The organism is Reyranella humidisoli (assembly GCF_019039055.1).
Taxonomy (GTDB): domain Bacteria; phylum Pseudomonadota; class Alphaproteobacteria; order Reyranellales; family Reyranellaceae; genus Reyranella; species Reyranella humidisoli.
In genome coordinates, this window is record NZ_JAHOPB010000003.1 from 54302 (window position 1) to 108998 (window position 54697).

The 54697-nt window shown below is 66.3% G+C and carries 60 protein-coding genes (2 of these 60 cut by a window edge); 45 read left to right on the forward strand and 15 right to left on the reverse strand.

The features are described 5' to 3' along the window. The 3 genes in view from KQ910_RS23690 to KQ910_RS23700 are tightly spaced (at most 11 nt apart) and all read left to right on the forward strand, a layout consistent with a single transcriptional unit that may run on beyond the window. On the forward strand, positions 1 to 303 hold the final stretch of the coding sequence (locus tag KQ910_RS23690; protein ID WP_216965973.1) for an enoyl-CoA hydratase/isomerase family protein. Its footprint begins 498 nt before the window's first position; 303 of the gene's 801 nt are visible here — the last part of the coding sequence; its start codon lies beyond the left edge, outside the window; its stop codon occupies positions 301 to 303. A gap of 2 nt (positions 304 to 305) precedes the next feature. Continuing rightward, positions 306 to 1142: a TauD/TfdA dioxygenase family protein gene (locus KQ910_RS23695; RefSeq protein WP_216965974.1), complete on the forward strand. Its 837-nt coding sequence runs from the start codon at positions 306 to 308 to the stop codon at positions 1140 to 1142. Positions 1143 to 1153: 11 nt separating this feature from the next. Continuing rightward, a complete protein-coding gene (locus KQ910_RS23700; protein ID WP_216965975.1) occupies positions 1154 to 2467 on the forward strand; it encodes a hemolysin family protein in 1314 nt (437 codons plus the stop codon). Between the two features lie 8 nt (positions 2468 to 2475). Here KQ910_RS23700 and KQ910_RS23705 read toward each other — a convergent pair whose 3' ends face one another. From KQ910_RS23705 to KQ910_RS23715, 3 genes are read right to left on the reverse strand one after another with little or no spacing between them, the layout of a single operon-like run. Then, the gene (locus tag KQ910_RS23705) at positions 2476 to 4905 is read right to left on the reverse strand and encodes a penicillin acylase family protein (RefSeq protein WP_216965977.1); all 2430 of its coding nucleotides are present in this window, start codon (positions 4903 to 4905) and stop codon (positions 2476 to 2478) included. 13 nt (positions 4906 to 4918) lie between these two features. After that, entirely contained in the window at positions 4919 to 6076 is a 1158-nt protein-coding gene (locus KQ910_RS23710) for a CaiB/BaiF CoA transferase family protein (RefSeq protein WP_216965978.1), read from the reverse strand. 9 nt (positions 6077 to 6085) lie between these two features. After that, positions 6086 to 6961: a DMT family transporter gene (locus KQ910_RS23715; protein ID WP_216965980.1), complete on the reverse strand. Its 876-nt coding sequence runs from the start codon at positions 6959 to 6961 to the stop codon at positions 6086 to 6088. A gap of 179 nt (positions 6962 to 7140) precedes the next feature. Here KQ910_RS23715 and KQ910_RS23720 point away from each other — a divergent pair, with 179 nt between their 5' ends. From KQ910_RS23720 to KQ910_RS27040, 3 genes are read left to right on the forward strand one after another with little or no spacing between them, the layout of a single operon-like run. Beyond that, positions 7141 to 8001, forward strand: coding sequence for a YheT family hydrolase (locus KQ910_RS23720; RefSeq protein WP_216965983.1), 861 nt, complete (start codon positions 7141 to 7143; stop codon positions 7999 to 8001). Continuing rightward, positions 7998 to 8975, forward strand: coding sequence for a YheT family hydrolase (locus KQ910_RS23725; protein ID WP_216965985.1), 978 nt, complete (start codon positions 7998 to 8000; stop codon positions 8973 to 8975). Before KQ910_RS23720 ends, KQ910_RS23725 begins: the two co-directional genes overlap by 4 nt. Before the next feature lie 10 nt (positions 8976 to 8985). Continuing rightward, positions 8986 to 9120, forward strand: a complete 135-nt coding sequence (locus KQ910_RS27040; RefSeq protein ID WP_255560328.1) for a hypothetical protein — start codon at positions 8986 to 8988, stop codon at positions 9118 to 9120. Positions 9121 to 9267: 147 nt separating this feature from the next. Here the strand turns inward: KQ910_RS27040 and KQ910_RS23730 are convergent, their stop codons facing one another. Beyond that, positions 9268 to 9756, reverse strand: a complete 489-nt coding sequence (locus KQ910_RS23730; protein WP_216965987.1) for an NUDIX hydrolase — start codon at positions 9754 to 9756, stop codon at positions 9268 to 9270. A gap of 10 nt (positions 9757 to 9766) precedes the next feature. Then, positions 9767 to 10777, reverse strand: a complete 1011-nt coding sequence (gene hemB / locus KQ910_RS23735) for a porphobilinogen synthase (RefSeq protein ID WP_216965989.1) — start codon at positions 10775 to 10777, stop codon at positions 9767 to 9769. Between the two features lie 89 nt (positions 10778 to 10866). On the opposite strand from hemB, the gene KQ910_RS23740 reads away from it, so the two are divergent. The 8 genes from KQ910_RS23740 (at position 10867) to KQ910_RS23775 (ending at position 17662) form a co-directional block, all read left to right on the forward strand. Then, positions 10867 to 12006 (forward strand): isobutyryl-CoA dehydrogenase, encoded by a 1140-nt coding sequence (locus tag KQ910_RS23740; RefSeq protein ID WP_216966730.1) that lies wholly within the window; start codon positions 10867 to 10869, stop codon positions 12004 to 12006. A gap of 96 nt (positions 12007 to 12102) precedes the next feature. Next, complete coding sequence (locus KQ910_RS23745; protein ID WP_216965991.1) at positions 12103 to 13170, forward strand: enoyl-CoA hydratase/isomerase family protein; 1068 nt, start codon at positions 12103 to 12105, stop codon at positions 13168 to 13170. Positions 13171 to 13198: 28 nt separating this feature from the next. Beyond that, entirely contained in the window at positions 13199 to 14080 is an 882-nt protein-coding gene (gene mmsB, locus KQ910_RS23750) for a 3-hydroxyisobutyrate dehydrogenase (RefSeq protein ID WP_216965993.1), read from the forward strand. Between the two features lie 7 nt (positions 14081 to 14087). After that, positions 14088 to 14774, forward strand: a complete 687-nt coding sequence (locus KQ910_RS23755; protein ID WP_216965995.1) for a glutathione S-transferase N-terminal domain-containing protein — start codon at positions 14088 to 14090, stop codon at positions 14772 to 14774. Further along, a complete protein-coding gene (locus tag KQ910_RS23760; protein ID WP_216965997.1) occupies positions 14774 to 15265 on the forward strand; it encodes a MaoC family dehydratase in 492 nt (163 codons plus the stop codon). Before KQ910_RS23755 ends, KQ910_RS23760 begins: the two co-directional genes overlap by 1 nt. A gap of 19 nt (positions 15266 to 15284) precedes the next feature. Continuing rightward, a complete protein-coding gene (locus KQ910_RS23765; protein ID WP_068190006.1) occupies positions 15285 to 15569 on the forward strand; it encodes a putative quinol monooxygenase in 285 nt (94 codons plus the stop codon). Between the two features lie 25 nt (positions 15570 to 15594). After that, complete coding sequence (gene corA / locus KQ910_RS23770) at positions 15595 to 16662, forward strand: magnesium/cobalt transporter CorA (protein WP_216965999.1); 1068 nt, start codon at positions 15595 to 15597, stop codon at positions 16660 to 16662. A gap of 7 nt (positions 16663 to 16669) precedes the next feature. After that, complete coding sequence (locus KQ910_RS23775) at positions 16670 to 17662, forward strand: glutathione S-transferase family protein (RefSeq protein WP_216966002.1); 993 nt, start codon at positions 16670 to 16672, stop codon at positions 17660 to 17662. Here the strand turns inward: KQ910_RS23775 and KQ910_RS23780 are convergent. Genes KQ910_RS23780 through KQ910_RS23800 form a run of 5 tightly spaced genes read right to left on the reverse strand, consistent with a single transcriptional unit; the run spans position 17659 to position 22306 of the window. Continuing rightward, positions 17659 to 18405, reverse strand: a complete 747-nt coding sequence (locus tag KQ910_RS23780) for a sulfite exporter TauE/SafE family protein (protein WP_216966004.1) — start codon at positions 18403 to 18405, stop codon at positions 17659 to 17661. The two genes, KQ910_RS23775 and KQ910_RS23780, sit on opposite strands and share 4 nt — an antisense overlap. A 5-nt stretch (positions 18406 to 18410) precedes the next feature. Next, on the reverse strand, positions 18411 to 19646 hold the full coding sequence (locus tag KQ910_RS23785) for an acyl-CoA dehydrogenase (protein WP_216966006.1): 1236 nt from the start codon (positions 19644 to 19646) through the stop codon (positions 18411 to 18413). Positions 19647 to 19704: 58 nt separating this feature from the next. Beyond that, on the reverse strand, positions 19705 to 20505 hold the full coding sequence (locus KQ910_RS23790) for an ABC transporter ATP-binding protein (protein WP_369408437.1): 801 nt from the start codon (positions 20503 to 20505) through the stop codon (positions 19705 to 19707). Between the two features lie 18 nt (positions 20506 to 20523). Further along, entirely contained in the window at positions 20524 to 21510 is a 987-nt protein-coding gene (locus KQ910_RS23795; protein ID WP_216966008.1) for an ABC transporter substrate-binding protein, read from the reverse strand. A 28-nt stretch (positions 21511 to 21538) separates the two neighbouring features. After that, positions 21539 to 22306 carry an ABC transporter permease gene (locus KQ910_RS23800; RefSeq protein WP_216966011.1) on the reverse strand — a complete coding sequence of 256 codons (768 nt, stop codon included), beginning with the start codon at positions 22304 to 22306 and terminating at the stop codon, positions 21539 to 21541. Between the two features lie 108 nt (positions 22307 to 22414). On the opposite strand from KQ910_RS23800, the gene KQ910_RS23805 reads away from it, so the two are divergent. The 8 genes from KQ910_RS23805 to KQ910_RS23840 are packed head-to-tail and all read left to right on the forward strand — an operon-like array spanning position 22415 to position 30356. Next, positions 22415 to 23233, forward strand: coding sequence for a sugar phosphate isomerase/epimerase family protein (locus KQ910_RS23805; RefSeq protein WP_216966013.1), 819 nt, complete (start codon positions 22415 to 22417; stop codon positions 23231 to 23233). Further along, positions 23230 to 24675 (forward strand): enolase-like domain-containing protein, encoded by a 1446-nt coding sequence (locus KQ910_RS23810; RefSeq protein ID WP_229600954.1) that lies wholly within the window; start codon positions 23230 to 23232, stop codon positions 24673 to 24675. The genes KQ910_RS23805 and KQ910_RS23810 overlap by 4 nt, the downstream gene beginning before the upstream one ends. Continuing rightward, positions 24672 to 25703 (forward strand): NAD-dependent epimerase/dehydratase family protein, encoded by a 1032-nt coding sequence (locus tag KQ910_RS23815; RefSeq protein WP_216966015.1) that lies wholly within the window; start codon positions 24672 to 24674, stop codon positions 25701 to 25703. The genes KQ910_RS23810 and KQ910_RS23815 overlap by 4 nt, the downstream gene beginning before the upstream one ends. Next, entirely contained in the window at positions 25690 to 26559 is an 870-nt protein-coding gene (locus KQ910_RS23820) for a GNAT family N-acetyltransferase (RefSeq protein ID WP_216966017.1), read from the forward strand. The genes KQ910_RS23815 and KQ910_RS23820 overlap by 14 nt, the downstream gene beginning before the upstream one ends. A gap of 9 nt (positions 26560 to 26568) precedes the next feature. Beyond that, positions 26569 to 27642: a dihydrodipicolinate synthase family protein gene (locus KQ910_RS23825; protein WP_216966019.1), complete on the forward strand. Its 1074-nt coding sequence runs from the start codon at positions 26569 to 26571 to the stop codon at positions 27640 to 27642. 4 nt (positions 27643 to 27646) lie between these two features. Further along, positions 27647 to 29065 carry an amidase gene (locus tag KQ910_RS23830; protein WP_216966021.1) on the forward strand — a complete coding sequence of 473 codons (1419 nt, stop codon included), beginning with the start codon at positions 27647 to 27649 and terminating at the stop codon, positions 29063 to 29065. Between the two features lies 1 nt (position 29066). Then, the gene (locus KQ910_RS23835) at positions 29067 to 29504 is read left to right on the forward strand and encodes a hypothetical protein (RefSeq protein WP_216966023.1); all 438 of its coding nucleotides are present in this window, start codon (positions 29067 to 29069) and stop codon (positions 29502 to 29504) included. 15 nt (positions 29505 to 29519) lie between these two features. Then, positions 29520 to 30356 (forward strand): amidohydrolase family protein, encoded by an 837-nt coding sequence (locus KQ910_RS23840; RefSeq protein ID WP_216966025.1) that lies wholly within the window; start codon positions 29520 to 29522, stop codon positions 30354 to 30356. A 7-nt stretch (positions 30357 to 30363) separates the two neighbouring features. Here the strand turns inward: KQ910_RS23840 and KQ910_RS23845 are convergent, their stop codons facing one another. The 4 genes from KQ910_RS23845 to KQ910_RS23865 are packed head-to-tail and all read right to left on the reverse strand — an operon-like array spanning position 30364 to position 33771. Beyond that, on the reverse strand, positions 30364 to 31335 hold the full coding sequence (locus tag KQ910_RS23845; RefSeq protein ID WP_216966027.1) for a hypothetical protein: 972 nt from the start codon (positions 31333 to 31335) through the stop codon (positions 30364 to 30366). Next, on the reverse strand, positions 31335 to 32369 hold the full coding sequence (locus KQ910_RS23850; protein ID WP_216966029.1) for a hypothetical protein: 1035 nt from the start codon (positions 32367 to 32369) through the stop codon (positions 31335 to 31337). Before KQ910_RS23850 ends, KQ910_RS23845 begins: the two co-directional genes overlap by 1 nt. Beyond that, the gene (locus KQ910_RS27365) at positions 32366 to 32884 is read right to left on the reverse strand and encodes a UGSC family (seleno)protein (protein ID WP_439653337.1); all 519 of its coding nucleotides are present in this window, start codon (positions 32882 to 32884) and stop codon (positions 32366 to 32368) included. The genes KQ910_RS23850 and KQ910_RS27365 overlap by 4 nt, the downstream gene beginning before the upstream one ends. A gap of 17 nt (positions 32885 to 32901) precedes the next feature. Further along, positions 32902 to 33771 (reverse strand): NAD(P)/FAD-dependent oxidoreductase, encoded by an 870-nt coding sequence (locus KQ910_RS23865; RefSeq protein ID WP_216966035.1) that lies wholly within the window; start codon positions 33769 to 33771, stop codon positions 32902 to 32904. A 185-nt stretch (positions 33772 to 33956) separates the two neighbouring features. On the opposite strand from KQ910_RS23865, the gene KQ910_RS23870 reads away from it, so the two are divergent. The 17 genes from KQ910_RS23870 (at position 33957) to KQ910_RS23950 (ending at position 50135) form a co-directional block, all read left to right on the forward strand. Then, entirely contained in the window at positions 33957 to 34871 is a 915-nt protein-coding gene (locus KQ910_RS23870) for an ABC transporter permease subunit (protein ID WP_216966037.1), read from the forward strand. A gap of 4 nt (positions 34872 to 34875) precedes the next feature. Further along, on the forward strand, positions 34876 to 36288 hold the full coding sequence (gene livM / locus KQ910_RS23875) for a high-affinity branched-chain amino acid ABC transporter permease LivM (RefSeq protein ID WP_229600955.1): 1413 nt from the start codon (positions 34876 to 34878) through the stop codon (positions 36286 to 36288). Beyond that, positions 36285 to 37094: an ABC transporter ATP-binding protein gene (locus tag KQ910_RS23880; RefSeq protein WP_216966039.1), complete on the forward strand. Its 810-nt coding sequence runs from the start codon at positions 36285 to 36287 to the stop codon at positions 37092 to 37094. Before livM ends, KQ910_RS23880 begins: the two co-directional genes overlap by 4 nt. Beyond that, positions 37087 to 37815, forward strand: coding sequence for an ABC transporter ATP-binding protein (locus KQ910_RS23885; RefSeq protein WP_216966041.1), 729 nt, complete (start codon positions 37087 to 37089; stop codon positions 37813 to 37815). The genes KQ910_RS23880 and KQ910_RS23885 overlap by 8 nt, the downstream gene beginning before the upstream one ends. Next, positions 37812 to 38174, forward strand: a complete 363-nt coding sequence (locus KQ910_RS23890) for a DUF6867 family protein (RefSeq protein WP_216966043.1) — start codon at positions 37812 to 37814, stop codon at positions 38172 to 38174. Before KQ910_RS23885 ends, KQ910_RS23890 begins: the two co-directional genes overlap by 4 nt. 55 nt (positions 38175 to 38229) lie before the next feature. Further along, positions 38230 to 39342, forward strand: a complete 1113-nt coding sequence (locus KQ910_RS23895) for a branched-chain amino acid ABC transporter substrate-binding protein (RefSeq protein WP_216966045.1) — start codon at positions 38230 to 38232, stop codon at positions 39340 to 39342. Positions 39343 to 39504: 162 nt separating this feature from the next. Further along, positions 39505 to 39945: a ribose 5-phosphate isomerase B gene (gene rpiB / locus KQ910_RS23900; protein WP_216966047.1), complete on the forward strand. Its 441-nt coding sequence runs from the start codon at positions 39505 to 39507 to the stop codon at positions 39943 to 39945. A 5-nt stretch (positions 39946 to 39950) separates the two neighbouring features. Then, a complete protein-coding gene (gene glyA / locus KQ910_RS23905; protein ID WP_216966049.1) occupies positions 39951 to 41258 on the forward strand; it encodes a serine hydroxymethyltransferase in 1308 nt (435 codons plus the stop codon). A 35-nt stretch (positions 41259 to 41293) separates the two neighbouring features. Beyond that, entirely contained in the window at positions 41294 to 41761 is a 468-nt protein-coding gene (gene nrdR, locus KQ910_RS23910; protein WP_216966051.1) for a transcriptional regulator NrdR, read from the forward strand. A 3-nt stretch (positions 41762 to 41764) separates the two neighbouring features. Beyond that, the gene (gene ribD / locus KQ910_RS23915; RefSeq protein WP_216966053.1) at positions 41765 to 42856 is read left to right on the forward strand and encodes a bifunctional diaminohydroxyphosphoribosylaminopyrimidine deaminase/5-amino-6-(5-phosphoribosylamino)uracil reductase RibD; all 1092 of its coding nucleotides are present in this window, start codon (positions 41765 to 41767) and stop codon (positions 42854 to 42856) included. A gap of 9 nt (positions 42857 to 42865) precedes the next feature. Then, positions 42866 to 43468, forward strand: a complete 603-nt coding sequence (locus KQ910_RS23920) for a riboflavin synthase (protein WP_216966056.1) — start codon at positions 42866 to 42868, stop codon at positions 43466 to 43468. Beyond that, positions 43465 to 44616 carry a 3,4-dihydroxy-2-butanone-4-phosphate synthase gene (gene ribB / locus KQ910_RS23925; RefSeq protein WP_216966058.1) on the forward strand — a complete coding sequence of 384 codons (1152 nt, stop codon included), beginning with the start codon at positions 43465 to 43467 and terminating at the stop codon, positions 44614 to 44616. The genes KQ910_RS23920 and ribB overlap by 4 nt, the downstream gene beginning before the upstream one ends. A gap of 2 nt (positions 44617 to 44618) precedes the next feature. After that, a complete protein-coding gene (locus KQ910_RS23930) occupies positions 44619 to 45107 on the forward strand; it encodes a 6,7-dimethyl-8-ribityllumazine synthase (RefSeq protein ID WP_216966060.1) in 489 nt (162 codons plus the stop codon). After that, positions 45104 to 45574, forward strand: a complete 471-nt coding sequence (gene nusB / locus KQ910_RS23935; protein ID WP_216966062.1) for a transcription antitermination factor NusB — start codon at positions 45104 to 45106, stop codon at positions 45572 to 45574. The genes KQ910_RS23930 and nusB overlap by 4 nt, the downstream gene beginning before the upstream one ends. A gap of 6 nt (positions 45575 to 45580) precedes the next feature. Beyond that, the gene (gene thiL / locus KQ910_RS23940) at positions 45581 to 46567 is read left to right on the forward strand and encodes a thiamine-phosphate kinase (protein ID WP_216966064.1); all 987 of its coding nucleotides are present in this window, start codon (positions 45581 to 45583) and stop codon (positions 46565 to 46567) included. 77 nt (positions 46568 to 46644) lie between these two features. Further along, on the forward strand, positions 46645 to 47877 hold the full coding sequence (locus KQ910_RS23945) for an MFS transporter (protein WP_216966066.1): 1233 nt from the start codon (positions 46645 to 46647) through the stop codon (positions 47875 to 47877). Positions 47878 to 48029: 152 nt separating this feature from the next. After that, the gene (locus KQ910_RS23950) at positions 48030 to 50135 is read left to right on the forward strand and encodes a sodium-translocating pyrophosphatase (RefSeq protein WP_216966067.1); all 2106 of its coding nucleotides are present in this window, start codon (positions 48030 to 48032) and stop codon (positions 50133 to 50135) included. A 78-nt stretch (positions 50136 to 50213) separates the two neighbouring features. On the opposite strand, the gene KQ910_RS23955 is transcribed toward KQ910_RS23950, so the two are convergent. Then, complete coding sequence (locus tag KQ910_RS23955; RefSeq protein ID WP_216966069.1) at positions 50214 to 50702, reverse strand: outer membrane protein assembly factor BamE; 489 nt, start codon at positions 50700 to 50702, stop codon at positions 50214 to 50216. Between the two features lie 100 nt (positions 50703 to 50802). Between KQ910_RS23955 and KQ910_RS23960 the strand changes: the two genes are divergently transcribed. The 6 genes from KQ910_RS23960 to KQ910_RS23985 all read left to right on the forward strand — a co-directional run. Next, positions 50803 to 51297 carry a ubiquinol-cytochrome C chaperone family protein gene (locus tag KQ910_RS23960; RefSeq protein WP_216966071.1) on the forward strand — a complete coding sequence of 165 codons (495 nt, stop codon included), beginning with the start codon at positions 50803 to 50805 and terminating at the stop codon, positions 51295 to 51297. A gap of 9 nt (positions 51298 to 51306) precedes the next feature. Next, positions 51307 to 51891, forward strand: coding sequence for a YceD family protein (locus KQ910_RS23965; RefSeq protein WP_216966074.1), 585 nt, complete (start codon positions 51307 to 51309; stop codon positions 51889 to 51891). 128 nt (positions 51892 to 52019) lie between these two features. Then, the gene (rpmF, locus tag KQ910_RS23970) at positions 52020 to 52214 is read left to right on the forward strand and encodes a 50S ribosomal protein L32 (RefSeq protein WP_216966076.1); all 195 of its coding nucleotides are present in this window, start codon (positions 52020 to 52022) and stop codon (positions 52212 to 52214) included. Between the two features lie 52 nt (positions 52215 to 52266). Continuing rightward, positions 52267 to 53343: a phosphate acyltransferase PlsX gene (gene plsX, locus KQ910_RS23975; RefSeq protein WP_369408438.1), complete on the forward strand. Its 1077-nt coding sequence runs from the start codon at positions 52267 to 52269 to the stop codon at positions 53341 to 53343. Further along, positions 53340 to 54311, forward strand: coding sequence for a beta-ketoacyl-ACP synthase III (locus tag KQ910_RS23980; protein WP_216966078.1), 972 nt, complete (start codon positions 53340 to 53342; stop codon positions 54309 to 54311). Before plsX ends, KQ910_RS23980 begins: the two co-directional genes overlap by 4 nt. Positions 54312 to 54434: 123 nt before the next feature. Continuing rightward, a protein-coding gene (locus KQ910_RS23985) for an integration host factor subunit alpha (protein ID WP_068193962.1) crosses the window boundary here: on the forward strand, positions 54435 to 54697 show its 5' portion. Its footprint extends 49 nt past the window's final position; the window shows 263 of its 312 coding nt (coding positions 1-263); the start codon lies at positions 54435 to 54437; the stop codon falls past the right edge of the window.

The following is a 54697-nucleotide window of genomic DNA, read 5'->3' on the forward strand; positions in this document are numbered from 1 at the left end:
GCCGTTACGGGGTGCGTGATCGATGCCGTCGAGGCGCATCGGCTGGGAGTCGGGCGCTATCTCTGCGCCACCGGAGACGAGGTCGAGGCGACCCTGCGAGGCCTGCTCGACGACATTCTGAAGATGGAGCCCAAGGCGCTGGCGGTCGCCAAGCGGCTGGTGATGTCCTGCGCGACGAAGGAAGATCGCGTCGTGATGGACGAGGCGGCCGAAAGTCTGGTCGGCCTGCTGCGGCAGCCGGAAGCGGCCGAAGGGATCAGGCATTTCATGGCGAAGACCACGCCCTCATGGGCCAAGAGGTAGGCATGCGAAACTATCGCCACATCGAAGTCAGGCCGGTCGCCGGCGCCCTCGGCGCCGAGATCCATGGCGTGGACATGTCGCAGGATCTGGAAGCCGACGTCGTGGCCGAAATCCGACAGGCCTTTCTCGACCATCTCGTGATCTTCCTGCGCGGCCAGACCGTTACGCCGCCGCAGCAACTCGCCTTTGCCCGCAAGTTCGGCGATCCGGTCGAGTATCCGCAGCTCAAGGGGCTGCCCGAATCGCCGATGATCACGCCCGTCGTCAAGCTCGAGCACGAGCGCAACAATTTTGGCGGCATCTGGCATTCGGACACGACCTACCTGCAGGTGCCGCCGATGGGGAGCATGCTGCTCGCGCGCGAGGTTCCGCCGTTCGGTGGAGACACCCTGTTCGCCAACCAGTATCTCGCCTACGAGGCGCTGTCGGACGGGTTGAAGGCGACGCTCGACGGGCTGGTCGGCGTGAGTTCCTCGGCCAAGGCCGACGTGACCAAGACTCGCGAAGACCGCATGAAGGCCGCCGGTGCGGAGCTCAAGATGCTGACCGCCGAGCATCCGATCGTGCGCACCCATCCCGAGACCGGCCGCAAGGCGCTCTACACGTCCGACGCGCACACCGCACACATCAGGGGTTGGACCGAGAAGGAAAGCCTGCCGCTGCTGCGCTTTCTGTGGGAGCATCAGACGCGACCGGAGTTCACCTGCCGCTTCCGTTGGGAGGCTGGGTCGCTGGCCTTCTGGGATAATCGCTGCGCGATGCACAATCCCATCAACGATTATCACGGCTTCCGGCGCGTCATGCACCGCATCACCCTCGCCGGCGACAAGCCGCGGTAACGGAGAAGCACATGTCCGGATTGGGAGGTCTGCTGGCCGTCCTGCTGCTGGTCGCGGCCAACGGGTTCTTCGTCGCCGCCGAATTCTCCCTGGTCGCCGTCCGCCGCAGCCGCGTGATCGAGCTGGCTGCGTCGGGGCGGGGAAATGCCCAGGCGCTGGTGCGTGCCCTCGACCGTCTGGATTCGAATCTCGCGGCGACGCAGCTCGGTATCACCATCTCCTCCCTGGCCTTGGGCTGGATCGGGGAACCGGCCATCGCGCACCTGATCGAAAAGCCGCTCGCCGGGATCTGGGGCACGACGGCCGGAATCAGCGCCTATGCCATCGCCGTCGGCATCTCGTTCGTCATCATCACGGCCCTGCATATCGTGCTGGGCGAACTCGCGCCGAAGAGCCTCGCGCTTCAGCGCAGCGAGGGCACGGCCCTCTGGGTGGTCCGCCCGCTCGGCGTCTTCCTGTGGCTGCTGCGGCCGGCGATCTACGTGCTGAATGGCGCGGGCAATCTCGTTCTGAGGATGTGCGGCCTGCGGCCGGGGACGAGCGAGGAATCGCTGCACTCGCCGGGCGAGCTGAAATTGCTGGTCGCTGCGAGCCAGGATGCCGGGCTTCTTCAGGACGCGCAGGAAGAGATCGTCATGCGGGCGCTGGACATCGGCAACCGTCGGATCGGCGAGATCATGACACCGCGAACCGGCCTCGACTGGATCGACGTCAACGATTCACCCGAGGAGATCATGCGGACGGTTCGGGAGAGCCCCTACGAGCAGATGCTGGTCGGCCGCGGCAGCGTCGACGATCTGCTGGGAGCCGTCACCAAGACCGATCTGCTGAACCAGATCCTGCGCGGCGGCACGCTCGACCCCGCAGCGGCGGTCGGGGCGCCGCTGATGGTTCACGAAGCGATGCCCATTTTCAAGGTACTGGAGCAATTCAAGCAGGCCCCGGTGCGGCTCGCCGTGGTGGTCGACGAATATGGCGGTATCGAAGGCATCGTCACCCAGGCCGATCTGCTGGAGGCACTGGCGGGCGACATTCCGGAGATCCTGGGCGAGGGCCCCGACATCGTGGAACGAGAGGACGGTTCTCTGCTGATCGACGGCATGGCGCCGGTGCATTCGACACTCGACCGGCTGGGCCTTCGGGTGCCGCCGCAGGTCACCACCAAGTTCCACACAATCGCGGGATTCGCGCTGGCCCAGTTCGGTCACCTGCCGGTCGCGGGCGAGCGGTTCACCTATGAGGATTGGACCATCGAGGTCGTCGACATGGATGGAAGGCGCATCGACAAGCTGCTGGCGATGAGGGCGCCGCAACTCGAACTCTGATGAAGCTTTCAGCGTGACGAGGTGGGGGTCATGGTGATGGTGCCGACGGCAAAGCGCGCGGTCTCGCCACGGGTGCCGCCGATGTTGATGTAGGCGAGGTTTTGCCAAGGTTCGACGAAGTTGCGCGCCCAGGGCGACAGCATGTTGCCCGATTGGCCGAGCGGCGTGGCGAAGCGGCTGTTCTCGAGGTCGCTGAAATCGTAGATGCCGCGATAGCCGGCGCCGTGGACGGCGTCGAACGGCCGGTTGCCGCGGAACGAGGGGGAGGCGCGGTTCAGAGTCTGGTTGCCGCCATCGGCCGGGTAGCGCACGGAGGCGATGTTCCGCAGGAGCGGCACGCCGTCGAACAGCGGATGGCGATGCACGGCATGATGCTCGCGGCCCCACTGCCACTTGGTCATATCGGAGCCGTTGCGGCGGGAGATCCAGTCGAGTGCCCGCTCGAGCGCCAGCGCGATGGCGTCCTCGCAGGTTTCGGTCTGCTTGGTGCCGCCGTCGTCGCACCAGCCCGGCTTGTCGCGCAGGATCCGCACCATCAAGGGGACGTCCGGCACGGGAAGCGAATTGTAGAGATCCTCGCCCAGCTCGTCGGCAAGGAGCCCGCGCTGCAGTTCGGCGATCCATGCGTCGTAGATCAATGGCTCCGGCCGTCCTGCGAGCATGAACATGTTCCAGCGACCGAGCAGATCGCGGGCCTGGGCTGCCCGTGCGTTGCGTGGCGCGCCCTTCAGCAGCCAGGGCAGCATCTCGGCGGCATCGAGGGTCATGTTGTCGGCCTGCATCACGATCATGCCGTAGACAGGATGGCGCGGGACCTCGCCCAGGAGCTGAGCGGCCCGGCGCTGGCGGTAGGGCTCGGCCCAGTCCTTGCTGATGAAGTGGCGGTAGTCGTCCGGCACGAGGCGACCGTTGGCGTTGACGATCAGGCCGGCCGGCGGATTGTAGGTGCGCGGCAGCTCGTCGAACGGCACGAAGCCCGCCCAGTCGTATTCGGAGGTCCAGCCGGGCACTGGCATCGAACCGTCGCCCTTGCGCCGGATCGGCACGCGCGCCGGCGAGATCAGGCCGATGTTCCCGGAGGTGTCGGCATAGACCATGTTCTGCATCGGCGAGACGATGCGGCGCGTCGCGGCCAGGAACTCTTCCCAGTTTTGCGCCGAGCCCACACGGGCGAAACCTTCCGCCGACGTGTCGGCCCCGTCGAGCGCCGTGGCCTGCAGCGCGAGCACGTGTCCCTGCGGCGTCAGGCCTTCGCTGCGGCGGACGAAGTCGTCGATCACCGGACCATGCCGCGTCTCGCGCACGCGCATCGTGACGGGCTCGCCCCAGGCGACCTTGATCGTCTCCTCGCGCACCGCGAAGGGGCGGGCGCCGTCGGGCGTGATGTAGCGATTGGGATCGGTGGGATCGACGCGCTCGACGAAGATGTCCTGGCTGTCGAGGTTGGTTGTGGTGAAGCCCCAGCCGATCGTGCCGTTGTGACCGAGCACCACCGCCGGTGAACCGGGCGAGGTGGCGCCGCGAATGTCGAAGCCCGGGCCGACCAGCCGGGCGAGATACCAGACGCCGGGGAATGTGAAGCCGAGATGGGGATCGTTGGCGAGCAGCGGCCGTCCCGATACGGCGTGCGCCCCGGAGAGGACCCACTCGTTGGACGCCATGCGCTTGCGCGTGAATTCGTTGTCGGTCCCGCGGAAGATGCGATCGAGATCGATGTCCTTCACGGCCGACAGAACCATCGACAGGGTCGAGTCCTTGCTATCGCCGGCGGGTTCGATCAGGAACTTGACGCCGTCTTCGCCGATTTTCTGCGAGAGCCGGAGCCGCAGCAGTTCGGCCCGCCAGTTGCCGTCCAGGCCGAGCGCCATCAGCTTTGCCCAGACGAGCGAATCGGCCGGCCGCCAGGGCTCGGGGCGATAACGCCCGCCGGACAGCAGCTTTATCAGCGTGAGCTCCAGGCCGAACTGCTGGTCGTCGTCGGCCAGCCAGGCATTGACGCCGGCGGCATAGGAGTCGAGCCGCGTGCGCATGGCGGGCGAGAGGGCATTCACGCTCTCCGAGGCGCGGCGATAGACGCCGAGGCCGCGCATGGTGCGGTCGCTGTCGACGAGGCCGCTGCCCACCAGCGTGGGCGGCACGAGTTCCGCCAGCCGTCCCTGGCCGATACGGCGCATCAGCTCCATCTGCCAGAAGCGATCCTGCGCGTGGACGTAGCCCAGCGCGAATGAGGCGTCCTCGATCGAGCCCGCGGTGATGTGCGGCACGGCGTTTCGGTCGCGCATGATCTCGACCGGCGCTTTCAGACCGACCAGGTCGAGCTGGCCGCTGTAGCTCGGCAGGGCGCCGCGAACCTGGAAGTAGGTGCCGGCAAGGAAGATCGCGACCGCCAGCGCCGTGCCGACCAGGAACTTGCCCAGGAAGGCTGCGACGCGAACCAACAGCCTCACCGGCTCAACCGCCGAGGTAGGAGAGGATCGTGTCGCGGTCGCTGTCGAGGTCCGGCGCGGGCCGTCGCGTCGTCGGGTCTGGGAAGGCCGACATCTTGAGCGGGTTGCCCGCGAGCTTCAGCGTGCCGCCGCTGCCGTCCGGCACGTCGACCAGCATGTTGCGCGCCGCGACCTGCGGATGCTCGATGGCCTGCGCGATGTTGTTGATCGGGCCACAGGGCACGCCGCCCTTGGACACGACAGCGATCCAGTGATCGGTCGTGTTCGTCTTCAGGACGGACTCGATCTCGTCCTTCAGTTTCTTCTGGCTCTTCTGGCGCAGCGCGTTCGACTTGTAGGCGGGGTCGGTCGCCATGTCGGAGCGGCCGAGCGCCTCGCACATCTTGACGAACAGGCTGTCGTTGCCGGCGGCGATGATCATCGAGCCGTCGGACGTGGCGAAGGCCTCGAACGGCGTGATGGTTGGATGGCGTGCGCCGAGCGGGCCGGGGATTTCCTTCTCGACGGTGTAGCGCATGATCGCGTTCTCAAGCAGCGCGAGCTGGCAGTCGAACATTGCGATATCGACCTTGGTGGACTCGCCGGTCTTGAGCCGGTGCACGATCGCGGCGTTGACGGCGACGGCCGTGTAGAGACCTGCGCCGATGTCGCCGATCGACATGCCGACGCGGCTCGGCGGCTGGCCCTCGTTGCCGGTGATGCTCATGATGCCGCCCTGGCCCTGCATGACCATGTCGTAGGCGGGATCCTTGGAGTTCGGACCGGTATGGCCGAAGCCCGAGGCCGAGGCGTAGATGAGCTGCGGGTATTTGGCGTGCAGCGTCTCCCAGCCGTAACCCAGCTTCTCCATCGTGCCGGGGCGGAAATTCTCGACCACCACGTCGGCCTTCTCGAGCAGCTTCTCGAAGATCTTACGGTCGCCGTCGGCCTTGAGGTCGAGCGCGATGCTCTCCTTGCCGCGGTTGACCGACGCGAAGTAGGTCGACTTGCCGTTCACGAACGGTCCGTAGGCGCGGGCGTCGTCGCCGCCCTTGGGCGGTTCGACCTTGATCACCCTGGCGCCCATCTCGGCCATCAGGAGCGTGCAGTAGGGACCTGCCAGGATGCGGGACAGATCGATCACGAGAATGCCCGACAGGGGGCCCTTGGTATTCTGGGTCATGTCCGGTTCTTAGCCAGTGGATCGCCGCGAATCCAGCCACACATTGACCGCCGCCGCGGAGATGACGATCGCACCGCCAATCAAGGTGAGATCGTCCGGTTTTTCGCCATCGAACAGCCACACCCAGATCGGCCCGAGCACCAGTTCGAGCAGGCCGAGCAGCGAGGCCTGGGCCGCGGGAATCCGCTTCAGGCTCGCCATGTAAAGCAGCAGCCCGATCGCGAGCTGGCCGGGGCTCAGTGCAAAAAGCCAGGGAAGCTGTGCCCAGGTGACGTTTTCCGGATGGGCAAAAGGCAGCGCCACCAGACCCGAGATGAGACCGGCCAGCCAGATCGACGGCGTCATGCCGATGTCGCGGCGGTGCCGCACGACGACATAGTTGCCGCTCATGCACAGGACGACGATCAGCGCGACGGCCATGCCGGCCAGTGCGCCGGGCTGCAGGGAGCCCGCGACGCTGATCGCGAGGCCGACGACGGCCGCTGCCATGGCGACGATCGTGTGACCATGCAGTGGCTCGCCGAGGAAGATGCGGGCGGCGAGCGCGGTGATGAACGGCGTCGCGCCGAACATGATCAGCACGTTGGCGACCGGCGCAAGGCCGAGCGCCAGGATGAAGCTCACGAAACTTCCGGCCAGCAAAACAGCACTCAGCAGTAGCGCCGGCCCGCCGTTGCGCACGTCGATCATGACCTGGCGGCGCTGCCAGATCAGGAGCGGCAGCATGGTGATGACCAGCAGGGCGGAGCGCCAGAACGACACGTCCCATGCGGGAAGGTCGATCCGCCGCACGATGACGCCGGCCGTGCTGAAAACAGCCGCGGCGACGACGGCGAACAGCACACCGAGCAGGGGGGAACTTGGCGAGGCGGCGGACGTTTTCATCGAAACGAAAATGTGAATACGGACCCGCCGTGCCCCCGTCCATCGATTCCCTCGATCTGCCGCCGTTCAAGCCGCGCTTTCCGTGGTGGGGCCCGGACCTCCAGACCATCGCCATTCGGCTGACGTCTGCGCGCGTCTGCGATCTTGCACCTCATACGTGCGAGCGAATGGCCTTCCCGATGGCTGACCGGACCGGCGATATTCTGCTCGGCATGCTGGATCGCCCCGTGGAGCCAGTCGAAGGGCGCCCTCTCATCCTGTTGATCCACGGCCTGACGGGCAGCGAGAACAGTGCCTACATGCTGAACGCGGCGCGTCATCTGCTCGACAGCGGCTATCCGGTGTTGCGGCTCAACCTGCGTGGCTGCGGCCCGTCGCGCCCCTATTGCCGCGAGCATTATCATGTCGGTCGCACCGCCGATTTCAGGCGCATCCTGTCCCAGCTTCCCGAGGAACTCTCGGAAAACGGGGTCGTGGCGATCGGCTACTCGCTGGGCGGCGCCATGCTCCTGAAATATCTGGGTGAGGAGGGTTCGTTCTCGCCGCTGCTCGGCGCGGCCACCATCTGCGCGCCGATCGACCTCTCGCGCACCTGCAGGCACATGATGCGCGCGCGCAACTGGCTCTATCACACCTATCTTCTGAACGACATGAAGGCCGAGGCGCTGGCGACCGGCGCGCTGACGACGCCGGAAGAACGCGAGATCATCAAGTCCGCGCGCAGCGTCTGGGACTACGACGACCGGTTCATCTCGCCGCGCTACGGCTTCCGCGGCGCCGAGGACTATTACGAGCTGTGTTCGCCGCTCACCTTCATGCCCGAGATCCGCGTGCCGACCATGGTCATCGCCTCGTGCGACGATCCTTGGATCCCCGTCGAGTACTACCGGGAGTTCAACTGGTCCGACAATCCGTCGCTCGTGCCGCTGATGCCGCCGGCCGGTGGTCATATCGGCTTCCATGCTCATGATAGCGCCCGGCCCTGGTGCGATCTTGCGGTGCAGAAATTCATCGACCGGCTTGCTACCATCGAGGCGTGAGCCTCGACCTTCCGCCGTTCCGTCCGCGCTTCCCCTGGTGGGGCGCGGATCTCCAGACCCTCGCCAACTACCTGCGGCCGCCGCAGCGAGATCTCGCGCCGCACACGTCCGAGCGCCTGACGATAGACCTGCGTGACGGGACGGGTGACCGGCTGATCTGCACCCTCGACCGGCCGGCAGCGCCGAAACGGGATACGCCACTCACGATCCTGATCCACGGCCTGACCGGATCGCAGGAGAGTTTCTACATCTACAGCATGGCACGGCGGCTGCTCGATGGCGGGCAACGAGTCCTGCGAATCAACCTGCGCGGTGCCGGCCCGTCGCGCGCCACCTGTCGCGGCCAATACTATGCCGGTCGCAGCCGGGATTTCCGCGCGCTGCTGACGAACCTGCCGGCTGACCTGACCCATGCGGGCCTGAGGGCGGTCGGCTATTCGCTGGGCGGCGCAATGCTGCTCAAGTATCTCGGCGAGGAGGGTGAGGCCGCGTCGTTGCAGGCAGCCGCGACCGTCTGCGCGCCGATCGATCTGTCGGCGACCTGTCGCCGGATGCTGCAGGCCCGCAACGTCGTCTATCACCGTCACCTCCTTCGAATGATGAAGATCGAGGCAACGGCAGAGGGTGCGGCGATCTCCACGGCCGAGCGCGCGGCGATTCTGGGTTCCCGGTCCGTTTGGGATTACGACGAGGTCTTCATCGCCCCGCGCCATGGTTTTGCCGGAGCTGAAGATTATTATGAGCGCTGCAAGCCCGTCGCCTTCATGGGGGCGATCCGCGTGCCGACGTTGGTTCTGGCCGCCCTCGACGATCCCTGGATTCCCGGCGGGCTCTACAGCGGCTACGATTGGGCGGGAAATCAAGCGCTCGTGCCGGCATTGCCGGCGCACGGCGGCCATGTCGGCTTCCATGGCGCCGGCAGCCGGCATCCCTGGAGCGACCAGACCGTCATGAGGTTCTTCGAACGTGGGTGAGACCGAGCCAATGGCGATGATCGTAGGCGTGGCCTGTTCGGCGGTCGCGCTCGTGCTGGCGTGGCGGGCCTATCGTGGGGCTGCGGAAGAGCAGGAGCGCCGCAAGCGCGAGCGGGAGGAGCGGGAACGCTCCGGCCGTCTATAATTTTCCGACCATCCGGCGTCCTGAGCGGAGCGCTGAAGCGCGTAGTCGAAGGACCTCTTTTCGCTTTGACACACCGTGCGCCGGAAAAGAGGCCCTTCGACTGCGCCGCCCTTCGGGCGGCTTCGCTCAGGGCGACGAGGATTTGTTCTAGTTGAGTTGCAGCGGTTCGGCCGGCGGGCCGTCGCGCAGCAGGGCCGGCAGCAGTGTGCCCAGGTCGAGTGGTTCGAAGCGTTCCGAGGAGCTCGCGATCTCGTCGGCGGTCCACCACCGGTGGCCGCGCGTCCAGCTCCGCTCCTTCTCGTCGAGCCCCGACATGTCGACTTCAGTGCGGTCGGTGCGGGCCAGGAAGAAGCGTTCCTTGTGCAGAACGTCCTTGCCGCGCCAGCTCATGCGGCGCTCGCGCGACCACACCCAGCGCGGCGTGTCGATCACCGGCAATTTGGTCTCCTCGCCGGCCTCGCGCACGGCCGCCTCGGCATAATCCTCGCCCGGATCGACCATGCCGCCGATCATCACCCAGAACGGATCGAAGAACGGCTTGGCCGGATCGAATACCTTGGGATCGTGGACGTTGAACAGGAACAGCCGGTCCTCGGGATCGAGCAGGACGAGCCGGGCCGAGGGACGTTCGATCATGGGCGCTCGATCATCTGGACTTGAGCAGTCGCGCGGCGTCGATCGCGCCGTAGGTCAGGATGCCGTCGCAGCCCGCGCGCTTGAAGCCGGTCAGCGTCTCGATCAGCACTTTGTTCCAGTCGAGCCAGCCGCGATCGGCCGCGCCCTTCAGCATCGCGTACTCGCCGCTCACCTGGTAGGCGTAGGTCGGCACGCCGAACGTGTCCTTCACGCGACGCACGATGTCGAGATAGGGCAGGCCGGGCTTCACCATGACCATATCGGCGCCTTCCTCGATGTCGAAGCCCACTTCGCGTAGCGCCTCGTCGGAATTGGCGTAGTCCATCTGGTAGGTCTTCTTGTCGCCCTTCAGCGCGCCCGAGCTGCCGATGGCGTCGCGGAACGGGTTGTAGAAAGCCGAGGCGTACTTGGCGGCGTACGACATGATCTGCTCGTGCTGGAATCCCTTGGCGTCCAGCGCGGCGCGGATGGCGCCGATGCGGCCGTCCATCATGTCCGACGGCGCCTGGATGTCGGCCCCGGCCTCGGTCTGGACGATCGCCTGTTTGACCAGCGCCTCTACCGATTCGTCGTTCAGGATGCGGCCGTCGCGCACGATGCCATCGTGGCCGTCGCTGTTGAACGGGTCGAGCGCCACGTCGCAGACAATGCCGATGTCCGGGACGGCCTTCTTCGCGGCGGTGATGGCACGGCAGACGAGATTGCCCGGATTGTAGGCCTCGCGTGCGTCGGGCGTCTTGGCCTTGGGATCGGTCTCGGGGAAGATCGCGATGGCGGGAATGCCGAGATCGCGGGCCTCCTTCGCAGCCTCTGCAAAGAGGTCGATCGAGAGGCGGTCGACGCCCGGCATGGAGGCGACTGGGGTGCGGGCGTTGGTGCCTTCCTGGACGAAGACCGGCCAGATCAGGTCGTCGACGGAGAGCCTGTGCTCGGCGACGAGGCGGCGGGACCATTCCTCGCCGCGGTTGCGGCGCAGGCGGGTCGTGGGATAGCGGCCGAGGGTCGTGAAACGGGCGGACATGAACCGCCTTATGGCGCGAACCGTGGAGGGCCGCAATGCGGCTCCTTTTCCTGCGGAAAGCCGCCACCAGACTTGATACGGTCTGCCCGATGGATTTTACGCTTTCAGAGGACCAGCAGGCATTCCGGGACACGGCCCGGCAGTTCGCGACAGATCGCATGCTGCCGCAGGCCGCGCGCTGGGACGCCGAGAAAATCTTTCCGGAGGAGGTGCTGCGCGAAGCGGCGGCACTCGGCTTCGGCGGCATCTACGTGCGCGACGACGTCGGCGGCAGCGGCCTCAGCCGGTTCGATGCGGCTCTGATCATGGAAGAGCTGTCGGCGGCGTGTCCCAGCACGGCGGCCTACATCTCGATCCACAACATGGCCGCCTGGATGATCGACGCTTTCGGCGACGAGGATCAGCGCCGGCGGTTCCTGCCCAGGCTCTGCTCCATGGAGCATTTCGCGAGCTATTGCCTTACCGAGCCGGGCGCAGGCTCGGATGCGGCGGCGCTGTCGACGCGCGCCGAACTGCAGGGCGACCATTACGTGCTGAACGGCAGCAAGGCCTTCATCTCGGGCGGCGGCCGGAGCGACATCTATGTCGTGATGCTGCGCACCGGAGGAGCGGGAGCCAGCGGCGTCTCGACCCTGGTGGTCGAGGCGGGGACGCCCGGCCTGTCGTTCGGCAAGCAGGAGAACAAGCTCGGCTGGAACAGCCAGCCGACAGCCTCGGTGATCTTCGAGAACTGCAAGGTGCCGGTCGCCAACCGGCTCGGCCCCGAGGGGCACGGCTTCAAGATCGCGATGATGGGTCTCGACGGAGGGCGCATCAATATCGGCGCCTGCTCGCTGGGCGGCGCGCGTGCCTGCCTGGAGACGGCGTCGCGCTATGTCGTGGAGCGCAAGCAGTTCGGCAAGCCGCTGGCCGACTTCCAGGCGACTCAGTTCAAGCTCGCCGACATGGCGACCGAGCTCGATGCCGCGCGACTCCTGATCTGGCGTGCGGCGTCGTTGCTGGACGCCAAGTCGCCCGAGGCGACGCAGGCCGCCGCCATGGGCAAGCGCTTCGCGACCGACGCCGGCTTCCGGGTGGTCAACGAGGCGCTGCAATTGCATGGCGGATACGGCTACTTGAAGGATTTCCCGCTGGAGCGCTATCTCCGCGACCTGCGCGTGCACCAGATCCTCGAAGGCACCAACGAGATCATGCGCGTGATCATTTCGCGAAGGCTCTTGATGAGCTGACGCAGCCCGTGTCATCCCGAGCGTAGCGAGGGATCCTTCGCGGCAGTTTAAGGATCCCTCACTACGCTCGGGATGGCACCGAATTTGGAGTTTGAATTGTCCGAAGCTGAAATTCTGTTCGATGTGAAGGATGGGCTGGGCGTCATGACGCTCAACCGGCCCAAGGTCCTCAATTCGCTGTCGCACGGCATCATCCTCGAGATGGAGCGCGTGATGCCTGAGTGGGAGAAGGATCCTTCCATCAAGGCGGTGGTGCTGCGCGGCGCGGGCGACCGGGCTTTCTCCGCTGGTGGTGACGTGGCGGGACTTTATCGCGAGATGCGCGACAATCCCGCGGGTACGCTGCGGCGCGATTTCTTCCGCGACGAGTACATCGTCAACCGCCGCATCTACCGCTACGCCAAGCCGTGGATCTCGCTGATCGACGGCATCAACATGGGCGGTGGCGTCGGCCTCTCGGCGCACGGCTCCCATTCGGTGGTGACCGAGAAATATCTCTTCGCCATGCCGGAAACGACCATCGGTCTCTTTCCCGATGTCGGCGGCGGCTACTTCCTGACGCGCCTTCCGGGTGCGCTCGGCACCTTCCTGGCGCTCACCAGCTATCGCCTCAAGGCGGCGGACGCGGTGTGGGCGGGTATCGCGAATGCCTTCGTGCCGAGCGCCAAGATCGACGAGCTGCAGGCGGCTCTCGGCGCGGCCGATCTCTCCGGCCCGCGCGCCAACGAGAAGGTCGATGCCGTGATCGCCAGGTTCCAGGCGGATGCCGGCGACCAGACGCTGCCGGCGCTGATGCCGGAGATCGATCGCTGCTTCTCGGCCGAGACGCTGCAGGAGATCGTGGCGGAGTTGAAGAATTCGAACAGCGAGTTCGCCCAGAAGCAGCTCGCCGCGCTCATGAAGCTCTCGCCGCTGTCGATGGCGATCACGCTGGCGCAGCTCAAGGCCTGCGCCAACAAGTCGTTCGAGGACACGATGACGATCGAGTACCGCATGTCGCAGCGCTGCATGCAGAAGGGCCACGATTTCTTCGAAGGCGTGCGCGCGCTGCTGATCGACAAGGACCAGAAGCCGCAATGGAACCCGCCGACGATCGACGGCGTGACCGCGGCGATGGTCGAGGAGCATTTCAGGCCTGTTGTGAACGATCTGTTCTTCGACTGAAGCGGCAGCAAACCAAACGGAGGAAACCATGGCGAAGATCGCCTTCATCGGTCTCGGCAATATGGGCGGCCCGATGGCCGCCAACCTGGCAAAGGCGCAGCATCACGTCGTGGCGTTCGACCTGTCGGACGCCGCGGTAAGCGCGGCTGTGGAGAAGGGGGCGCACAAGGCGTCCTCCGCGGCCGAGGCCGTGAAGGGCGCGGAGATCGTCGTCACCATGCTTCCGGCCGGCAAGCATGTCCGCGAGGTCTACGAGAAGGACGTGCTGCCGAACGTCGGAAAGGGCACGCTGCTGATCGACTGCTCGACCATCGACGTGGAAAGCGCGCGCCATGTGGCCGCGCTGGCCGAGAAGGCCGGCATGGACATGGTCGATGCGCCGGTCTCGGGCGGCGTCGGCGGCGCCACCGCGGGCACGCTCACCTTCATGGTGGGCGGCAGCGAGGCGTCGTTCGCCAAGGCCAGGCCCATCCTGGAAAAGATGGGCAAGAACATCGTTCTCGCCGGCACCAGCGGCGGCGGCCAGGCGGCCAAGATCTGCAACAACATGATCCTGGGCATCTCGATGATCGCCGTCAGCGAGGCCTTCATGCTGGCCAAGCGGCTCGGGCTGGACGCGCAGAAGCTGTTCGACGTGGCCTCGACCGCGTCGGGGCAGTGCTGGTCGCTCACCAACTACTGCCCGGTGCCGGGTCCCGTGCCGGCTTCGCCCGCCAACCGCGACTACCAGCCGGGCTTTACGGCGGCGATGATGCTGAAGGACCTGATGCTGGCGCAGCAGGCAGCCAATGCAGCCGGCGCCAGCACGCCGCTCGGCGCGGAAGCCGCGCAACTCTTCAGCCTGTTCGTCAACTCGGGCAACGGCGGCAAGGACTTCTCCGGCATCGTCAAGATGCTGGACGGCAAGTGAGGGGCGCATGATCACGCTCTACGATCTCGCCTTCGAGGAGGACCGCCGCCCCAGCCCGTTCTGCTGGCGCGCCAAGTTCTCTCTCGCCCACAAGGGCCTCGACTACACCGACGTGCCGATGGGATTCACGGAGAAGGAGAAGATCGCCTTCGCCGATTCCAGGACCGTGCCGGTGATCAAGGATGGCGAGAAGCCGGTCAAGGACAGCTGGGCCATCGCCGTCTACCTAGACGACATGTACCCGGAGAAGCTGCTGCTCAAGAGCGAGATGGGGCGATCCTACGCACGCTTCATCAACGGCTGGGCGGACACCGTCATCAATGCAGCGCTCTTCCCGCTGATCGTGGGCGATCTCTACGATCGGGTCAGGCCCGAGGACAAACCCTACTTCGCGGAGTCCCGGGGCGCGCGGCTGGGCACGAAGGACTTCACCGCTTTCCAGGAACGGGCCAGAGAGAAGGGGCTCGCGACGCTCCGCACAGCCCTCGAACCGGCGCGCCGGGCCTTGCGCGAGCAGAAGTTCCTGTCGGGCGCCGAAGCGGCCTATCCGGATTACATTCTCGCCGGCAGCTTCATGTGGCCACGCACGATCAGCCCGCTCGAGTTGCTTGATGCCGACGATCCGGTCCATGCTTGGCGCGAGCGCATGCTCGACCTGTTCGACGGCATGGCCCGCAAGGCGAAGACGGCGTGATGCCAGGCACGTTGGACACGCCGTTCGATCCGGCACAGCATCGCTTCGGGCCGGCGCACTGGTTCGAGGACCTTTCGGTCGGGCAGAAGTTCTACATCAACTCGCGGACGCAGACCGAGGCGCTGTTCTCGGCCTTCCAACTCGCGAGCGGCGACAACCATCCGATCCACTACGACCGGGAATACTGCAAGGCGCTGGGCCATCGGGACATGCTGGCCCACGGGCTGCAGGTCGCGATCCAGGGTGCGGCCGGTGGCGGCATCTTCCCGCATTTCGTGGGCGAATCGCTGGTCGGCTTCCTGGAGCAGTCCTCGCGATTCCTGAAGCCTGTCTATGTCGGCGACACGCTCTATCCGATGCTGGAAGTGACCGACCTCAAGCCGGGACGTACCACGGGCGTCGCCGTCCTGAAGCTCACCATTCACAACCAGAAGGGCGAACTGGTGTGCGATGGCGAGCACAAGTATCTTGTGAAGAAGCGGCCGCAATAGACGGCAGGAGGAGAGAGTTATGATCGGCGTTATCGCGAAACTCACCATCAAGCCCGGCACCAATGCCGACTTCGAGGCGACCATGAAGGCCCTTCAGGCCAAGGTCCATGCCGACGAGCCGGGTAACAAGCTCTACGCACTGCACAAGACGGGCGACGTTAACGTCTATGTCATGCTGGAGCGCTACCAGGACCAGGCGGCGCTCGAAGCCCACCGGGCCGCGCCGCACTTCAAGGAACTCGGCCGCAAGCTCGGCGACTATCTCGCCGGCCGCCCCGATGTCCAGGTGATGGAAGAAGTCTGAACGACGAGCGGGTCGAGGTCAGCGCATGGAGGGTTTTACCCGTCGCCACACAAAACCCGGCACCGCGCCTGGCACGCTGGCCGGGCGTGCACCGGTGCCCGATGAAGCGCTCGACTTCACCCTGGTCGAATATACGCCGGACGAGATCGAGATTCTGCACGGGGTGGAGGTGGACCAGTGCCGCTTCCACCTCGGCACACCCGGTCATACGTGGATCGACGTGGGTGGACGGCCGAGTTCGGAAATGCTGCGCAGCCTCGGCATGGCCTTCAACCTCCATCCGCTGGCGCTGGAGGACGTGTTCCACGCCAACCAGCGCAGCAAGCTCGACCTCTACGAGGGGCAGGGCTTCATCGTCCTCAACGACCCGGTCTATGAGGACTGCACGCTGAAGGGCCGGCAGGTCAGCATCTTCTTCGGCGACAACTACGTCATTTCCTTCCATGACCTGAAGGCCGACATCTTCAAGCCGGTGCGCGACCGCATCCAGACGGCGGGCTCCCGGTTGCGCACCTTCGGCATCGACTATCTGGTCTATGCGCTGATCGATCTCGTGGTCGACCGCAAGTTCCCGCTGATCGAGGCCGTGTCGACCCACCTCGAGGAGCTGGAGGAGGAGGCGCTCGGCCATCCGACGAAGGACACGCTGGCCCATATCCACCAGGCGCGGCGCGCGCTGGTGTCGTTTCATCGCATCCAGTGGGCCGAGCGCGAGACGGTTCTGGCGGTGATGCGGCCCGACGTTCCGTTCATCATGCCGGAAACGCGCACGTACCTGCGCGACTGCTTCGATCACGCCGTGGCGGTTCTCGAATTGGTCGAGAGCTACCGCGAAATGGCGAACGGCCTGATGGAAGTCTATCTCATGGACTCGTCGAACCGGATGTCCGAGGTGATGAAGACCATGGCGATCATCACCGTGTTCTTCATGCCGCTGGGCTTCCTCGCCGGCATCTACGGCATGAACTTCGACCGTGACACCGGCAACATGCCCGAGCTGGGATGGAAATACGGCTACACGTTCTTCTGGGTGGCGGTCGTCGTCATCGTCAGCTCGATCTTCCTGTGGCTGAAACGCAAGCGCTGGATCTGAGGGCGCCATGACCTGTCGAATATACGGCTCGGAACTGTCGCCCTACTCGGTGAAAGTCCGGTCCTTCTTCCGCTACAAGAACATCGACCACGACTGGATCCCGCGCTCGCCCGCGGTGCAGGCGGAGTTCCAGAAGTATGCCAAGCTGCCTCTCGTCCCGCTGGTCGTGACGCCGGAAGGCGAGGGCATCCAGGATTCCACGCCCATCCTCGAACGCTTCGAGGCCTCGCATCCCGAGCCGTCCGTAATCCCCGACGATCCGGCGCTCGCCTTCGTCTCGGCGCTCCTCGAAGAGTATGGCGACGAGTGGGGCAACAAGTGGATGTTCCACTATCGCTGGCGCTACCAGCCGGACGTCTGGTCGACGGCGGAACGGATCGCCCTGCAGATGATGGGCGCGCAGGGCACTCTTGCCGTGGCGCAGGCGCGTGCGGCCGTCGCCGATCGCATGACTGGCCGGCTGGGCTTCGTCGGATCGAACCAGCAGACGGAGCCGGTCATCGAGGCCTCCTTCGCGAAGGCGCTGGGTCTGATCGAGGCGCATCTGGCGTCGCGCCCTTATCTATTAGGCGGCCGGCCGGCGATGGCTGACTTTGGCCTGTGGGCGCAGCTCTATGAAGCGGCCACCGACCCGACGCCCGGGGCGATCATGCGTGCTTCCGCCCCCAACGTGATGGGCTGGATCCAGCGCATGGTCGCACCTCGGGCCGAAGGCGGGTTCGAGCCGCTGGCGGCGCTCGCGCCAACGCTGACGCCGCTTCTCGCTCAGGAAGTCGGGGCGCTTTTCCTGCCCTGGTCGGCAGCCAACGCGGCCGCCATCGGGCATGGCCACAAGAGCTTCACGATCAGTCTCGGCGGAGCGGAGTGGACGCAGGAGCCGCAGAAATACCATGCGCGTTCGCTGGCCGAGATTCGCCGCAAGTTTGCGGCCGCGAAGGCAGCAATGGGTCTTGAGCCGCTGCTGGCAGCGACGGGTTGCCTGGTGGGCCTCGCCGGCTAACGCAGAGACGTCAGGATCAGCGTCAGGCCGGACAGGCAGAGCAGGGCGAGCAGGATGCGGCGGAACTGCGCATCGTTGATGCGGCCGTAGAGCGCCAGGCCGATGCGCGCCCCGATCAGCGTCGTCGGCACGGTGATGGCGGCCCAGATAAGGAACGTCCGGTCGAGAAAGCCTGCGATCACGGCCGAGACGAGGGCCAGGAACAACACGCTCATGTTGAAGGGCTGGTTGACGCCGCGCTGCTCGTCCTTGCCGAAGCCGCGCAGCTGCGCCCAGATCGCGGGGGCCGGGCCGCTGAGGCTCGCCATGCCGCCCAGCACGCCGCCGACCAGGCCCACGGCCGCGTCGGCCGCTCGACCGCCGCCCGTGATGACGGGCGGGCGTCGCACGATGGCCATCCAGGCGCTGTAGACAATCAGGAGGATGCCGACGCCGACCTTGAGCGGCTCCGGCTTCAAATGATGGAGAAGGAGTGTACCCATCGGCACGCCGACGATTCCGGCCGCCAGCATTGGCCAGAGACGCGACCAGCGCACGCCGCTCCAGATGCGGGGCAAGGACTGGATGTGGCCGGCGACGCCGCAGAGGGCGGTGAGGGGGGCGGCCGTGATGGGCGACATGGCCTGCAGCCAGAAGCCCAGCGCCACCAGCGCGTAGCCGGTGCCGCTCAATCCGTTGACGAAGCCCGCGGCCAGCGCCCCGGCGACGACGATCGCGATGTCGCCGGGGGGAGGCAGGGGCACGCCGCTCAGGCTCCGGTGCTGAACGCCTGCATGCCGGTGATGGCGCGGCCGAGGATCAGCGCATGGACGTCATGCGTGCCCTCGTAGGTGTTCACCGCCTCGAGGTTCATGGCGTGACGGATCACGTGATACTCGTCCGAAACGCCGTTGCCGCCATGCATGTCGCGGGCAACGCGGGCGATGTCGAGCGCCTTGCCGCAATTGTTGCGCTTGATCAGCGAGATCATCTCCGGCTGGGCGTGGCCCTTGTCCTTCAGTCGGCCGACCCGCACGCAGGCCTGGAGGCCGAGCGCGATCTCCGTCTGCATGTCGGCGAGCTTCTTCTGGATGAGCTGCGTCGCGGCCAGCGGCCGGCCGAACTGCTTGCGCTCCATCGTGTAGTTGCGCGCCTGCTTCCAGCAGAATTCGGCGGCACCCATGGCGCCCCAGGCGATGCCGTAGCGGGCGTTGTTGAGGCAGCCGAACGGCCCGCCGAGACCGGCAACATTGGGCATCATATTCTCGACCGGCACGAAGACGTCTTCGAGCATGATGGCGCCGGTCACCGAGGCGCGCAGGCTGAACTTGCCCTCGATCTTCGGCGTCTCGATGCCCTTCCAGGCGCGTTCGAGGATGAAGCCACGGATCGCCCCGCCGTCGAGCTTGGCCCAGATGACCAGCACATCGGCGATCGGCGAGTTGGTGATCCACATCTTGGAGCCGGAGAGCTTGAAGCCGCCGGGCACCGTCACGGCGCGGGTCTTCATGCCGCCGGGATCGGAGCCGTGGTCGGGCTCGGTGAGGCCGAAGCAGCCGACCCATTCGCCGGTGGCGAGCTTGGGCAGGTACTTCATGCGCTGCTCTTCGCTGCCATAGGCATAGATCGGATGCATGACCAGCGAGGACTGCACGCTCATCGCCGAGCGGTAGCCCGAATCGACGCGCTCGACTTCGCGGGCGACCAGCCCGTAGGTCGTGTAGTTGGCGCCGGCGCAGCCGTACTTCTCCGGCAGGGTCGAGCCCAGCAGGCCGAGCGCGCCGAACTCATTCATGATCTCGCGATCGAACCTCTCGTTGCGGTTTGCCAGCAGGACGCGCGGCATCAGCTTGTCCTGGCAATAGTCGCGCGCCACGTCGCGGATCGCGATCTCATCCTCGGTGAGCTGGTCGTCGAGGAAGAACGGGTCCTCCCAGTCGAAGGGCTTGGCATCGGCGGTGATGCCCTTGGCGGCGCTCTTGATCGGGGTGGCGGCGTTGGCCATGTCTGCTCCTGGCTATTTCGCCCGCGTCTTATCAGGCAGGGCGTGCCGCGCCAACGGGCTAAAGAGTCGTACCGGCGCCGGTTTTGCCTGTCAGTGCCCGGAAAAGCTCGAGGTTGAGCTTGCCGAAGGCCTCGGTGGCCCGCAGTTCCACGGTGCGCGGGCGCGGCAGGTCGATGCGGAGGTCTGCCGCCATGCGGCCCGGACGGGCCGACATGACGATCACGCGATCGGACAGGAAGACCGCCTCTGGAATGGAATGGGTGACGAAGAGCACGGTCTTGCGGGCCTCCCGGGCGAGGTCCTTCTCGCCCCAGATGCGCAGCAGCTCCAGGGCCATGTCGTCCCGCGTCATGGCGTCCAGGGCGCCGAACGGCTCGTCCATCAGCAGGAGCGGCGGGTCGAGGAGCAGGGCGCGGCAAAGGGCGGCGCGTTGCTGCATGCCGCCCGACAGTTCGCGCGGCAACTTGGGTCCGAAGCCGGCGAGGCCGGCCATCTCCAGGAGTTGCTCGGCGCGGGAACGAAACTTCGCCGGATCCTTGCCGGCGAGTTCGGCCGGCAGCAGCACGTTCTCCAGGATGGAGCGCCATTTCAGCAGAATCGGGGCCTGGAAGACCATGCCGATATCGGGGATCGGCTGGGTCACCGTCCGGCCCGCCACCGTGATCGTGCCGCGCGTGGCCGGCCGCAGCCCGGCCACGATCCGCAGCAGGGTCGACTTTCCGCAGCCACTCGGGCCGACCAGCGAGACGAACTCGCCGGCGCCAATGGACGCGGAAATACCGGCGAGGGCCTCTACCGGGCCGCTCGCCGCCTGATACGTCATGCCGACCTCGTGGAGGTCGATCAGTCCCTTGTTCACGCGACGCGACTGGCTGGATCAGTTCGGCATCGCGACCTTGGTGAAGAACTCGGTCGAGTAGACGTCCTTGCACTCGACCTTCTTCGGCAGGCCCATGTAGGCGTTCACCAGGTCGACCGAGTCGCACATCTTCTTCTCGTCGATCCAGCCGATGCCGTTCTTGGCGTAGCGATCGGTCTTCATCAGGCCGAGGCCGATCAGCATGTTCGGCGTCATCACCTCGACGTCCACCTCGGGCACGCGCTTCTTCAGGATCTCCATCGCGGCCTTCGGGTCGGCCATGACGTCCCGCCAGCCCATGTAGGAGGCCTCGAGGAAGTCCTTCAGGGCCTTCGGCTTGTCCTTCATCGTCTTGGCGCTGGCGATGATCGACATGGAATACATGTCGAAGCCGAAATCCGCCCACGGCATCATCACCACGTTGCCCTTGCCGGCGGCCTTCTCGTAGAGCGGCAGGCCGGTGCTGTAGTCACCGACGCCGTCGACGCGCTTCTCGGCGACGGCGGCGATCTTGGCGGCGGGCTCGATGTTCACCCACGCGACCTTGGACGGATCGATGCCGTTCAACTTGGCGAAGGCCGGGAACATCTGGCGCTGCGAATCGCCCGGAGGCGCCGCGAGCGTCTTGCCTTCCAGGTCCTTGGGCTTGGAGAGGGGCTTCTCCTTCAGGCTGAAGATGTTGAGCGGTGTCTTGTCGAACACCATGCCGACCGTCTTCACGGTCGTGCCGCGGCCGACCGAGGCGATGACGACGGCGGCGTCGGCGAGGCCGGCATCGGCGCGGCCGGTGTCGACCTTGGCGATCGAATCGCCCGAGCCCTTGGAGTTCTCCAGCGTCACGTCGAGGCCCTTGGCCTTGTAGTAGCCCTTGTCGAGCGCGACCCAGTAGGCGGCATGATCGCCGACCGCGAACCAGTTGAGTGCGAAGGTGAACTTCTCCTGCGCCGAGGCGGCGCCGGAGGTGGCCAGAAGCGCGGCCAATGCGAGCGATAGTGTGCGAGTCATAACGGTCTCCCTTTTCCCATCCCCGAACTCAGTCGACGCCCTCGGCCCACGGGGCCCAGAGATGCGCCAGCAATACGACGGCGCCGTAGAGCACGAGGCCCACGACGGAAATCCAGACCAGGGCCGCGAACGCCACGGAGGTGTTCATGCTGCTCTGCGTGGTGACGATGACGTAGCCCAGGCCGCGCTGGGAGGCGACGAACTCGCCGACGATCGCGCCCACTACGGCGGCGGTCGCCGTGATCTTCAGCGCGCTCAGGATGTAGGGGAGCGCGTTCGGAATGCGGATCTTGACGAAGATCTTCCATTTCGGCGCGTTGAAGACGCGGCCGAGGTCGAGCATGTCGGGCTCGACCTGGGACAGGCCGACGGCGGTGTTGATGACCACCGGGAAGAAGCCGATGAGCGCCCCCATCAGCATGTTGGGGAAGATGCCGTAGCCCATCCAGATCAGGAACAGCGGCGCGATCGCCACTTTGGGCAGCGTGTTCACGAATACGAGGAACGGCACGAGGGCGTTGGCGAGGATGGGCGACCAGGCTATGGCGACACCCAGGGCGACGCCGACCACGGCGGCCATCAGGAAGGCGCCGATGATCTCGAATGTCGTGGTCCAGAGATGTGGCCACCAGGCGGTGTCGCCGTGCCAGAGTGCATTCCAGACCGAGAGCGGCGCGGGCAGGAGATACTCGCGGATGTTGCCGAAGGTGACGGCGGCCTGCCAACTCGCGAGCAGGAAAGCGAACAGAGCGAGGGTCGGCCAGTATTGCCGACTGAGCGCACCCAGTTTCGTCATGCGCACGATGCGATGAACCTGTTCACCGCTTTCGTCCCGCTGATATCATGCAGCCCCATGCGATGAGACTGGCGAACGCGCATTTGCCCGTCAAGGCGAGGTTCGTCCGTGAAGCTTTCCCTCTGCAATGAAGTCATCCGCGACCTTCCGTTCGAGCGCCAGTGCGCCCTGGCGGCGGCGCTCGGCTACAAGGGTCTCGAAGTCGCGCCCTTCACCCTGGACGACGATGCATGGCGCATGCCGGCGGCGCGGCGCGCCGAGATCCGGCGGGCCTGCAGCGATGCGGGCCTCGTGGTGAGCGGCCTGCACTGGCTGCTGGCGGCGCCCGCCGGGCTGTCGATCGCGAGCGCCGACAGGGCCGTCTGGCAACGCAGTCTCGACGTGATGCTGGCGTCGGTCGATCTCTGCGCCGAGCTGGGTGGTGCCTACCTCGTCCACGGTTCGCCGGCCCAGCGCCGTGTGGCCCTGCCCGATGATGCGAAGCGGGTTGAGGAAGCCTGGACCGCCGCCGCGGCTTCCTCGGAGAAGGCGGGCGTCGTCTATTGCCTGGAGCCGCTGGCCCGGCCGGAGTGCAACTTTGTGAACACCCTGGCGGAAGCTGAAGCCGTCGTCCGACGGATTGGAAGCCCGGCCTTCCGGTTGATGGTCGACACGCTGGCGTCGAGCCTGGAAGAGAAGGAGCCGGTCGCTGACGTCATCCGTCGCTGGATGCCGACCGGGCTGATGGCCCATGTCCAGTTCAACGACCGCAACAAGCGCGGGCCGGGCGAGGGCGCCGACAGGTTCGCGCCCGTCGTCCAGGCCTTGCGCGACACCGGCTATGAGGGCTGGGTCGCCATGGAGCCTTTCGTTTACGAGCCCGACGGCCCGACCTGCGCGGCGCGCATGATCGGCTACGTGCAGGGCCTGCTGGAGCAAAACCCATGAAAGTGAAGGTTGAGGCGGTCGACCGCTTCGAGCGAGACCACCGCCTGCGCCTGCCGTTCCGTTTCGGCGTCATCACGGTGACACAGGGCATCCAGGCGATCATTCGTGTGCAGATCGTGCTGGAGGACGGTCGCAAGAGCGAAGGCGTGGCCGCCGAGGCGCTGGGCGCCAAGTGGTTCGAGAAGAGTCCGGACTTCTCCGATGCGCAGAATCTCGACCAGCTCCGTCAGGCGCTGCAACTCGCCATCGACCACTACGTGGCGCGCGGCTTCGATACGCCGTTCGGCCTCTACGCCGGCAGCTATCGCCAGCAGATCGCGCGTGGTGCCGAGCTCGGCCTCAATCCATTGGTCGCTTCATACGGTCCGGCACTGCTCGACCGCGCGATCATCGATGCTGTAGGCAAAGCGACGGGGCAGTCCTTCGCGCAGATGATCGCGGCCAACGTGCCGGGGATCGCCGCGACGGACCTGACGCCGGACGTGGAGGCGGCGCATCTGGCGGGTTTCCTCGCGGGCTTGAAGCCGCGATCCTCGATCGATCTTCGCCATACGGTGGGCCTGGTCGATCCGCTGACGACGGCGGAGAGGCCGGCGTCGGAACGCGTGAACGACGGCTTGCCGGAGACGCTGGAGGAGGTCGTCTCCCATTATCGCGGGCGGTATTACAAGCTGAAGGTCGGCGGCGACATCAAGGCCGATCTCGACCGGCTGACACGCATCGCCTCGGTGCTGGATGCGGCAGCGGGCGACTACAAGGTCACGTTCGACGGCAACGAGCAGTACGATGATGTCGACGGCATCGTCGAACTGTGGCGCAAGGTCGAGGAGACACCGGCGCTGGCGAGGATGGTGAAGGCGACACTGTTCATCGAGCAGCCGATCAAGCGCCAGGCGGCGCTCAGCAGGCCGGTCACGGCACTGGCCAAGTATCGCCCGGTCATCATCGACGAGTCCGACGGCGAGTTGTCGACGTTCCCCGAAGCGCTCAAGCTCGGCTATGCCGGCGTTTCGAGCAAGAACTGCAAGGGGTTCTACAAGTCGATCCTGAACGCCGCGCGCGTCGCGAAGCTCGGTCCCGGTTACTTCATGTCGGCCGAGGACCTGACGACGCAGCCCGGCGTGAGTGTCCAGCAGGATCTCGCGCTGGTCTCGCTGCTGGGCCTCACCCATGTCGAGCGCAACGCCCATCATTTCATCGACGGCATGTCTTCGGCGTCCGATGCCGAGCAGAACGCCTTCGTGACTGCGCATCCCGATCTCTACGAGCGGCAACCGGGCAAGCCGGCGCGGCTCAAGGTCAACAACGGGGCCCTGGCGCTGGGTTCGCTGGGCTGCCCGGGCTTCGCCGTCGGCGTCGATCTCGACTTCGCAGCGCTTCGGTCGATGCCCGCCGCACCGCGCGAGCGGCTGACGCCGGCCCACCCTGGAGGCAAGAAATGAGCGCCAATCTTCCCGCGCGTTTCGAAAGCGTCGAGGCCGTCGAGAACTTCATGACTGCCCCGTCGGCCGAGCTGGTCGCCGACCTGGCCGCGACGCCGGGCGACATTCTCGTGCTGGGTGTCGGCGGCAAGATGGGACCGACCCTGGCGCGCATGGCCAAGCGCGCGGCACCAACCAAGCGCATCATGGGCGTGGCACGCTTCAGCGAGCCCGGCGTGAAGGAAGCGCTGGAGAAAGCCGGCGTCGAGCCGATCGCGGCCGACCTGCTGGACCGTGCGGCGCTGGAGAGCCTGCCAACGGCGGCCAGTGTCGTGTTCATGGCCGGGCGCAAGTTCGGCGCGACGGGCGACGTGCCGCTCACCTGGGCGATGAACGTGCAGGTCCCGGCGATGGTCGCCGAGATCTTCAAGGAATCGCGCATCGTCGCCTTCTCGACGGGCTGCGTTTACCCGTTCGTGCCGGTCGACAGCGGCGGCGCCACGGAAGAGGTGCCGCCAGTTCCGCCCTCAGGCGACTACGCCAACTCCTGCGTCGGGCGCGAGCGCATGTTCGAGTATTTCTCGGCACGCCACGGCACGCCGGGCCGGCTGTTCCGCCTGAACTATGCGATCGACATGCGCTACGGCGTCCTGCACGACGTCGGGCGCAAGGTGCGTGACGGCGAGCCGATCGACCTGTCGATGGGCCATGTGAACGTCATCTGGCAGGGCGATGCCAACTCCGTCGCGTTGCGCTGCCTCGCACGCGCCACGACACCCACCACGCCGATCAACGTCACGGGCCTGGAGACCATCGAGATCCGCCGGCTGGCGGCCGAATTCGGCAAGCTGCTGGGCAGGACGCCGACGCTCACCGGCAGGGAAGCGCCGACCGGCTGGCTGAACAACGCCAGGAAAATGGAGAAGGAGTTCGGGCCGCCGAGCGTGCCGCTCTCGAAGATGATCGAGTGGACGACCGACTGGCTGCAGCGCGACATGGCCACGCTGAACAAGCCCACGCACTACGAGGTGCGCGATGGCAAGTACTGAGCCGCTCGACGTCCGGCCGATCGACCCCGAGCAGGGCGACGCGGTGTGGCCTCTGTCGATCGAGGCGGGCTGGAACCAGAACGTCGCCGACTGGCGCTTCATGCTGGGGGCCGGCCGCGGCTTCGGCTGCACCGCGCCTGACGGGACGTGGCAGGCCAGCTCGCTGATCCTGCCGCTCGGCCAGAAGCTCGCCTGGATAAGCATGGTGCTGGTGACGAAGGACCGGCGCCGTGGTGGTGTTGGCACAGGCCTGCTGAAGCGCTGCATCGAGGAAGTGCGCGCGGCCGATGCCGTCGCGGGCCTCGATGCGACGGAGCAGGGACGACCGATCTATCTGCCGCTGGGATTTCGTGACCTCTACCCGATTGCCCGCTGGCATTTCGACGGGGCGAAAGGTGGCGCGGTTGCGCCGCCGGCCGGCGTCACGATCCGGCCGGTCACGCCGGCCGACCTGCCGCGGCTCGCCATCTACGACCGGCCGCTGACCGGCATGGAGCGGCCGTCGATCCTGATGCACCTTGCGCTGCGCCAGCCCGGCCGCGCCTGGCTGGCGGAAGATGTGGGCGGCAAGATCGTGGGCTTCGTGTTGGGCCGTGAAGGCCGGGTGGCAACATCGCTTGGGCCGGTGGTCGCCGATCGCGAGGCGATCGCGCTCGCGCTGATCTCGCAGGCGGCAGCCGCCGCGCCGGGTCCGTTCATCATCGATGTGCCGGAGGCGCACGAGGCGGTACGAGGCTGGCTTCTGGAGCAGGGGGCGACCTCGCCGCGGGGCTACATGCGCATGACCCTGGGGACGGCGAAGGGGCTGGACGATCCCTCGCATGTCTTTGCCCTCGCAGGCCCGGAACTGGGCTAGGATACCAGCATGAGCACCGACAAGGCCCTTCACTGGCGTGATCTTCCGGCGCCGGTCCTGTCCCTGCTGCGGCAGGGCACCGTCATCCCGGCGCATCCGCTTGCGCTCGATACCGAACGGAACTTCGACGAGCAGTCCCAGCGCGCGCTGAGCCGCTACTACCTCGATGCCGGCTCGGGCGGTCTCGCTGTCGGGGTCCACTCCACGCAGTTCGCCATCCGCGAGGTTGGGCTCTACCGCCCGGTTCTCGAACTCGCCATCGGAACGGCGCGCGACTGGACGGACCGGCCGCTGGTCATGATCGCGGGCGCGGTCGGCAAGACGGCTCAGGCCGTCGAGGAAGCGCGCACGGCGCGGTCGCTCGGCTATCATGCCGTGCTGCTGGCGCTGGCGGCGCTGAAGGGTGCCAGCGAGGACGAGCTGATCGAGCATTGCTCTACGGTCGCGAAGGAGATGCCGCTGATCGGTTTCTACCTGCAGACGGCGGTGGGCGGGATCAAGCTGTCGCGCGAATTCTGGACGCGCTTCGCTTCCATAGACAATGTCGTGGCGATCAAGGTGGCGCCGTTCAACCGCTATCGCACGCTCGATGTCTGCTTCGGCATCGCCGCCGCGCATGCCGAGGATCGCATCACTCTCTACACCGGTAACGACGATCACATCGTGGCCGATCTCGTGACGCCGATGGTGGTTCGCACCGGCAATCGCGAGGTGACCCTGCGGTTCCAGGGCGGACTGCTCGGCCACTGGAGCGTCTGGACGCGCGGCGCGGTGAACATGCTGGAACGGCTCAAGCTCTCGGTCTCGAACGGCGCAGTCCCGCCGGAAGTGTTGGCGCTGGATTCGTTCGTGACCGACTGCAATAGCGTAGTGTTCGACGTCGACCATGATTTCGCGGGCTGTATTCCGGGCTGTCACGAGATCCTGCGGCGACAGGGGCTGCTCAAATCGGTCGAGTGTCTCGATCCGCACGAGAAGCTGAGCCCCGGCCAGAGCGAGGGCATTGACCGGCTCTATGCGACCTATCCCGAACTGCACGACGACGCCTTCGTGGCGGCGAACCTAGAGCGCTGGCGGAACTGAACCATTGGAAGATCTGTTTGCGACGCACGATGCCCTTGCCGTCGCGGAACTCGTCCGCAGCCGGAAGATCGGGACGCGTGAAGTTCTCGATGCGAGCCTCGTGCGGCTGCGCCAGGTCAACGGGCAACTGAACGCGATCACCGACTTCTACGAGGGCGATCTGCTCGGGAAGTCGGTCGCGGCGGCGGGCGAGGGGCCGTTCCTCGGCATTCCCTTCGTGGTTAAGCAGCTCATGGCCGATTGCGCCGGCACGCCGACCACGGTCGGTTCGCGCTTCTTCGCCAAGGAGCCGGTCGCGGCAAACGACAGCGCTGCCGTCGCACGCATGCGCCGCGCCGGTCTGGTGATCGTGGGACGCAGCAACACCAGCGAGTTCGGGCTCGCGCCGACGACCGAGCCCGCGTTCGGCGGCGCGACGGTCAACCCATGGCGTGCCGACCTGTCGCCGGGCGGCTCTTCCGGCGGCTCGGCGGCCGTCGTGGCCGCGCGGGCACTGCCCTTGGCGCATGCGACCGACGGCGGCGGCTCGATCCGCATTCCGGCCTCCCTGTGCGGCCTGTTCGGCCTGAAGCCCTCACGCGGCCGCATCAGCCTGGCGCCGATCGGCGAGACGCTGGCCGGGGCGGGTGCGCAACTATGCGTATCGATCTCGGTCCGTGACAGTGCGGCGTTGCTCGACGCGCTGGCAGGCGGTGAGCCGGGCGATCCGTACCGCGCGCCAGAGACCGAAGGCACGTTCCTCGATGCGACCCGGCGGGCGCCGGCCAAGCTCCGCGTCGCCTTCCTGCGCAAGCCCGTGGGCTGGGAGTCGATGGACCCGGTGTTGATAGCCGCCGTCGAACGCACGGCGAAGCGGCTGGAAGCGCTCGGTCATCTCGTCGAGGAGGCCGCGCCGGACTACGACGCCGAAGCAACGGGCAAGGCCTTCGGCACGGTGATGTGCGCCAATACCTTCACCAACATCCAGGTCCGCGCCAACGGTCGCGTGCCGGGGCCGGACGATCTCGAGCCGGTGACGCGGCTCTACGCGGAGCAAGGCGCCAGGATCGGCGCGCACGATTACATCCGTGCCGTGCAGACCTTCCATCGCACGGGCCGACAGCTCGGCGCCTTCTTCGAGAGGTTCGACATCCTCCTGTCGCCGACCATCGCCCGCACGTCGCTGCCGCTCGGCACGGTGCGCATGGATGGCACACTGGAGAAGTACGAGCAGGGGCTGGCGCCGATGGTGGCGTTCACCGCCGTGTGCAACGCCACCGGAGTCCCAGCCATGTCGGTGCCGCTCGAATGGACCGAAGACGGTCTGCCCATCGGCATGCATTTCGTCGCTCGCTATGGTGCCGAAGCGACCCTGTTCTCACTGGCTGCCCAGCTCGAACGGGCGCATCCGTGGCGGGATCGGCGGCCTTCCGGAGGGAAGTGATATGACGGGCAATTTCTGGCGCATGGTGGTCGCGGGTTTCATCGCCGGCGCATTGAGCGTGCTGGTGTTCCATCAGCTCGGCTTCCACTTCGCCGCCGAGCTGGGTTACGGCCGCTCCAATCTCTACAGCATGCGGCCGGTGCCGCCGTGGGGCGTGCCGACCATCGTCTCACAAGTCTTCTGGGGCGGCCTGTGGGGTATCCTCGGCGCCTTCGTCGTCACGCGTCTGCCGGGCGTCCTGAACGGCGCGCTGGGCTGGATCCTGTTCGCGGCCGCGCTGGTGCTGGCGGTGAACTGGTTCGTCGTGCTGCCGCTCAAGGGCGCTCCCGTGGGCGGCGGCTGGCGCCTGCCGGGCGTCGTCGTGGTGCCGATCGTCTATGCGCTCTGGGGCTTCGGCATGTGGCTGTTCTATGTGCTCGCGCGAAAACTGATGAAGTAGGGTGGAGACGGGGCAATGAAGATCGTCGACGCGCAGGTCCATATCTGGGGGCCGAACACGCCGGAGCGGCCGTGGCCGGCCCGCGCCGAACCGCACCGGGAGCCGCTGGGCAAGGACGAGCTGCTGGCCGAGATGGACAAGGCCGGCGTCGACGGCGTGATCATCGTGCCGCCGTCGTGGGAAGGCGACCGCAACGACCTCGCCAACGAGGCGGCGAAGGCGCATCCGACCCGGTTCGCGACCATGGGACGGTTCGATCCGGAGGCACCGGGCGCGACCGGCCAGCTCGCCGACTGGAAGAAGCAACCAGGCATGCTGGGCGTGCGCTTCACCTTCCACACCGAGGTACTGCGCCAGCCGCTGCTCGACGGCCGATTCGACTGGGTGTGGGGCGAACTGGAGAAGCACGGCATCCCGGCGATGGTGCTGTTCCACCACGAATACATGCATCTCGCCGACAAGGTCGCGGAGCGCTATCCCGGCCTGCGACTCGTGCTCGACCATCTCGGGCTGAAGAGCGGCAAGGGCTTCACCGAGACCACTAACTTCGCGACGCTGGACAACGTGCTGGCGCTTGCCAGGCGGCCCAACGTGGCGGCCAAAGTCTCTGCCATGCCCTGCTACGCCGACGACAAGACCTATCCGTTCAAGTCGGTGCATCCGCAGATCCAGCGCGTGTTCGATGCCTTTGGCCCCAAGCGCACCTTCTGGGGAACGGACCTGTCGCGGCTGCCCGGCAGCTACCGCCAGGGCGTGACCATGTTCACGGAAGAGATGCCCTGGCTGAAGGGCGACGACCTGGAAGGCGTGATGGGCCGCGGCATCTGCGAATGGCTGGGCTGGAAGCTCTGACCGTCGGTCAGAGCTTGCGTAGCACCGTCTGCGAGCCGCCGCCCCAGATCGGGAGATAGGCCATCTTGTAGCCGGCGCCGCCGGTCACGATCGGATGGATCGCCTCGGGCGAGGCGGCGACGTCGCCACCCTTGTCGAACAGATAGTGCTGGATGCGCTTGAGGTCCCAGCCGTCGTGGCGGGCGATCTTCTCCGCGAGTTCCAGCGGCAGCAGGACGACCTGCTCGCCACGATCCTTCTTGCGGCTCTGGCCCGACATCACGATCTCGGCGCGCATGCCGGCGACGATCGGGTCGAGGATCGCTTGGGGCGTGGCGCCTTCGCCGTCGCCCGGCAGCACCTCGGCCGTGCCGGATATACCCATCACCGTGACTGCGCTGGCATCCCGGCCGAGTCCGTGGCGCTCGGTGAAGGACGGGAAGGGGCCTTCGTCGCGCTCGGCGAAGCACAGGGTAAACTTGGCCGGCTGGCCCATCGTCGCCATGTCGCCCGTGTCCGAGCGGGCGCCGCCGATGTTGCGCAAGGACAACTGCAGGGCGCGGCCGATGCAGGCATTGGCGCGTGTACCGGGGCCGATGGCGTTGGTCAGAGCGTTGACGCCGAGCGTGCGGGCGATCGGGCCGTGGACGCACAGCGCCACCGCCGCGCTGCCGGTGGTCGTGGCGATGCCGAGAAGGTTGAAGTCCGGTTCGAGGATCGCGGTCGCGGCCGCCAGCACGACCGGCAACTCGGCCGGAACGCAGCCCGCGATCACGCATTGATAGGCGACGCTGTCCGGCGTGATGTCGCCGAACATCGGCGGCATCATGCCCAGCGATTCCGAACGGCCGCCGACGCCGGCGACCATGGCCTCAAGACGCCGCCGGGTCGGCGGCACCAGGGGGAGGCCGTCGGAAAGTTCGGCCTCCGTCAGGATGCGTTGTGCATCTTCCCAGTTCGTCCCGTCGGAGACGATGGGCCAGCCGCACCACTCGTCCATCAGGCGATGCGCGTGCAGGCGACGGTGGTGCCGCCGAAAGACGGGATAAAGGCCGAGTGCTTGCCCGGGCCGCCCGCCACGGTGATGTGGATATCCTTCGGGTCGCGGCCGATCGTCAGCCAGTCGCCGTCCGGCTTGTGACCCGTGGTCTCGTAGGTCACGAGGTTTTCCTTCGAGACGCGCGAGAGATGGACGCGCGAACGCTTCCACAGCTCCTCGCGGATGCTGTCGATCGTGAAGCCGTCCCGCTTGAGCGTCGCGGCATGCTCGGGACCGATGATGACGAACATCGGGCCCTTGCCGTAGATCGTATTGGAGCCCGGGTTGGACATGCCGCCGGCGAACGTGGTCAGCAGGCCGTCGCCGGTGGTCGAGCCGTGATCGTTGAGGTTATGCGGGCCTTCGCCCGACATCACCGTCACGACCGAGTCCGTGGGCGCGAAGCCGCGCTGCACGTGATAGGGCGTCCAGGGATTCTCTTCCTCGTTCTCGCCGAAGCAGAAGGTGAACTTGGCGGGATTGCCCTGGGTCGAGCGGTCCATCTCGCCCGGCTTGGCGCCGGCGACGTTCAGCAGCATCAGGCCGAGCGCGCGGCCGATCGTGGCATTGGCCTGGCGGCCTTGTCCGAAGCAGTTGGTGCCGCAGTTGATGTTGAGCTCGTGCCGGATCGGGCCGCTCACCATGACCATCGGCGCGCAGGAGTGCGTCGTGGCCAGCGTACCGTGCAGATTGTATTCCGGGTCGAGCACGCCGCGCAGGGCGGCGGTCACGACCGGGAAGTATTCCGGCTTGCAGCCCGCCATCACGGCGTTGGCGGCGAGCGCCTGGACCGTCGGGACGATCTGGCGCGGCGGCACCGGCGCATAGGGCCGGTTGTCGCCGCGAACGGTCTCGACGAACTTCGCGACCTTGGCCTCGGTGGGGACGAAGAGCGGCATGCCGTCGCTCCAGCCCTGTTCCGTGGCATACTCGTTGAAGGCTTCGACATCCATCTCTCCGATGTCGATCACTTCCTGTTCGGCGATGTCCTTCATTTCGTCGTCGCCTCGGTCAGTCCCTTGGTCGCTGCTTCGATGCGCTCCCGCAACTCTTCGGCGTTCAGGCCGCCGACGGGATGCTTCACCACGATCAGTCGCGCTTCGACCTTGCGGGCTTTCGCCTGGGCAAGGACCAGCGGCTTGAAGGTCTCAGTGGCGATCACGAAAGAGGTGACGCCGAGCTTCTCGAGTTCGAGGCTGTCGTGGAAACTCCACGATGAACAGCTTCCTCAATCCCCTAAGGCTAGCAAGGCACCCTTGTAGTTCTTCGCGACCTTTTCGATCAGTTCCTTCGGCGCCGGCTGGCTGGCGCTGTTCTTGGCGTGGAAGTGGATGTTGTCCACCGAACGGTGCGCACCGAGCATGGCGCGGACGCCTTCCAGCAGCTCACGGGCATTCGGCTTCGAGTTGGAGATCAGCGCTATGGCGTCGGTCGCCCAGTTGATGGGCTGCAACGTCACCTTGGCGGGGCCGGCGGCGGCCATGCCGAAGCTCGGATTGAAGATGCGCATTCTAATTTTCCTCCACGCTACTTGTTCAGCGCCGCGACCGCCGATTGGGCGGCCCTTTGGCCGTCGGCGATGGCGTTGGCCAGATATTCCTTCGAGCCGGACCTGACGTCGCCGGCGGCAAACACCAGCGGCAGGCCGGTCCGGCCTTCTTCGTCGACAACGATATGCCCGGTGGCGTCGCGTGCAAGCGAATCCGGCAGGAATTCCGCAGCGGGAGACCGGCCGACGTAAACAAAAACGGCATTCGTCGGAATTCTGTTTCGCTGGCCGTCATTCTCGATCGTGACGGCCTCGAGGCCGTTGCTGCCTTCTACGGCGACGATCCGGCCCGGCTGGGAGGTCACGCCTTCGGGAACGTCGCCGTCGGGCACGCCGAGCATGGTGACTTCGCCGGCAATGCCGACGAGCGCCTTCGCCTCGTACGGGGCCCATCCGGTGGCGCCGGCAATGATGACCGGCTGTCCGGCGTAGAGGGGGCCGTCGCAGTTCGCGCAGTGGGAAAGGCCGCGACCTTCGTATTCTTCCTCGTTCGGCAACCCGAGCTTGCCCTTGTTCAGGCCCGTCGCGACGACCAGCGCGCGGGCGGTGTGGCGCTCGCCATCGGTCGTCTCGATCTCGAAGGGGCCCTGGCCGGCAATCGACGAGACTTCGCCGAAGCCGATCTCGACACCCGCGACCACCGCATCGTCGGTCAGGCGCGACGCCATCTGCGCGCCGTCGAAGATCTCGTCGAAATCCTGGAGTTCGCCGAGGTTCATGATCTCACCGCCCGGCGCGAGCTTGTCGAGGCAAAGTACCTTGAGGCCGGCACGGGCGATGTCGGTGGCGGCGGTCAGTCCGGCAGGACCGGCGCCGATGACGATGACGTCGTATGAGGGGGGTTCCATGTGACCTTTAATCGGCACTTGGGCCCCCGAGTTCAAGTGGCTTTTGGGCCGCCCCGAGGGTATCCGGCCGGGCGCAGCTCTTCCAGCCGTGCCTCTGGTCCGTGATTTGCAGGCTTCTCATCTTGAGCTTGCCAGTTCCCGAGAAAGCATCGTAGGTCGCAGGGGCAGGGAGACAGAAACAGGGCATGGCGTATTTCACGCAACAGCTGATCAACGCAATCACGCTGGGCGCCATCTACGGGCTCATCGCCATCGGCTACACGATGGTCTACGGCATCATCGGCATGATCAACTTCGCGCACGGCGAGGTCTTCATGATCGGTGCCTTCATCTCCCTGATCGGCTTCATCATCTGCGGCAGCCTGGGCATCAGCTCGGCGCCCATCGCCATCGTCCTGGTGCTGCTGTTGGCGATGTCTTTCTCGGCCGTTTACGGATGGGCGATAGAACGAACGGCCTACAGACCCTTGCGGGGCTCGTTCCGGCTGGCCCCGCTGATCTCCGCCATCGGCGTTTCGATTGCCCTCCAGAATTACGTCCAGCTTGCCCAGGGCGCGCGGCCGAAACCGGGCGGACAGATCGTCTCCGGCGGCTTCAACCTCTTCACAGTCGACGGCTTCGACGTCCGCGTGACGTGGCTACAGATCATCATCGTGCTGGTGACGGTCGTGCTGATGGCGGGCTTTACCTGGGTGATCGCCCGGACATCGCTCGGCCGCCAGCAACGGGCCTGCGAGCAGGACATGAAGATGGCTTCGCTGCTGGGCGTGAACGTCGATCGCACGATCTCGCTCACCTTCGTGCTGGGCGCGGCACTGGCCGCGGTCGCCGGCATGCTGTTCCTGATGTACTACGGCGTCGTCGATTTCTTCATCGGCTTCCTGGCGGGCATCAAGGCCTTCACGGCGGCGGTTCTGGGCGGCATCGGTTCGCTGCCGGGCGCGATGCTGGGCGGGTTGCTGATCGGCCTGATCGAGGTCTTCTGGGCCGGCTACTTCTCCAGCGAGTACAAGGACGTCGCGGCCTTCGCGATCCTCGTGCTGGTGCTGATCTTCCGGCCGAGCGGCCTGCTCGGCAAACCGGAGATCGAGAAGGTCTGAGCGCATGGCGCAGCGCCTCCCCCTCATGCTGAAGGATGCGGGCCTGACCGCCTTCGTCGCAGCCGCCCTCGGCATCTTCATCGTCGGCTTCCGCACCGTCGACATGGGCGGCGGAAAGGGGCTGGGCTTCGACTATCATCTCGTCGATCTCGCCGTGGCCGTGGCCGTCATCTTCATCGGCCGGCTCGGCCTGTCGATGGCCGCCAACGGCCTGCGCTGGCCCGCCATCGTGCTCGGCGTCGCGATGATCGTGGCCGGGGCCTCGCCGATGAAGCTTCCGTCTGGCTTCCTGCACTGGTTCGTGGCGCTGGGCGGTGTGCTGCTGGTGATCCGCGCGATCTGGCCGTGGGCCAACGACGCGATGGGCGCGGCGGCGCGGACGCCGTCGGGCGTGGCGCTGGGCAAGGCCGGCTCGAAATGGTTCGGCTGGCTGCTGCTGGCCGCCGCCGTCCTGATGCCGTTCACGCCCTTCGCCGACCAGAAGACGATGGACCTCGGCGTGCTGATCCTGACCTACGTGATGCTGGGCTGGGGGCTCAACATCGTGGTCGGACTCGCCGGCCTGCTCGACCTGGGCTACGTCGCCTTCTATGCGGTCGGGGCCTATGCCTATGCGCTGCTGAGCACACAGTACGGGCTGGGCTTCTGGACGGTCCTGCCGCTCGCGGGGATGATGGCGGCGCTGTTCGGCATCATGCTGGGTTTCCCGGTCCTGCGTCTGCGCGGCGACTATCTCGCCATCGTCACCCTGGGCTTCGGCGAGATCATCCGCTTGGTCCTGCTCAACTGGTTCGACCTCACCAACGGACCGGCCGGCATCGGCTCGATCCCGGGGCCGACCCTGTTCGGCGCGGTGTTCGCCGAAACGCCGCCGCCGGGCAAGCAGACTGTATCGGAGATGCTGGGCATCGCCTTCGACGGCAATCACCGGCTGATCTTCCTGTACTATATCATCCTCGGCCTGGCACTGATCACCAACCTCTTCACGCAGCGTATGCGCCGGCTGCCGGTCGGACGCGCATGGGAAGCGTTGCGCGAGGACGAGACGGCCTGCCAGGCGCTGGGCATCAATCCCACGAACACCAAGCTCACCGCCTTCGCGATCGGCGCCATGTTCGCGGGCTTCGCCGGTTCGTTCTTCGCCGCCAAACAGCGCTTCATCAGCCCCGAGAGCTTCGTCTTCATCGAATCGGCGATCATTTTGGCCATCGTCGTGCTGGGCGGGATGGGCAGCCAGATCGGCGTCGTGCTGGCGGCGGTGCTGCTGATCGGCCTGCCGGAATGGTTCCGAGATCTCGGCAGCTATCGCATGCTGGCCTTCGGCCTCGCCATGGTGCTGATCATGGTGTTCAAGCCGCGTGGCCTCATCTCCCATCGCGAGCCGTCGATACGATTGCATCCGGGGGGCGGCGGATGAGTGCACCGCTGATCGAGGTCGAGCACCTCACCATGCGCTTTGGCGGCCTGGTCGCAATTGACGACGTCTCCTTCGCCGCCCGTCCGAAATCCATCACCGCCATCATCGGACCGAACGGCGCAGGAAAGACCACGGTCTTCAACTGCATCACCGGCTTCTACAAGCCGACAGTCGGACGGCTGACCTTGCGTGGGGCCGGCGGCGAATTCCTGCTCGAACGCATGCGCGGGCACGAGATTGGCCAGAAGGCCAAGGTCGCGCGTACCTTCCAGAACATCCGGCTGTTCCCCGGCATGACCGTACTCGAGAACCTGATGGTGGCGCAGCACAACAAGCTGATGCGCGCCTCGGGCTGGAGTCTGCTGGGGCTGGTTGGGGCCGGGAGCTTCCAGCGGGCCGAGGCAGCCGCGGTCGAACTGGCGCGCCTTTGGCTGGAGCGCATCGGCCTGTTAGCTGACGCCGACCGGCCGGCCGGCGAACTGCCCTACGGCGCCCAGCGCCGGCTCGAGATCGCCCGCGCCATGTGCACCGAACCGGTGCTGCTCTGCCTCGACGAGCCGGCGGCCGGCCTCAATCCGCGCGAATCCGCGGAGCTCAACCATCTCCTGGTCTCGATTCGCGACCGCGACGGGATCGGCGTGCTGTTGATCGAGCACGACATGAGCGTCGTGATGAACATCTCGGACCATATCGTCGTGCTCGACTACGGACGCAAGATCGCCGAGGGCGATCCGCAGGCAGTGCGCAACGACCCGGCGGTGATCCGCGCCTATCTCGGCACCGACGAGGAGGCGCTCGATGGCTAAGCCCTCGATCCTCTCCGTGAAGGGCATCGAGACGTTCTATGGCGCGATCCAGGCCTTGCACGGCGTCGACCTCGACGTGGCGCGCGGCGAGATCGTGACCCTGATCGGCGCCAACGGTGCGGGCAAGTCGACCCTGCTGATGACGATCTGCGGCAATCCCCGGGCGCGCAGCGGCACCATCGTATTCGACGGCGAGGACATCACCGGCCTGCCGACCCATCAGATCGTGCGGCGCGGCGTGGCGCAGGTGCCGGAGGGACGGCGCATCTTCGCGCGCATGAGCGTCTACGAGAACCTGCAGATGGGCGCGATCCTCGCCGATCCGGCCAACTTCAAGAGCGATCTCGACCGCGTCTTTGCCATGTTCCCGCGGCTGGCGGAGCGGCGCGACCAGCGCGGCGGCACGCTGTCGGGTGGCGAGCAGCAGATGCTGGCCATTGGCCGCGCGCTGATGAGCCGGCCGCGGCTCCTCTTGCTAGACGAGCCGTCGCTTGGGCTCGCGCCGCTGATCGTGCGGCAGATCTTCGACTCGATCGGCCGCATCGCGCGGGAAGAGGGGGTCACCATCTTCCTGGTCGAACAGAACGCCTTCCATGCGCTGCGCCTGGCAGACCGGGGCTACGTGCTGGCCAACGGCCGGGTGCGCCTCAGTGGCAGCGGCAAGGAGCTGCTGGCCAACCAGGAAGTCCGCGCGGCCTATCTCGAAGGCGGCCACGGATGAGCCCGCTCGACACCTTCATGTTCGACTGGTTCGGCGACACGCTGTTCAACGTCGTGCTGTTCAACCTCGTCCTGATCGGGCCTGCATCCTTCGCGGCGGGGCACGCGGTGGCGCTCACGTGGCGGCCGTGGCCGCAGGTCGTCTTCTACACTGCATTGCTGTCTGCCACGCTGCGCTTCCTCGACTATGCGCTGGCCAATGGCGAACTTCTGTCGCTCGCCGGATTTGGGTTCGGCTGGGCGGTGCAACTGGCGATCGCGGCCTTTGCCTACCGGCTCACGCGGGCGCGCCAGATGGTGCGCCAGTATCCCTGGCTATACCGGCGCAAAGGCTTGCTGGGCTGGGACGAGCGGCACTAAGCTTGCGGCATGCTCCGCCTCGGCGGAGGAGGCTCGAACAATCAGGGAGACCCGGATGAAGAAGTTTTACGGCACGCTGGCGGTCGCAGCCGTTGCGCTCATGGCGACGCCCGCGTTCGCCCAGATCAAGATCGGCTCCGCCGGTCCGATGACCGGCGCGAACGCGGCCTTCGGCGAGCAGCTGAAGCGCGGCGCCGAAATGGCGGTTGCGGACATCAACGCCGCTGGTGGCGTGAACGGCCAGAAGCTGGAACTGGTGATCGGCGACGATGCCTGCGACCCCAAGCAGGCGACCGCGGTCGCCAACAAGATGGTGTCGGACAAGGTCGCGTTCGTGGCCGGGCATTTCTGCTCGGGCTCGTCGATCCCGGCGTCGGACATCTACAAGGAAGGCAAGATCCTGCAGATCACGCCGGCCTCGACCAACCCGAAGCTGACCGACGACGCGGCCGGCAAGGGCAACACCACGGTGTTCCGCACCTGCGGCCGTGACGACGTTCAGGGCACGACGGTCGGCAACTACATCCTGAAGAACAACAAGACCGCCAAGGTCGCGATCCTTCACGACAAGTCGCCCTACGGGAAGGGCGTGGCCGACGAGACCAAGAAGGCCCTGAACAAGGGCGGCCTCCGCGAGACGATGTACGAGGCCTACAACGACACCGACAAGGACTTCGCCGCGCTGATCAACAAGATGAAGCAGGCGAAGATCGATATCATCGTGCTGGGCGGCTACCACACCGCGGGCGCGCTGATCATCAAGCAGGCCCGCGAGCAGGGCCTCGCGGCGAACATGATGGGCTTCGACGCGCTCGAGACGGCCGAGTTCGCCCAGCTGGGCGGCGCGGCCACCAACGGCGTGATGATGTCGTTCCCGCCGAAGGCCGAGGACGACCCCAAGAATGCCGCCCTCGTGAAGAAGTTCCGCGACGCCAAGTACAATCCGGAAGGCTACACGCTGTTCAGCTACGCCGCCGTGAAGGCCTGGGCCGACGCCGCCAACAAGGCGAAGTCGACCGAGGCGGCCAAGGTTGCCGCAGCCTTGCGTTCGGGCAAGTACGACTCCGCCGTCGGCGTGCTCGAGTTCGATGCCAAGGGCGACATCAAGGACGCGGTCTACGACATTTACGTCTGGAAGGACGGCAAGTCCTCGCCGATCAAGAAGTAGGGCAGAACAGCCCTGCGACGGAGAGGCCCGGCATCCGCCGGGCCTTTTTCTTTCCGAATCAGTGTCTTGTGGGTCGCTTTCCACGATTTTGGGGGACCGTGACACCGCGGCCCCCGATATGGTATCGGGAGGCTCAATAGATAGAGGGGATCGATCGTCGATATGCCGGGGGGCGCCATCGCGGTCGCGTCGGATCATGCCGGCTTCGACCTTAAGGAAATCCTGAAGCGCGACCTACAGGAAGCGGGTCACGACGTGCTGGATCTCGGCACGAATTCGACCGATTCCGTCGACTATCCGGACTTTGGCCGGGCCATGGGCGAGGCCATCGCGTCGGGCAGGGCGGGACGCGGCGTGCTCGTGTGTGGCAGCGGCATCGGCATCTCGATCGCGGCCAACCGAAATCCCAAGGTTCGCGCAGTGCTCGCGCACGATGTGACTTCGGCGCGGCTGTCGCGCGAGCACAACGACGCGAACGTCATCGCCTTCGGGCAGCGCCTGATCGGCGTCGAAGTGGCGCGCGAGGCGCTCAAGGTCTTCCTCGATACCGAATGGGCTGGCGGTCGCCACGCCGGCCGCGTCGACAAGCTTTCAAAGGGTTGAGTGTCATGAGCCAAGCCGCCGTCAAGATGAGCGATTCTCCGCTGCCGATGTTCACCGTGGGTGTGGCCGAGTCCGATCCGGCGATCGACGCCGTCCTCAAGGGCGAACTGCATCGCCAGCAGGAGCAGATCGAACTGATCGCCTCGGAGAACATCGTCTCGCGTGCCGTGCTCGAGGCCGCGGGATCGGTGCTCACCAATAAGTATGCCGAAGGCTATCCGCGTCGCCGCTACTACGGCGGCTGCGAGGAGGTCGACAAGGCCGAGGACCTGGCGATCGAGCGCGCCAAGAAGCTCTTCAACTGCTCCTTCGCAAACGTGCAGCCGCACTCCGGCGCGCAGGCCAACCAGGCCGTCTTCATGGCGCTGCTGCAGCCCGGCGACACGTTCCTCGGGATGGCGCTCGACCAGGGCGGCCATCTCACGCACGGCTCGCCCGCCAACCAGTCGGGCAAGTGGTTCAAGGTCGTGTCTTACGGCCTCAAGCCCGACACGCATCTGATCGACTACGAGCAGATGGAGGAGGCGGCCCGCCGCGAGAAGCCGAAGCTGATCATCGCCGGCGCCTCGGCCTACTCGCGCCAAATCGACTGGGCGCGCTTCCGCAGGATCGCCGACGAGATCGGTGCCTATTTCATGGTCGACATGGCGCACTATGCCGGCCTGGTCGCGGCCGGCGTCTATCCGAGCCCGCTGCCACATGCCCATGTCGTGACGACGACGACGCACAAGACGCTGCGCGGCCCGCGCGGCGGCATGATCCTGTCGAACGATGCCGAGCTCGGGAAGAAGATCAACTCGGCGGTGTTCCCCGGCCTGCAGGGCGGCCCGCTGATGCACATCATCGCCGCCAAGGCGGTGGCGTTCGGCGAGGCGCTGAAGCCCGACTTCAAGGTCTATGCGCAGCAGGTGGTCGACAATGCGCGGGCGCTGGCGGCGACGCTGACCGAGCGCGGCCTGAAGATCGTCTCGGGCGGCACCGACAGTCACGTCATGCTGGTCGACCTGCGTCCGAAGAAGGCGACCGGCGTGTCGGCGGAGAAGGTGCTCGACCGCGCCGGCATCACGACCAACAAGAACAGCATTCCGGGCGATCCGGAGAAGTACACGATCACGTCGGGCGTGCGACTCGGCTCGCCGGCGGGCACGTCGCGCGGCTTCGGCGTCGCGGAGTTCCAGCAGATCGGCCATCTGATCGCCGACGTGCTCGACGGCATCGCCAAGAACGGCCCGGACGGCGACGCCCAGGTCGAGGCCCAGGTTCGAGCCAAGGTGCACGCGCTTTGCGCGCGCTTCCCGATCTACCGCGACTGACAAGGCGCAAAGCCAGAAGAAAACAGGGGAACTAGATGCGCTGTCCATTCTGCGGTCACGAGGACACTCAAGTTAAGGACTCGAGGCCGACCGACGACAATTCGGCGATCCGCCGGCGGCGCTATTGCCCGTCCTGCGGTTCGCGCTTCACGACCTTCGAGCGCGTCCAGCTGCGCGAACTGACGGTGGTGAAGAAGAACGGACAGCGCGTGCAGTTCGATCGTGACAAGCTGGCGCGTTCCATACAGGTCGCCTGCCGCAAGCGGCCGGTCGACCCGGATCGCACGGAGCGCGTCGTGAACGGCATCGTGCGCCGTCTCGAGAGCTCGGGCGAGAGCGAGATCCCCTCGACGCAGATCGGCGAGCTGGTGATGGACGCGCTGCGCGCCCTCGATCCGGTAGCCTATGTGCGGTTTGCCTCGGTCTATCGCAACTTCCGCGAGGCCCGGGACTTCGAGGAGTTCATCTCCGACCTGGCCGATACGGCTCACTTCAAGGACTGACCGATGATGCGCGCGGCGCTCGCGCTGGCGCGCCGTTCGCTCGGCCGCACCTGGCCCAATCCCGCCGTCGGCTGCGTCATCGAGCGCGACGGTCAGGTGATTGCGCGCGGCCGCACGCGCGACGGCGGCCGGCCGCATGCCGAAGCCGATGCGATCGCGGAAGCGGCAAAGGCCGGCGTGTCGCTGGAGGGCGCCACCGCCTACGTCACGCTGGAACCCTGCGCGCATCACGGTCGTACGCCGCCCTGCGCGGATGCGCTCGTGAGTGCCGGTGTCGCGCGTGTCGTGTCGGCGCTCGAGGACCCCGATCCGCGCGTGAAGGGGCAGGGGCATGCGCGGCTGAAGGCGGCCGGCATTGCCGTCGAAGTGGGTGAGGGCGCGGCCGACGCCGCCCAGATCAACGCGGGATTCCTGCGGCGCGTGCGTGAAGGCCGGCCTCTCTTCCATCTCAAGATGGCGGGCTCGCTCGACGGTCGCATTGCGACCGCATCCGGCGAGAGCAAATGGATCACCGGTCCGGCGGCGCGCCAGGACGGCCATCGGCTGCGCGCGATCCACGACGCCATCCTGGTCGGTGCGGCGACGGCTGCCGCCGACGATCCCGATCTGACCTGCCGGCTGCCGGGACTCAGGTCGTACTCGCCGGTCCGTATCGTCCTCGACTCGCAGGCGCGCCTGTCGCCAACCTCCAGACTCGCGACCTCGGCACGCGCCACGCCAGTGTGGCTCGTCTGCACCAAGGACGCTCCGGCGGATCGAAGAGACAGGCTTGCCGGCCTCGGTGTAGAGATCGTCGAGGTCGACGTCGGCACGGACGGGCGTATCGACGTTGCGGCGGCCGCACAGGCGTTGGGCACGCGGGGGCTGACCCGGGTCCTCGTCGAGGGCGGCGGCCACGTGGCCGCGTCCTTCCTGAAGGCTGGCCTCGTCGACGGCATTTCGAGCTACCGCGCCGGGTTGATCCTGGGCGGAGACGGCCGCTCTGCGGTCGGCGGACTGGAATTTGCACGGCTCGGTTCCGCGCCCCGGTTCCGGCTGGTTTCGGCGCGGCAACTGCAGGGCGACACGCTGGAAACCTGGCGGCGGGAGGATTAAGTAGCGGCCATGTTCACAGGTATCGTGTCCGACATCGGCGAGATCGTCTCGGTTGACCCCGGCGGCAAGGCGGGTGACCGTCGATTCGTCATCGCCACCCGGCACGACATGGCGCCGATCGCCATCGGGGCCTCGATCGCCTGCTCGGGCTGCTGCCTCACGGTGGTCGAGAAGGGCGCCGGCCGGTTCACGGTCGAGGTCTCGGCGGAGAGCCTCGACAAGACGCATCTCGGCGACTGGACGGTCGGCAGCCGCCTCAACCTCGAATTGTCGCTGAAGCTTGGCGACGAGCTGGGGGGCCATCTCGTGTACGGTCACGTGGATGGCGTCGGCCGGATCGTCTCCATGACACCGGAAGGCGGCAGCGTGCGCTTCGTGTTCGAGGCGCCGCCCGAACTGGCGCGCTTCGTCGCGGCCAAGGGGTCGGTGGCGATCGACGGCATTTCGCTAACGGTCAATGAAGTCGATGGAAACTGCTTCGGCGTGAATGTGATTTCACACACCCAGGCGGTTACCACTCTGGGACAGACCAGGGTCGGCCAGCGGGTCAACCTTGAGGTGGACATGCTCGCGCGTTACGTTGCGCGACTGTTGGAGCATCAGAAAAAATGAGTGCGCTCGAAAAGGACGCTTGGCGGGTCACCTTCAGCGAAGTGAAGGCCGCCGCCGAGGACATCATCGAGGAGGCCCGGAAGGGCCGGATGTTCATCCTTGTCGACGACGAGGATCGCGAGAACGAGGGCGACCTGGTGATCCCGGCTCAGTGGGCGACCCCGGAGGCCATCAACTTCATGGCCAGGCACGCGCGCGGCCTGATCTGCCTCGCTCTCACGCGCGAACGGGTCGAACAGCTCGGCCTGCCGCTGATGTCGCAGAACAACCGGACCCGCCACTCGACCGCGTTCACCGTCTCGATCGAGGCGCGCGAGGGCGTGACGACCGGCATCTCGGCCGCCGATCGCTCGCGCACCGTTTCTGTGGCGATCGATCCGTCATGCGGGCCGCAGGACATCGTGACGCCGGGCCATGTCTTCCCGCTGGTTGCCCGCGACGGCGGCACGCTGGAGCGTACCGGCCATACCGAGGCTGCGGTCGATATCGCGCGCCTGGCAGGCCTCAATCCGGCCGGCGTGATCTGCGAGATCATGAACGACGACGGCACGATGGCCCGTCGCAACGACCTCATCACCTTCGCGCAGCGCCACGGGCTCAAGATCGGCACCATTGCCGACCTGATCGCCTATCGCCGCCGCTACGACTCGATCGTGAAGCGCATCAGCGAGACCGCGCTCGACAGCACCTGGGGCGGCGACTTCCGTTGCGTCGTCTACGTGAACAAGGTGACGATGGCGCAGCATGTCGCGCTCGTGAAGGGCGATCCCGCCGCGGGCGGTCCGGTCATGGTGCGCATGCACGCCGTCAATCTCTTCACCGATACCCTGGGCCAGCGCAGCGGTGGCCGCGGCGGCGAGATCGAGGCCTCGATGCGCGAGATCGCCAAGGAAGGCCGCGGCGTCATCGTGTTGATCCGCGAGCCGCTCACCGTCGTCCTGGCCGAGCAGCGTCGCCGCGCCGGGGAGCCGATCGAACCGGCTGGGCAGGAGTTGCGCGACTACGGCGTCGGCGCCCAGATCCTGATCGATCTCGGCGTGAAGGAAATGGTGCTGCTCAGCAACTCCCAGAAGAGCGTCGTCGGTCTCGAGGGCTTCGGTCTTAAGATCGTCGCCCAGAAGCCGGTCCCCGGCCGCGCGAAGGTTTAAGCATGTCGACACGGACCGAAAACCCGACCGCCCGGCCGGCGGTCGCCGGCGTCAAGGGCGCGCGCATTCTCATCGTCGAGTCGCGCTACTACGCCGATATCGCCGACGCGCTGATCGATGGCGCCAAGCGGGAGATCGTGAAGAACGGCGCGAAGGTGGAAAGCATCGTCGTTCCGGGTGCCTTCGAGATCCCCGGTGCGATCGCCCTGGCGGCCGGCAAGAAGGGCAAGCGGTACGATGGCTACGTGGCCCTCGGCTGCGTCATTCGCGGCGAGACCACACATTACGACTATGTCTGCGGCGAGAGTGCCCGCGGACTGATGGATCTCGCGGTCCAGAAGAAGCTGGCGATCGGCTATGGCATCGTGACGGTCGAGAACATCGAACAGGCGCGGGCGCGTGCCTTTACGGATCGCGGCGACAAGGGCGGCGATGCGGCCCATGCCTGCCTTGCGATGGTGGCTCTGGCCCGTCGCTGGAATAAATCGTGAGCGACGCCAAGCCGGCCGTGCCCAGCCGCCGCCAGGCCGCCCGGTTGGCAGCGGTCCAGGCGCTTTATCAATGGCAGGAGGGGCAGGATGCCCCGGCCGAGATCATCGAGCAGTTCCTGAAGGTGCGTACCGGCGAAGCCGGCGAGGGCGGCATGCGCCGCGACGCCGACCGTCCGCTCTTCAAGGACGTGGTCGAAGGCACCACGACCAACCAGGTCGCGCTCGAGGCGATGGTGACGGCTTCGCTGGCGCAGGACTGGACCTGGGCACGCGTCGATCGTCTGGTGCGGGCCATCCTGCTCGCCGGCGCCTACGAACTCGCGCATCGGGGTGACGTGCCGTGGCGCGTCGTCATCAACGAATATGTCGAGATCGCCCACGCGTTCTATGACAAGGGCGAGCCGAGCTTCATCAACTCCGTTCTCGACCGCGTGGCGCGTCAGGCGCGGCCGGACGACCAGAAGTAGGCCGTCATGGCGCGGCCTGGGCGGATCGGTGAATTCGAGCTGATCGCCCGCTACTTCGCGCCACTCGCCCGCGGCTTCAGGGGCGCAGGCAACCTGCAGAGCGACAACGCCTTCCTCGCTGCCGACGCGCGGCGCGACCTCGTGGTCAAGACCGACACGATCGTGGCGGGCGTCCATTTCCTGGCCGACGACCTGCCGGCCCGGATCGCCGCCAAGGCCCTGCGCGTCTGCCTGTCCGATCTCGCGGCCGGCGGCTCGACGCCCTTCGTCTATCAACTGTCGCTCGCCTTGCCGTCGAACTGGACCGAGGCCTGGGTCGCCGCCTTCGCCAGAGGATTGGCCGCGGACCAGCGGCGCTATGGAATCGTCCTGTGCGGCGGCGACACGGTGGTGACGCCGGGGCCGCTCACCGTGACGATCACCGCCTTCGGTCGGGTGGCACGGCGCAAGGGGCTCGGGCGTGCCGGGGCGCGGGCAGGGGACGAGCTCTGGGTGAGCGGTACGATCGGCGACGGGGCGTTGGGGCTGCTGGTGGCGCAAGGCGGTCTGCGCAATCTGTCGGCCCGCCAGCGGGCGTCCCTCGAGGATCGCTACCGGCTGCCGCGACCGCGCACCACGCTGGGACCCGAACTCGTCGGCATCGCAACCGCGTGCGCCGACGTGTCGGATGGGCTGCTGGCAGATGCCGGTCATATCGCCAGCGCCTCCAGCCTTGCCGTGACGATCGAGCGGAGCGAGGTACCCCTGTCGGTCGCGGGCCGCGCTGCTGTGGCGGCCGACCCGGGTTTGTGGCCGAACGTGGCCGGCGGCGGCGACGACTACGAACTGGTGATGGCAGTGCCGCGCCGGAAACACGCGGCCCTGGAGGCCGCGGCGCGCCGGGCCGGGGTCAAGGTCACGCGCATCGGCCGCTTCGTGCGGGGAGCAGGAGTGGAATTGAAGGCCGGCGCGGAGATCGTCTTGACTGCGCGGAAGGGATACGTTCACTTCTAGTGAAGTGGGCATTCTCATAGCTGCACTGCGCATCTCCCCATGGCGCGGACAGGGCGCGTGACTAGAGTGCCGGGCCAATGGACGGATCTATCAAGGTGAAGGAAATGCCCGCAGCCTCCGACGGCCGCATGCCGCGCCGGTCGCTGCGCAACATCGCTCTTTTGGCGATGTGCCAGGCTTTGACGCAGAGCAGCAACACGCTGATGTTCGCCTCGTCGGCGCTGGCCGTGCTGACCATCGTTTCGCCCGACATGCGCATGTGGGCCAATCTGCCCATCACCATGCAGCATTTGGGCGTCATGCTGTCGGTGTTTCCGGCCTCGTTGCTGATGATGCGGCGCGGCCGCAAGCTCGGTTTCCGCAGTGGTTCCGTGATGGGAATGATCGGCTCGCTTCTGGCGGCGATCGGGCTCGGTCTCGGCAGTTTCCCGGTGATGTGCCTGGGCGGCCTGTTCCTGGGGTACGCCATCGCCAACATGCAGCTCTATCGCTTCGCGGCCGTCGAACTGGCGCCCGGTAACTTTCGCGCGCAGGCGATTTCCTACGTCACCGCGGGCGGCGTGCTGGCGGGCATCGTCGGTCCGACGCTGGCGCGCTTCACGCCCGATCTCTGGTTGCCGCTCTTCCAGGCGAGCTTCGTCGCCGTCATCGTCATCCACGTCCTTGTCTTCATCGTGCTGGGCTTCATCGAATTCCCACAGGTCAGGGTCGAGGACTCGACCGGCCCGCAGCGGCCGCTCTTCGAGATCGTCACCCAGCCGGCCTACATGGTGGCCTGCGCCGGTGCGATGATCGCCTTTGGCGTCATGTCCTTCGTGATGGCGGCTTCGCCACTGGCCATCGTGCAATGCGGTCTCAAGGCGACCGAGGCTCCCGTGACGATCTTCGTGCATGTCATGGGAATGTTTCTGCCGTCGTTCTACACCGGACAGCTGATCGCCCGCTTCGGCATCTTCAATGTCATGATCGCAGGCATCGTCCTGCTCGTGGCGGGCGTCGTCGTGGCGCTGATGGGCGTCACCGAATGGCATTTCCGGGGCGCCCTCAGCCTCAACGGCGTGGGCTGGAACTTCCTGTTCGTGGGCGCGACGACCCTCCTGACCACCACCTACCGACCGGCCGAACGCGGCAAGGCGCAGGCGTTCAACGACTTCATGGTCTTCGGCGTGACCACCGTTGCCAGCCTGATGGCGGGCGTGGTGCTGGAGTTGAAGGGTTGGGCGGCCCTGAACTACGTCGCCCTCGCGCTGGTGCTGGTCGCGCTGCTGGTGATCGGCATTTTCCGGCTGCGGAATCCGTCACGCGCCTGACGCCAAGCCCTTGACGAGACGGGGCTTTTCCCATCGGCGAGTTGCGCCGACACGGGCGGCATGTCATTTTCCGCGCGCCTCGCCCCGGGGGGAGTTCCATGCTTCGGGCTGCGATGCGCTAGAAGCGCTGAAAAAACAATAGGTTAGGAAAAATGTCCACCGTTCTTTGGGGCGTCATCGGCTGCGGCTTGATTGCCGTGCTGTATGGCGTCGTTACCGCATCGCGGGTCATGGCGTCAGACGCCGGCACCCCGCGCATGCAAGAAATCGCGCAAGCCATCCAGGAAGGTGCGGCTGCCTACCTGCGCCGCCAGTACATGACCATCGGTATCGTGGGCGTCGTTGTCCTCGTCATCCTGGCGCTGCTGCTCGGCAAGTTCGCCGCCATCGGCTTCCTGATCGGCGCGGTCCTGTCGGGAGCCACCGGCTTCATCGGCATGAACGTGTCGGTGCGCGCCAACGTGCGTACCGCCGTTGCCGCCCAGAAGAGCCTGGCCTCGGGTCTCGACCTCGCCTTCAAGGCGGGTGCGGTGACCGGCATGCTGGTCGCCGGCCTCGCCCTGATCGGCGTCGGCGGCTACTACGCGGTCCTGCTCAAGATGGGTGTCCCCGGCGGCAGCCGCGACATGATCGACGCGCTGGTGGCCCTCGGCTTCGGCGCCTCGCTGATCTCGATCTTCGCCCGTCTCGGCGGCGGCATCTTCACCAAGGGTGCGGACGTCGGCGGCGACATGGTCGGCAAGGTAGAGGCGGGCATTCCCGAAGATGACCCCCGCAATCCGGCCACCATCGCCGACAACGTGGGCGACAATGTCGGCGACTGCGCCGGCATGGCCGCCGACCTCTTCGAGACCTACGCGGTGACGACCGTCGCCACGATGGTCCTGGCCTCGATCTTCTTCGCGGCCGATCCGGTCCTCGTGTCCAAGCTGATGGCCTATCCGCTGGTCATCGGCGGCGCCTGCATCATCACCTCGATCATCGGCACCTACTTCGTCCGCCTCGGCTCGGACGGCAACATCATGTGGGCGATGTACAAGGGCGTGATCGTGGCCGCGGTGCTGTCGATCCCGGCCATCTACTTCGCCACCGACCGCCTGGTCGGCATGGGCACGGTGATGACGGTGGGCGATCGTTCGTTCACCGGCATGTCGCTGTTCTGGTGCTCGCTTGTCGGTCTGGCCATCACCGGCCTGATCGTGTGGGTCACGGAATACTACACCGGCACCGAATATCGCCCGGTCAAGGCCGTGGCGCAGGCTTCGGTCACCGGCCACGGCACCAACGTCATCGCCGGTCTCGCGATGTCGATGGAAGCCACGGCCGGCCCGGCGCTGCTGATCTGCGCCGGCATCGTGACCTGCTACATCCTGGCCGGCCTCTTCGGCATCGCCATCGCCACGACCGCCATGCTGGCGCTCGCGGGCATGATCGTTGCCCTCGATGCCTACGGCCCGGTCACCGACAATGCCGGCGGCATTGCCGAAATGGCCGGCCTGCCGAAGGAAGTGCGCAAGAACACCGACGCGCTCGACGCCGTCGGCAACACCACCAAGGCGGTCACCAAGGGCTACGCCATCGCGTCGGCCGGCCTTGGTGCGCTGGTGCTGTTCGCGGCCTACACGTCGGACCTCGACTACTTCATCGCGCAGGGCAAACTGGGCATCAAGTCGGTCGATTTCTCGCTCAAGAACCCCTACGTCGTCGTGGGCCTGCTGGTCGGCGGCCTGCTGCCGTACCTGTTCGGCGGCATGTCGATGCTGGCCGTCGGCCGCGCCGCCCAGGCGGTGGTCGAGGAAGTCCGCCGTCAGTTCAAGGAGAAGCCCGGCATCATGGCGGGCACGGACCGGCCGGACTACGGCCGCGCCGTCGACATGCTCACCAAGTCGGCGATCAAGGAGATGATGATCCCGTCGCTGCTGCCGGTGCTGTCGCCGATCGTGCTGTTCTTCGTGATCTCGGCCATCGCCAACCGCTCCGACGCCTTCGCGGCGGTCGGCGCCATGCTGCTCGGCGTCATCGTCACCGGCATCTTCGTCGCCATCTCCATGACGGCGGGCGGCGGTGCCTGGGACAATGCCAAGAAGTACATCGAGGAAGGCCATTTCGGTGGCAAGGGATCCGACGCCCACAAGGCGGCGGTGACCGGCGATACCGTCGGCGATCCGTACAAGGATACGGCGGGCCCCGCGGTCAACCCGATGATCAAGATCACCAACATCGTGGCGCTTCTGCTCCTCGCCGTCCTGGCGCACTGAGCCAGGATAGGAACCTGAAAAAGGAAAGCCCCGGTCGCAGGACCGGGGCTTTTTCTTTGTGCGGGAAGCGGAGGAGCGTCAGATGCCGCCGGTCGTCGGAGCGCCGGGGGCGGTTTCCTTCTTCGGACCGCTGAAACGGCCGACATTGCCCAGGACCTGCTCGAGAATCGTGAGCTCCTTGCCCGATGTCGGCGTGATGCGCTGGACCATCTGGATGTCCTGCGCGTCCTTGAGGCCGTAGTTCTTGATGGCTTCGATGCGGCCCGTGTCGTTGAACGTGACCTGCATCACCTTCTGCTCGACGATCCTGGGCTTGGTGTAGGCCCAGTAAACCTGGGTCTCGCTGATGTAGTACCAGATGTTCGGATTGAAGGTGGCGACTGCGGAGGGCGATCCGATCAGGCGGACGACGTCTTCGCGGCTCTGCGCGCCGACTTCAAGCTTTTCCACCGAACCGGGCGTCGCGGCAAAGCCGCGCTGGTCTACGGTGTCCTCGCAGCCGCCCACGGTGAGGGCAGCAGAGACGGCGAGTGCGCCAACGAGGGCGAGCGGGGCGGTGCGACGCATGGACTGCTTCTTGGCTTTGCGGGAAGAGGGACTGCAAGATGTCGTGATGAGGGGGCGGGGTCAACCTGTCGCTCTGTGACGAGTTGGGGAGGAGTTGCCCGTGTTCCGCCGCCGCAAGCCCGAGGACGATTTCGCCGCCGCCGTCTACAAGCGCGTGGGAGAGCAGGCGCGCGCGGCCGAGTTGTTCGAGGTGTGCGGCATTCCCGACACGCTGGATGGCCGCTTCGATGCGCTGGCGCTCCACGCCGCGCTGATGATCGACCGCCTGCGGCGCGAGCCGGATGGCGAAGTTCTGGCTCAGGCCTTCTTCGATGCCATGTTCCGTCATCTCGATCTCACGCTGCGCGAGATCGGCATTCAGGATCTGGGTGTGGGGCGCCGCATCAAGGTCATGGCAGAGGGGCTGCATGGGCGGGGGCTGGCCTACCGGGAGGCTTTGAATGACGGTCCCACGCCGCTTGTGGAGGTCTTGCGCCGTAACGCCTATGGCGGTAGGTCGCCAGAGGATCCGCAGCAGGTCGCCAGTTTAGAGGCCCATGTCCGCGAATACGCCCGATCGCTTTCGGCAACGGCCCGCAACGACTTGATAAAGTGATTTAACAGAATGTCTCAAGATATTGATAAGACAGGAAAATCTGAAATTGAACGGCTTGTCGACCTCGAGAAGCTTGGGCCGGCTGGCACGGCTCTGGAGATCGCGACGAGCGAGAGCGAGCGAGCGGCGCTGGCCAAGCGATTCGGCTTCCTCGGCCTGCCGGCCTTCTCGGCGCGGATGACCGTCGATCGCAAGCCGGGCGGGCGGATCGTGGTGGAGGGGCGCCTCAAGGGCCGGATCGTCCAGGCCTGCATCCTCAGCCTCGATCCTGTGACCCAGGAGCTCGACGATGCCTTCCGGCTGGTTTTTGCCGAAGATGTGGATGAAGAACGCGATCCCGAGAGCGGAGAGGCTCTGCTGAATGCCAACGGAGACGCCCCCGAGCCCCTCACCGGGAATATGCTCGATGTCGGCGAAATCGCCGCCGAACAGCTGTCCCTGACGGCAGATCCCTATCCCCGGCGACCCGGCATCAAGCTCGAAGACGTGCTGCCGAAGCCCAAGGGCGGTGCGCGGCGGGCCGCGCCCGAGCCGCGCCGGCATCCGTTCGCCGGTCTGGCCGCCCTGAGGGACAAGCCGCGGCGTGACCGCTAAACTGTTGCGGTCGTGAAACGTTTTGGCTAGAGAATGCCGCCCGCCGCGCCTGTAGAGCGCGGCTGCAGCTTTTTTGGGGGCACGCCCTGCTTGCGAAAGCGGGTAGAGCCCTCGTCCTGGAGATCGTCATGGCAGTTCCCAAGAAAAAGGTTTCGAAGTCCCGCCGCAACATGCGTCGCTCGCATCATGCGCTGCCGACGATGGCATACATGGAATGCAAGAACTGCGGCGAGCTGAAGCGCCCGCACATGGTTTGCTCGCATTGCGGCTACTACCGCGAGGACATGCCCGTCCTGGCCGACACTGCGTCGGCCGAGAAGTAGCCCGAAGCCCGCTGCCGGCGATGGGCTGGCGCTCGACAGTCGGAGCAGGGCGGTGAGTACGGGCAAGATCGTACTCGCGCTCGACGGCATGGGCGGGGATCATGCGCCTGACGTCATTGTTAATGGCGCCGACATCGCCCGCGAGCGTTATCCCGGAACCTCGTTTCTGCTGTTCGGGGACGAAGCGCGCCTGAAGGCGCTCGTCGACAAGCGCAAGGGTCTCGCGCAGGTGCTCGAGATCGTGCCGGCCGAGGATGCGGTGCTGGCCGAGGACAAGCCGTCCTACGCACTGCGGCGCCGGCGCAAGTCCAGCATGTGGCTGGCGGTCGAGGCCGCAGCCCAGGGGCGTGCCGACACGATCGTGTCGGCTGGCAATACCGGTGCGTTGCTGGCCATCTCGATGTTCGCGATGCGCATGCTCGAAGGCGCGGACCGTCCGGCGCTGGCCTCCTTCATGCCGACGGCGCGCGGCGAGAGCGTGATGCTCGACCTCGGCGCCAATCTCGAATGCGACGCCGACAATCTCGCGCAGTTCGCCGTGATGGGGAGCGTCTTCGCGCAGATCCTGCTCGGCCTCGACAAGCCGAAGGTCGGACTGCTGAACGTCGGCTCCGAGGAGCTCAAGGGCCGCGAGGAAGTGCGCCAGGCCGCGGCCTGGCTGCGTCGCGAGAACTCTCCCGTCTCGTTCCACGGCTTCGTCGAAGGCAACGATATCGGCGCCGGCGTGGCCGACGTCGTCGTCACCGACGGCTTCACCGGGAACATCGCCCTGAAGTCGATCGAAGGCACGGCGAAGCTTTACACCCAGTTCGTCCGTGACGCGTTCCGGACCTCGACGCTGGCCAAGCTCGGCTACCTGTTCGCCTCGGGCGCCTGGTCCAAGCTGCGCATCCGCGTCGATCCGCGTCGTTACAATGGCGGCGTGTTCCTCGGTCTCAACGGGGTGTGCGTGAAGAGCCACGGCGGCACCGACGCGCTGGGCTTCGCCTATGCGATCGGCGTGTCCGTCGATCTCGTTCGCTACGACTATAAAAGCAAGCTTGTCGAGGGCCTGGCCCGGTTGCGCGAGATCACCTCGGCGACCGAGACACCGGCTGCCTCGCTGCAGGCCACCGGAGGAACCGCGTGATTCGTTCAGTCGTCCAAGGCTGTGGTTCGTATTTGCCGGAGCGCGTGGTCACCAACGAAGAATTGGCGAAAACCGTCGAGACCACCGACGAGTGGATCCAGCAGCGCACCGGCATCCGCCAGCGCCACATCGCGGCCGAGGGCGAATTCACCTCGCATCTGGCGATCAAGGCTTCGCAGCGGGCACTCGACCATGCCGGCCTCAAGGGCTCCGATCTCGACCTGATCGTGCTTGCCACGGCGACGCCCGACGAGACGTTCCCCGCCACGGCGACCCGCGTGCAGGCGGAGCTCGGCATGACCGGCGGCGCCGCGTTCGACGTCCAAGCCGTGTGCGCCGGCTTCGTCTATGCCGTCTCGGTCGCCGACAGCCTGATCAAGAACGGCATTGCCTCGACCGCGCTGGTGATCGGCGCGGAGACCTTCTCGCGCATTCTCGACTGGGACGATCGCGGCACCTGCGTGCTGTTCGGCGACGGCGCCGGCGCGATCGTGCTCAAGGGCGAGCAGGGTACGGGCACCTCGGCCGATCGCGGCATCCTCGCCAATGCGCTTCATTCCGACGGCCGCCAGCACGACATACTCTATGTCGATGGCGGACCCTCCTCGACGCGGACCACCGGCCTGCTCCGGATGGAAGGCAAGGAGGTCTTCAAGCACGCCGTGGTGAACATGGCCGCCGTCGTCGGCGAGGTGCTGGAGAAGGCGGGCATCGAGTCCAAGGACATCGACTGGCTGGTGCCGCACCAGGCCAACAAGCGCATCATCGACGGCACGGGGCGCAAGCTCGGCCTGCCGCCGGAGCGCGTGGTCGTCACCGTCGACAAGCATGCCAACACGTCCGCGGCGTCGATCCCGCTGGCGCTCGACGTCGCGGTGAAGGACGGCCGCATCAAGAGGGGCGATCTGCTGCTTATGGAGGGAATCGGCGGCGGACTGGCCTGGGGAGCGAGCCTCGTTCGCTGGTAATGCACGATTCCGGTGTAACGGAACGTGAACAGACACCGATTCAAGTCCGCCCGCTATCCTACTGATATTGACCGCTTTCCCACCTTAGAGTAAGGATTAACTGGGGGAAGAAGGGGTACCGGAGTGGACGGCCGGACTATCACGCGCGCCGATCTGAGCGAGTCAGTGTTCCAGGAAGTGGGCCTGTCTCGCAATGAATCCAGCGATCTCGTCGAGACGATCCTCGGTGAGGTGGTGGAGGCATTGGCGCGCGGCGAATCGGTGAAGATCTCCTCGTTCGGGAGTTTCACGGTTCGCGACAAGGGGCAAAGGGTCGGCCGCAATCCGAAAACCGGGCAGGAAGTTCCCATCCTGCCGCGGCGAGTCCTCGTCTTTCGAGCGTCGAA

Excerpts from the sequence above, each read along its gene's own strand:
- KQ910_RS23695 (WP_216965974.1), top strand. The coding sequence starts at position 306 with ATGCGAAACTATCGCCACATCGAAGTCAGGCCGGTCGCCGGCGCCCTC.
- KQ910_RS23700 (WP_216965975.1), top strand. The coding sequence starts at position 1,154 with ATGTCCGGATTGGGAGGTCTGCTGGCCGTCCTGCTGCTGGTCGCGGCC.
- KQ910_RS23710 (WP_216965978.1), bottom strand. The coding sequence starts at position 6,076 with ATGACCCAGAATACCAAGGGCCCCCTGTCGGGCATTCTCGTGATCGAT.
- KQ910_RS23715 (WP_216965980.1), bottom strand. The coding sequence starts at position 6,961 with ATGAAAACGTCCGCCGCCTCGCCAAGTTCCCCCCTGCTCGGTGTGCTG.
- KQ910_RS23720 (WP_216965983.1), top strand. The coding sequence starts at position 7,141 with ATGGCTGACCGGACCGGCGATATTCTGCTCGGCATGCTGGATCGCCCC.
- KQ910_RS27040 (WP_255560328.1), top strand. The coding sequence starts at position 8,986 with ATGGCGATGATCGTAGGCGTGGCCTGTTCGGCGGTCGCGCTCGTGCTG.
- KQ910_RS23730 (WP_216965987.1), bottom strand. The coding sequence starts at position 9,756 with ATGATCGAACGTCCCTCGGCCCGGCTCGTCCTGCTCGATCCCGAGGAC.
- hemB (WP_216965989.1), bottom strand. The coding sequence starts at position 10,777 with ATGTCCGCCCGTTTCACGACCCTCGGCCGCTATCCCACGACCCGCCTG.
- KQ910_RS23740 (WP_216966730.1), top strand. The coding sequence starts at position 10,867 with ATGGATTTTACGCTTTCAGAGGACCAGCAGGCATTCCGGGACACGGCC.
- mmsB (WP_216965993.1), top strand. The coding sequence starts at position 13,199 with ATGGCGAAGATCGCCTTCATCGGTCTCGGCAATATGGGCGGCCCGATG.
- KQ910_RS23755 (WP_216965995.1), top strand. The coding sequence starts at position 14,088 with ATGATCACGCTCTACGATCTCGCCTTCGAGGAGGACCGCCGCCCCAGC.
- KQ910_RS23760 (WP_216965997.1), top strand. The coding sequence starts at position 14,774 with ATGCCAGGCACGTTGGACACGCCGTTCGATCCGGCACAGCATCGCTTC.
- KQ910_RS23765 (WP_068190006.1), top strand. The coding sequence starts at position 15,285 with ATGATCGGCGTTATCGCGAAACTCACCATCAAGCCCGGCACCAATGCC.
- corA (WP_216965999.1), top strand. The coding sequence starts at position 15,595 with ATGGAGGGTTTTACCCGTCGCCACACAAAACCCGGCACCGCGCCTGGC.
- KQ910_RS23775 (WP_216966002.1), top strand. The coding sequence starts at position 16,670 with ATGACCTGTCGAATATACGGCTCGGAACTGTCGCCCTACTCGGTGAAA.
- KQ910_RS23785 (WP_216966006.1), bottom strand. The coding sequence starts at position 19,646 with ATGGCCAACGCCGCCACCCCGATCAAGAGCGCCGCCAAGGGCATCACC.
- KQ910_RS23795 (WP_216966008.1), bottom strand. The coding sequence starts at position 21,510 with ATGACTCGCACACTATCGCTCGCATTGGCCGCGCTTCTGGCCACCTCC.
- KQ910_RS23800 (WP_216966011.1), bottom strand. The coding sequence starts at position 22,306 with ATGACGAAACTGGGTGCGCTCAGTCGGCAATACTGGCCGACCCTCGCT.
- KQ910_RS23810 (WP_229600954.1), top strand. The coding sequence starts at position 23,230 with ATGAAAGTGAAGGTTGAGGCGGTCGACCGCTTCGAGCGAGACCACCGC.
- KQ910_RS23815 (WP_216966015.1), top strand. The coding sequence starts at position 24,672 with ATGAGCGCCAATCTTCCCGCGCGTTTCGAAAGCGTCGAGGCCGTCGAG.
- KQ910_RS23820 (WP_216966017.1), top strand. The coding sequence starts at position 25,690 with ATGGCAAGTACTGAGCCGCTCGACGTCCGGCCGATCGACCCCGAGCAG.
- KQ910_RS23825 (WP_216966019.1), top strand. The coding sequence starts at position 26,569 with ATGAGCACCGACAAGGCCCTTCACTGGCGTGATCTTCCGGCGCCGGTC.
- KQ910_RS23835 (WP_216966023.1), top strand. The coding sequence starts at position 29,067 with ATGACGGGCAATTTCTGGCGCATGGTGGTCGCGGGTTTCATCGCCGGC.
- KQ910_RS23840 (WP_216966025.1), top strand. The coding sequence starts at position 29,520 with ATGAAGATCGTCGACGCGCAGGTCCATATCTGGGGGCCGAACACGCCG.
- KQ910_RS23845 (WP_216966027.1), bottom strand. The coding sequence starts at position 31,335 with ATGGACGAGTGGTGCGGCTGGCCCATCGTCTCCGACGGGACGAACTGG.
- KQ910_RS23850 (WP_216966029.1), bottom strand. The coding sequence starts at position 32,369 with ATGAAGGACATCGCCGAACAGGAAGTGATCGACATCGGAGAGATGGAT.
- KQ910_RS23865 (WP_216966035.1), bottom strand. The coding sequence starts at position 33,771 with ATGGAACCCCCCTCATACGACGTCATCGTCATCGGCGCCGGTCCTGCC.
- KQ910_RS23870 (WP_216966037.1), top strand. The coding sequence starts at position 33,957 with ATGGCGTATTTCACGCAACAGCTGATCAACGCAATCACGCTGGGCGCC.
- livM (WP_229600955.1), top strand. The coding sequence starts at position 34,876 with ATGGCGCAGCGCCTCCCCCTCATGCTGAAGGATGCGGGCCTGACCGCC.
- KQ910_RS23880 (WP_216966039.1), top strand. The coding sequence starts at position 36,285 with ATGAGTGCACCGCTGATCGAGGTCGAGCACCTCACCATGCGCTTTGGC.
- KQ910_RS23885 (WP_216966041.1), top strand. The coding sequence starts at position 37,087 with ATGGCTAAGCCCTCGATCCTCTCCGTGAAGGGCATCGAGACGTTCTAT.
- KQ910_RS23890 (WP_216966043.1), top strand. The coding sequence starts at position 37,812 with ATGAGCCCGCTCGACACCTTCATGTTCGACTGGTTCGGCGACACGCTG.
- KQ910_RS23895 (WP_216966045.1), top strand. The coding sequence starts at position 38,230 with ATGAAGAAGTTTTACGGCACGCTGGCGGTCGCAGCCGTTGCGCTCATG.
- rpiB (WP_216966047.1), top strand. The coding sequence starts at position 39,505 with ATGCCGGGGGGCGCCATCGCGGTCGCGTCGGATCATGCCGGCTTCGAC.
- glyA (WP_216966049.1), top strand. The coding sequence starts at position 39,951 with ATGAGCCAAGCCGCCGTCAAGATGAGCGATTCTCCGCTGCCGATGTTC.
- nrdR (WP_216966051.1), top strand. The coding sequence starts at position 41,294 with ATGCGCTGTCCATTCTGCGGTCACGAGGACACTCAAGTTAAGGACTCG.
- ribD (WP_216966053.1), top strand. The coding sequence starts at position 41,765 with ATGATGCGCGCGGCGCTCGCGCTGGCGCGCCGTTCGCTCGGCCGCACC.
- KQ910_RS23920 (WP_216966056.1), top strand. The coding sequence starts at position 42,866 with ATGTTCACAGGTATCGTGTCCGACATCGGCGAGATCGTCTCGGTTGAC.
- ribB (WP_216966058.1), top strand. The coding sequence starts at position 43,465 with ATGAGTGCGCTCGAAAAGGACGCTTGGCGGGTCACCTTCAGCGAAGTG.
- KQ910_RS23930 (WP_216966060.1), top strand. The coding sequence starts at position 44,619 with ATGTCGACACGGACCGAAAACCCGACCGCCCGGCCGGCGGTCGCCGGC.
- thiL (WP_216966064.1), top strand. The coding sequence starts at position 45,581 with ATGGCGCGGCCTGGGCGGATCGGTGAATTCGAGCTGATCGCCCGCTAC.
- KQ910_RS23945 (WP_216966066.1), top strand. The coding sequence starts at position 46,645 with ATGGACGGATCTATCAAGGTGAAGGAAATGCCCGCAGCCTCCGACGGC.
- KQ910_RS23950 (WP_216966067.1), top strand. The coding sequence starts at position 48,030 with ATGTCCACCGTTCTTTGGGGCGTCATCGGCTGCGGCTTGATTGCCGTG.
- KQ910_RS23955 (WP_216966069.1), bottom strand. The coding sequence starts at position 50,702 with ATGCGTCGCACCGCCCCGCTCGCCCTCGTTGGCGCACTCGCCGTCTCT.
- KQ910_RS23965 (WP_216966074.1), top strand. The coding sequence starts at position 51,307 with ATGTCTCAAGATATTGATAAGACAGGAAAATCTGAAATTGAACGGCTT.
- rpmF (WP_216966076.1), top strand. The coding sequence starts at position 52,020 with ATGGCAGTTCCCAAGAAAAAGGTTTCGAAGTCCCGCCGCAACATGCGT.